The sequence below is a fragment of the Vibrio sp. 1167 genome, from assembly GCF_033340375.1.
Lineage (GTDB): Bacteria > Pseudomonadota > Gammaproteobacteria > Enterobacterales > Vibrionaceae > Vibrio > Vibrio alginolyticus.
The window spans coordinates 692059-749729 of the sequence record NZ_JAWOWK010000002.1; the positions used below are offsets into that span (position 1 = coordinate 692059).

General features: G+C 42.5%; 50 protein-coding genes (2 of these 50 only partly in view). 17 read left to right on the forward strand and 33 right to left on the reverse strand.

Features of this window, described 5'->3' with window-relative positions; translation table 11 throughout:
- A protein-coding gene (gene cobB, locus R7Z78_RS06430) for a Sir2 family NAD+-dependent deacetylase (RefSeq protein ID WP_005377522.1) crosses the window boundary here: on the forward strand, nt 1-416 show its 3' portion. 316 nt of this gene lie to the left of the window's left edge; only the last 416 of its 732 coding nucleotides appear in the window; its start codon lies off the left edge, out of view; its stop codon occupies nt 414-416.
- A gap of 88 nt (nt 417-504) precedes the next feature.
- On the opposite strand, the gene R7Z78_RS06435 is transcribed toward cobB, so the two are convergent.
- The 5 genes from R7Z78_RS06435 to potA form a co-directional block, all read right to left on the reverse strand.
- Entirely contained in the window at nt 505-1542 is a 1038-nt protein-coding gene (locus R7Z78_RS06435; protein WP_033905298.1) for an extracellular solute-binding protein, read from the reverse strand.
- Between the two features lie 249 nt (nt 1543-1791).
- Complete coding sequence (locus R7Z78_RS06440; RefSeq protein WP_017634902.1) at nt 1792-2823, reverse strand: extracellular solute-binding protein; 1032 nt, start codon at nt 2821-2823, stop codon at nt 1792-1794.
- Between the two features lie 102 nt (nt 2824-2925).
- The gene (potC, locus tag R7Z78_RS06445; protein WP_005389180.1) at nt 2926-3696 is read right to left on the reverse strand and encodes a spermidine/putrescine ABC transporter permease PotC; all 771 of its coding nucleotides are present in this window, start codon (nt 3694-3696) and stop codon (nt 2926-2928) included.
- The gene (gene potB / locus R7Z78_RS06450) at nt 3696-4556 is read right to left on the reverse strand and encodes a spermidine/putrescine ABC transporter permease PotB (protein WP_005377512.1); all 861 of its coding nucleotides are present in this window, start codon (nt 4554-4556) and stop codon (nt 3696-3698) included. Before potB ends, potC begins: the two co-directional genes overlap by 1 nt.
- Nucleotides 4537-5652 (reverse strand): spermidine/putrescine ABC transporter ATP-binding protein PotA, encoded by a 1116-nt coding sequence (gene potA, locus R7Z78_RS06455; protein ID WP_017634901.1) that lies wholly within the window; start codon nt 5650-5652, stop codon nt 4537-4539. The genes potB and potA overlap by 20 nt, the downstream gene beginning before the upstream one ends.
- 400 nt (nt 5653-6052) lie before the next feature.
- On the opposite strand from potA, the gene R7Z78_RS06460 reads away from it, so the two are divergent.
- The 4 genes from R7Z78_RS06460 to ttcA all read left to right on the forward strand — a co-directional run bounded on the left by R7Z78_RS06460 (nt 6053) and on the right by ttcA (nt 9447).
- On the forward strand, nt 6053-6850 hold the full coding sequence (locus R7Z78_RS06460; protein ID WP_005377508.1) for a hypothetical protein: 798 nt from the start codon (nt 6053-6055) through the stop codon (nt 6848-6850).
- Entirely contained in the window at nt 6843-7679 is an 837-nt protein-coding gene (locus tag R7Z78_RS06465; RefSeq protein ID WP_104975319.1) for a glucosaminidase domain-containing protein, read from the forward strand. The genes R7Z78_RS06460 and R7Z78_RS06465 overlap by 8 nt, the downstream gene beginning before the upstream one ends.
- 13 nt (nt 7680-7692) lie before the next feature.
- Nucleotides 7693-8355 carry a DUF2987 domain-containing protein gene (locus R7Z78_RS06470; protein ID WP_104975320.1) on the forward strand — a complete coding sequence of 221 codons (663 nt, stop codon included), beginning with the start codon at nt 7693-7695 and terminating at the stop codon, nt 8353-8355.
- A gap of 198 nt (nt 8356-8553) precedes the next feature.
- Nucleotides 8554-9447 carry a tRNA 2-thiocytidine(32) synthetase TtcA gene (ttcA, locus tag R7Z78_RS06475; protein ID WP_005377502.1) on the forward strand — a complete coding sequence of 298 codons (894 nt, stop codon included), beginning with the start codon at nt 8554-8556 and terminating at the stop codon, nt 9445-9447.
- 140 nt (nt 9448-9587) lie between these two features.
- On the opposite strand, the gene uspE is transcribed toward ttcA, so the two are convergent.
- The 10 genes from uspE to ccoN form a co-directional block, all read right to left on the reverse strand.
- Nucleotides 9588-10535 (reverse strand): universal stress protein UspE, encoded by a 948-nt coding sequence (gene uspE, locus R7Z78_RS06480; protein WP_005377500.1) that lies wholly within the window; start codon nt 10533-10535, stop codon nt 9588-9590.
- 180 nt (nt 10536-10715) lie between these two features.
- Entirely contained in the window at nt 10716-11462 is a 747-nt protein-coding gene (locus R7Z78_RS06485) for an FNR family transcription factor (protein WP_005377497.1), read from the reverse strand.
- A 90-nt stretch (nt 11463-11552) separates the two neighbouring features.
- A complete protein-coding gene (locus tag R7Z78_RS06490; protein WP_033905304.1) occupies nt 11553-12233 on the reverse strand; it encodes a sulfite exporter TauE/SafE family protein in 681 nt (226 codons plus the stop codon).
- 8 nt (nt 12234-12241) lie between these two features.
- Complete coding sequence (gene ccoS, locus R7Z78_RS06495; RefSeq protein WP_005377493.1) at nt 12242-12406, reverse strand: cbb3-type cytochrome oxidase assembly protein CcoS; 165 nt, start codon at nt 12404-12406, stop codon at nt 12242-12244.
- A 15-nt stretch (nt 12407-12421) separates the two neighbouring features.
- The gene (locus R7Z78_RS06500) at nt 12422-14785 is read right to left on the reverse strand and encodes a heavy metal translocating P-type ATPase (RefSeq protein WP_025766637.1); all 2364 of its coding nucleotides are present in this window, start codon (nt 14783-14785) and stop codon (nt 12422-12424) included.
- Nucleotides 14786-14789: 4 nt separating this feature from the next.
- Nucleotides 14790-15266: a FixH family protein gene (locus R7Z78_RS06505; RefSeq protein WP_005377489.1), complete on the reverse strand. Its 477-nt coding sequence runs from the start codon at nt 15264-15266 to the stop codon at nt 14790-14792.
- A 105-nt stretch (nt 15267-15371) separates the two neighbouring features.
- Nucleotides 15372-16346 (reverse strand): cytochrome-c oxidase, cbb3-type subunit III, encoded by a 975-nt coding sequence (ccoP, locus tag R7Z78_RS06510; RefSeq protein WP_005377487.1) that lies wholly within the window; start codon nt 16344-16346, stop codon nt 15372-15374.
- Nucleotides 16346-16519 carry a cbb3-type cytochrome oxidase subunit 3 gene (locus tag R7Z78_RS06515; RefSeq protein ID WP_005377485.1) on the reverse strand — a complete coding sequence of 58 codons (174 nt, stop codon included), beginning with the start codon at nt 16517-16519 and terminating at the stop codon, nt 16346-16348. The genes ccoP and R7Z78_RS06515 overlap by 1 nt, the downstream gene beginning before the upstream one ends.
- Nucleotides 16520-16528: 9 nt before the next feature.
- Entirely contained in the window at nt 16529-17149 is a 621-nt protein-coding gene (gene ccoO, locus R7Z78_RS06520; protein ID WP_005377475.1) for a cytochrome-c oxidase, cbb3-type subunit II, read from the reverse strand.
- Nucleotides 17150-17161: 12 nt separating this feature from the next.
- The gene (gene ccoN, locus R7Z78_RS06525) at nt 17162-18589 is read right to left on the reverse strand and encodes a cytochrome-c oxidase, cbb3-type subunit I (protein ID WP_005396488.1); all 1428 of its coding nucleotides are present in this window, start codon (nt 18587-18589) and stop codon (nt 17162-17164) included.
- A 257-nt stretch (nt 18590-18846) separates the two neighbouring features.
- On the opposite strand from ccoN, the gene R7Z78_RS06530 reads away from it, so the two are divergent.
- The 5 genes from R7Z78_RS06530 (at nt 18847) to R7Z78_RS06550 (ending at nt 23569) form a co-directional block, all read left to right on the forward strand.
- Nucleotides 18847-19203 carry a hypothetical protein gene (locus R7Z78_RS06530; RefSeq protein ID WP_104975322.1) on the forward strand — a complete coding sequence of 119 codons (357 nt, stop codon included), beginning with the start codon at nt 18847-18849 and terminating at the stop codon, nt 19201-19203.
- A 113-nt stretch (nt 19204-19316) separates the two neighbouring features.
- Entirely contained in the window at nt 19317-20498 is a 1182-nt protein-coding gene (locus R7Z78_RS06535) for an FIST signal transduction protein (protein WP_104975323.1), read from the forward strand.
- Nucleotides 20488-22209, forward strand: coding sequence for an ATP-binding protein (locus tag R7Z78_RS06540; RefSeq protein WP_005389164.1), 1722 nt, complete (start codon nt 20488-20490; stop codon nt 22207-22209). Before R7Z78_RS06535 ends, R7Z78_RS06540 begins: the two co-directional genes overlap by 11 nt.
- Nucleotides 22210-22497: 288 nt before the next feature.
- Nucleotides 22498-22920, forward strand: a complete 423-nt coding sequence (locus R7Z78_RS06545) for an AHH domain-containing protein (protein ID WP_104975324.1) — start codon at nt 22498-22500, stop codon at nt 22918-22920.
- Between the two features lie 73 nt (nt 22921-22993).
- Nucleotides 22994-23569 carry a hypothetical protein gene (locus R7Z78_RS06550; RefSeq protein WP_104975325.1) on the forward strand — a complete coding sequence of 192 codons (576 nt, stop codon included), beginning with the start codon at nt 22994-22996 and terminating at the stop codon, nt 23567-23569.
- A 391-nt stretch (nt 23570-23960) separates the two neighbouring features.
- Here the strand turns inward: R7Z78_RS06550 and R7Z78_RS06555 are convergent, their stop codons facing one another.
- From R7Z78_RS06555 to matP, 3 genes are all read right to left on the reverse strand, one after another.
- Nucleotides 23961-24284 (reverse strand): hypothetical protein, encoded by a 324-nt coding sequence (locus R7Z78_RS06555; protein WP_065274540.1) that lies wholly within the window; start codon nt 24282-24284, stop codon nt 23961-23963.
- Between the two features lie 115 nt (nt 24285-24399).
- On the reverse strand, nt 24400-24711 hold the full coding sequence (locus tag R7Z78_RS06560) for a DUF3634 family protein (protein WP_005377468.1): 312 nt from the start codon (nt 24709-24711) through the stop codon (nt 24400-24402).
- Between the two features lie 15 nt (nt 24712-24726).
- Nucleotides 24727-25176: a macrodomain Ter protein MatP gene (gene matP / locus R7Z78_RS06565; protein ID WP_005396497.1), complete on the reverse strand. Its 450-nt coding sequence runs from the start codon at nt 25174-25176 to the stop codon at nt 24727-24729.
- 210 nt (nt 25177-25386) lie between these two features.
- On the opposite strand from matP, the gene R7Z78_RS06570 reads away from it, so the two are divergent.
- Nucleotides 25387-27027, forward strand: coding sequence for an AAA family ATPase (locus R7Z78_RS06570; protein ID WP_053303052.1), 1641 nt, complete (start codon nt 25387-25389; stop codon nt 27025-27027).
- A 70-nt stretch (nt 27028-27097) separates the two neighbouring features.
- On the forward strand, nt 27098-27616 hold the full coding sequence (gene fabA, locus R7Z78_RS06575) for a bifunctional 3-hydroxydecanoyl-ACP dehydratase/trans-2-decenoyl-ACP isomerase (protein WP_005390081.1): 519 nt from the start codon (nt 27098-27100) through the stop codon (nt 27614-27616).
- A gap of 140 nt (nt 27617-27756) precedes the next feature.
- On the opposite strand, the gene rmf is transcribed toward fabA, so the two are convergent.
- The 14 genes from rmf to R7Z78_RS06645 form a co-directional block, all read right to left on the reverse strand.
- Entirely contained in the window at nt 27757-27930 is a 174-nt protein-coding gene (gene rmf / locus R7Z78_RS06580; RefSeq protein WP_005377453.1) for a ribosome modulation factor, read from the reverse strand.
- Nucleotides 27931-28111: 181 nt separating this feature from the next.
- Nucleotides 28112-29845, reverse strand: coding sequence for a DUF3466 family protein (locus R7Z78_RS06585; RefSeq protein WP_104975327.1), 1734 nt, complete (start codon nt 29843-29845; stop codon nt 28112-28114).
- Nucleotides 29846-29852: 7 nt separating this feature from the next.
- Nucleotides 29853-31772, reverse strand: coding sequence for an ABC transporter ATP-binding protein (locus tag R7Z78_RS06590; RefSeq protein WP_104975328.1), 1920 nt, complete (start codon nt 31770-31772; stop codon nt 29853-29855).
- Nucleotides 31750-31992 carry a glutaredoxin family protein gene (locus tag R7Z78_RS06595; RefSeq protein ID WP_017821808.1) on the reverse strand — a complete coding sequence of 81 codons (243 nt, stop codon included), beginning with the start codon at nt 31990-31992 and terminating at the stop codon, nt 31750-31752. Before R7Z78_RS06595 ends, R7Z78_RS06590 begins: the two co-directional genes overlap by 23 nt.
- Before the next feature lie 21 nt (nt 31993-32013).
- Nucleotides 32014-34134, reverse strand: a complete 2121-nt coding sequence (gene rlmKL / locus R7Z78_RS06600) for a bifunctional 23S rRNA (guanine(2069)-N(7))-methyltransferase RlmK/23S rRNA (guanine(2445)-N(2))-methyltransferase RlmL (RefSeq protein ID WP_104975329.1) — start codon at nt 34132-34134, stop codon at nt 32014-32016.
- A gap of 486 nt (nt 34135-34620) precedes the next feature.
- Complete coding sequence (locus R7Z78_RS06605; protein ID WP_005377444.1) at nt 34621-35163, reverse strand: cell division protein ZapC; 543 nt, start codon at nt 35161-35163, stop codon at nt 34621-34623.
- Nucleotides 35164-35331: 168 nt separating this feature from the next.
- Complete coding sequence (gene pyrD / locus R7Z78_RS06610; protein ID WP_005377443.1) at nt 35332-36342, reverse strand: quinone-dependent dihydroorotate dehydrogenase; 1011 nt, start codon at nt 36340-36342, stop codon at nt 35332-35334.
- Between the two features lie 311 nt (nt 36343-36653).
- Nucleotides 36654-41495: an NAD-glutamate dehydrogenase gene (locus R7Z78_RS06615; protein WP_042522994.1), complete on the reverse strand. Its 4842-nt coding sequence runs from the start codon at nt 41493-41495 to the stop codon at nt 36654-36656.
- Between the two features lie 201 nt (nt 41496-41696).
- A complete protein-coding gene (locus tag R7Z78_RS06620; RefSeq protein WP_005377440.1) occupies nt 41697-41915 on the reverse strand; it encodes a DUF2835 domain-containing protein in 219 nt (72 codons plus the stop codon).
- A gap of 65 nt (nt 41916-41980) precedes the next feature.
- The gene (gene pepN / locus R7Z78_RS06625) at nt 41981-44587 is read right to left on the reverse strand and encodes an aminopeptidase N (RefSeq protein ID WP_104975330.1); all 2607 of its coding nucleotides are present in this window, start codon (nt 44585-44587) and stop codon (nt 41981-41983) included.
- Between the two features lie 226 nt (nt 44588-44813).
- Nucleotides 44814-45479, reverse strand: coding sequence for a hypothetical protein (locus R7Z78_RS06630; protein ID WP_169644518.1), 666 nt, complete (start codon nt 45477-45479; stop codon nt 44814-44816).
- 194 nt (nt 45480-45673) lie between these two features.
- Nucleotides 45674-47680 (reverse strand): carboxy terminal-processing peptidase, encoded by a 2007-nt coding sequence (gene prc / locus R7Z78_RS06635; protein WP_017634279.1) that lies wholly within the window; start codon nt 47678-47680, stop codon nt 45674-45676.
- Nucleotides 47681-47697: 17 nt separating this feature from the next.
- Entirely contained in the window at nt 47698-48324 is a 627-nt protein-coding gene (gene proQ, locus R7Z78_RS06640) for an RNA chaperone ProQ (protein ID WP_005377435.1), read from the reverse strand.
- A gap of 97 nt (nt 48325-48421) precedes the next feature.
- Complete coding sequence (locus R7Z78_RS06645; protein ID WP_005377433.1) at nt 48422-48895, reverse strand: GAF domain-containing protein; 474 nt, start codon at nt 48893-48895, stop codon at nt 48422-48424.
- Nucleotides 48896-48987: 92 nt separating this feature from the next.
- Here R7Z78_RS06645 and R7Z78_RS06650 point away from each other — a divergent pair, with 92 nt between their 5' ends.
- The 4 genes from R7Z78_RS06650 to rsmF all read left to right on the forward strand — a co-directional run bounded on the left by R7Z78_RS06650 (nt 48988) and on the right by rsmF (nt 56287).
- Nucleotides 48988-50784, forward strand: a complete 1797-nt coding sequence (locus R7Z78_RS06650; RefSeq protein WP_021033889.1) for an ABC transporter ATP-binding protein — start codon at nt 48988-48990, stop codon at nt 50782-50784.
- A 24-nt stretch (nt 50785-50808) separates the two neighbouring features.
- Entirely contained in the window at nt 50809-52059 is a 1251-nt protein-coding gene (locus R7Z78_RS06655) for a paraquat-inducible protein A (RefSeq protein ID WP_104975332.1), read from the forward strand.
- The gene (locus tag R7Z78_RS06660; protein WP_017821870.1) at nt 52052-54700 is read left to right on the forward strand and encodes an MlaD family protein; all 2649 of its coding nucleotides are present in this window, start codon (nt 52052-52054) and stop codon (nt 54698-54700) included. The genes R7Z78_RS06655 and R7Z78_RS06660 overlap by 8 nt, the downstream gene beginning before the upstream one ends.
- Before the next feature lie 150 nt (nt 54701-54850).
- Complete coding sequence (rsmF, locus tag R7Z78_RS06665) at nt 54851-56287, forward strand: 16S rRNA (cytosine(1407)-C(5))-methyltransferase RsmF (RefSeq protein ID WP_017821869.1); 1437 nt, start codon at nt 54851-54853, stop codon at nt 56285-56287.
- Nucleotides 56288-56570: 283 nt separating this feature from the next.
- On the opposite strand, the gene R7Z78_RS06670 is transcribed toward rsmF, so the two are convergent.
- Nucleotides 56571-57404 carry a S1 RNA-binding domain-containing protein gene (locus tag R7Z78_RS06670; RefSeq protein WP_017633794.1) on the reverse strand — a complete coding sequence of 278 codons (834 nt, stop codon included), beginning with the start codon at nt 57402-57404 and terminating at the stop codon, nt 56571-56573.
- Nucleotides 57405-57596: 192 nt separating this feature from the next.
- Here R7Z78_RS06670 and R7Z78_RS06675 point away from each other — a divergent pair, with 192 nt between their 5' ends.
- On the forward strand, nt 57597-57671 hold the start of the coding sequence (locus R7Z78_RS06675; protein WP_005377421.1) for a hypothetical protein. The gene runs 1278 nt beyond the window's last position; the window shows 75 of its 1353 coding nt (coding positions 1-75); it begins with the start codon at nt 57597-57599; its stop codon lies off the right edge, out of view.

Genomic DNA, 57671 nt, shown 5'->3' on the forward strand with positions numbered 1-57671 from the left:
AGAATGTGATTCACATGCATGGTGAGTTGCTCAAGGCCCGCTGTAGTGAATCTAACCAAGTAGTAGAGCACAATGAGGACATTAAGACCGGCGAGCTTTGTCATTGTTGTCAGATCCCTTCACAAATGCGACCACATATTGTTTGGTTTGGTGAAATGCCACTGCGAATGGGTGATATCTACGCGTCATTAGAAGAAGCAGATTTGTTTATTTCGATTGGGACTTCTGGCGTTGTGTATCCCGCAGCAGGTTTTGTTCATGATGCAAAAATGCACGGCGCACATACCATTGAAATTAACCTAGAACCTAGTGCGGTAGAAAGTGAATTTGAGGAAAAACGCTACGGAAAAGCAAGCGTTGAGGTTCCAAAATTAGTTGACGAGATACTGGCTCTAGAAGGAAAAGAAAGAGCGTAATAACTTCAACAGGAAGAGTTTTTGTCTTGTCATTAAGAGCAAAAAAGCGGCTCATGAGCCGCTTTTTCATATCTTTAAAACTAACGAATTAGTTGTTCACTTTTAGCTTTTGGAAGTACTCATCGTACATTACGCTCGCTTCGCCAACTTCATCTTGCCAAGTACCGCTGTCCATCACTTCTTGTGGTGGGAAGATGCTTGGATCATTAGCAAATTCTTTCGGTAGCAGATCGTGTGCCGTTTTAACTGGAGTAGGGTAACCAATCTCTAGTGCGATTTTAGCTGCATTCTCAGGACGTAGTAGGAAATCGATCATCTTATGAGCGGCGTCAACGTTCTTTGCGCCAGTTGGAATTGCTAGGCTGTCCATCCAGAAGATAGTGCCTTTTTCTGGCCAGATGATGTCGATGTTCGCGCCTTCTTGACGAGCCATGTATGCAGAACCGTTCCAAAGCATGCCTAGTGAAACTTCACCCGCAAGGTAAGGGTTTGCAGGAAAGTCTGAGTTAAATACTAATACGTTTGGCATTAGCTTTTTCAGTTCTTCGTAAGCGGCTTTGATTTCTTCTGGGTTAGTCGTGTTTGGTGAGTAACCAAGCTTAGTCAATGCAATGTGGAATACTTCGCGAGAATCATCCATCAGCATTAGTTGACCTTCCCACTTGCTATCCCAGAAATCATCCCATTTAGAAACCGATGACTTGTCTAGCATGTCAGCATTGATACCAATACCGGTCGCCCCCCAAATGTATGGGATAGAGTAGTTGTTGTTCGGATCGAACGGTTTGTTTAGGAAGTTAGTATCAAGATCGGCAAAATGAGATAATTTCTCTTTGTCTATCTGTTGTAGCATGCCTTCTTTACGCATTTTAGAGACGAAATAGGTAGACGGTACTACCAAGTCGTAACCAGAACCTTGAGTTTTTAGTTTTGCGTACATACTCTCGTTAGATTCGTATGTAGAGTAAATAACTTTGATTCCGGTTTCTTTTGTAAAGTCTTCAAGAACTTCGTTTGGAATGTATTCCGACCAGTTGTAGAAATACAGTTCTTGATCAGCAGCCATTGCAGGGGTAGCGATGAGCGTCGCTGCACATAGAGCGCTTGCGTAGAATTTACTTTTCATTTGTTTTCCGTTTTGTTTCGCGATTGGACAAGTCAATACTAGCTGGAGTTATCAAGTTGAGCCAAATCGCAGTAAGCACAAATATGTTCATTTAGCTTGAATATCGTTGTCTCCTTGTTATGAGACGATAAATCTATGATACCAAGACAAATAAACCTAGCAACGCGCGATTATATCAGCCTAAGACAAAAATAGGCAGCGTATTGCTGCCTATTTTCCTATGGTTGATGACTTGTTACACAAGCTAGATTATTGTCCCGCTTTCAGCTTGAGGAAATAATCTTCGTACTTAACGGTTAGATCACCAACCGCATCTTGCCATTCAACGCGGTCAAGGTCTTCTTGAGAAGGGAACAGTGGGGCAACGTCTTTAAACTTAGCATTCGATTCTTCCACCGCCGTTAGGTAGCCAGTATCACGAGAGATTTGCTCTGCGATTTCTGGGCGCAGTAGGAAGTCAATCATCTTGTGAGCGGCTTCTACGTTCTTCGCACCGGAAGAGATAGCGAAGTTATCAACCCAGCCGATACCGCCTTCTTTAGGAAAAACGAGTTTAAGGTTCAGGCCTTCACTTTGTGCCGCTGCGGCGCTACCGTTCCAAAGCATACCAACGCCCACTTCACCAGACATGTAAGGTGCGCCAGGGTTGTCAGAGTTGAAAACTAAAACGTTAGGCATCAACTTTTGTAGCTCAGCGTACGCTTCATCGATTTGCTTAGGGTCTTTTGAGTTACCTGAGTAGCCAAGTTTACGCAGAGCGATATGGAACACTTCACGAGTGTCGTCCATCAACATTACTTGACCTTCAAGCTCAGGCTTCCATAGGTCAGCCCAGCTTTGGAAGTCGTTTGGATCGTACATATCTGCGTTAACCGCTAGGCCTGTAATCGCAACAACGTGTGGGATAGAGTAGTCGTTACTTGGATCGTAAGGCTTGTCTAGGTAGTTTTTATCTAGGTTGCCGAAGTTTTTCAGCTTAGTCTTATCGATCTTTTGTAGCATGCCTTCGTCACGCATCTTCGCCACGAAGTACGTTGAAGGTACTACTAGGTCATAACCTTGGTTATGGGTTTTTAGCTTTGCATACAAAGTTTCGTTCGACTCGTAAGTCGAGTAGATCACTTTGATGCCAGTTTCTTTAGTAAATTGCTCTAGGATATTACTGTTGATGTAAGGACCCCAGTTCATAAATACTAGTTCTTTATCATCCGCTGTCGCTGTACCAGAGAACAGAGAAAGCGCACATGCACTACCAGCTAATAGAGTAGCCCATTTTTTCATTGACGTTAGCTCCAAACCAAACGTTGTCCAATTTTGGACGATAGATAGAAAAACAGAATGGCATGTAACCATTCTGTTTCGTGATGTTAACAGGTGCGGATTCTACTTCACTTTTTCTCTTGCTAGCAACTGAGAAATTACTACCAAGACCAAAGAAACAATCAACATCACCGTTGCTAGGGCGTTCACTTCCGGTGAAATGCCCACCTTAACCATGGAGTAAATCTTCAATGGCAAGATTTCGTATGTTGGACCCGTTACAAACGAGCTGATGATCACATCGTCCAAAGACAGGGTAAAGCTCAATAGCCAACCTGCGGCAACCGCTGGTTTAGCGAGAGGAAGGATGATCTGTTTCAAGATAACCCACTCGCTTGCACCAAGGTCTTTTGCTGCTTCCAACATTTTCACATCAAAGCCATTTAAGCGGCTGTATACAGTTACCACAACGAATGGTAGACAAAAGGTGATGTGAGCAATCAATAGTGTAAAGAAGCCAAGCTGTGCGCCTAATACCAGGAACAGAGCAAGTAATGAAATCGCCATAACAATATCTGGAGACATCATCACGACAAACAGCATGCCGTTTACCGCACCTTTACCTTTGAACGAGTAACGGAATAGGGCAACGGCCGTTAAGCTACCAATGATGGTTGCTGCTGTCGCTGAGAATACCGCTACGTTCAATGAATGCCATGCAGCTTGCATTAGGCTATCGTTGTTTACTAAGGTTTCGTACCATTTCGTGGTGAAACCACCCCATTTCATACCAAATTTGTTGGCATTAAATGAGTTAACAATTAAGACGATGATTGGCAGATACAAAAATGCATACACCAGCGCCATAAAGCTAAATCTAACTGTGCGTCCCATTAGTCTAGCTCCACTTTCTTATTCAATAGTTTGCCTGCTCTGTAGTAAGCGTAAAGCATCACAGCCATTGCGAAGGTGAGGGCGATACTGGTCGCAGCACCAAATGGCCAGTCACGAGCGTTCAATACTTGGCTCTTAATAACGTTACCAATCAGTAGGTTCTTCGCACCACCAAGAAGGTCAGAGATGTAGAACATACCTAGTGCTGGTAGCAGAACCAACAAACAACCACCGATAATGCCAGGCATTGTCAGAGGTAGAATCACTTTCGTAATGGTTTGGAACTTGTTCGCACCAAGATCTTTCGCCGCCTCGATATAAGTGTTGTCCAACTTCTCGATTGCCGAGTAAAGCGGCAGAATCATAAATGGAAGCAGGATGTACACAAGACCAATCATTACTGCTGTTTCGGTGTACATAATACGTAATGGCTTATCGATGATTTCCATCGCCATTAATGATTTGTTCAAAATACCTTGTGTACCCAGAACAATCTTCAGGCCGTAAGTACGGATAAGAGAGTTTGTCCAAAAAGGTACGATAACTAAGAACAACATGAATGGGCGCCATTTCTCTGGCATTTTCGCTATGATGTAAGCAAATGGGTAACCAATTACTAAACACAACAACGTCGCCACGATCGCCATGTAGAACGAGTGCATCAGCACTTTCGCATACAAGGGATCGAGTAGACGTAAGTAGTTGTCGAAAGTAAATGTCATTTCGATTAAGTTTGCTTCATCACGCGTTAAGAAACTCGTACCGATAATCATCACATTTGGTACCAACACGAAAAGTGTTAACCAACCGACGATTAAGGTAATGATCGCGTTTTGAAGATTAATCTTCTTGCTTATCATTGAGGACTACCTCCCAGCTCTCAACCCAAGTGATAGCGACTTTCTGGCCAAGTGAGTGGTCCACATCAGGATCATCTTCGTTAAAGAATTCGCTAACCATTACACGCATGCCTGAATCCAATTGGATAACTGAATCAAGCGTCATACCTTTATAGGTCCGCTCTGTTACGTGACCTACGATGCCTTTTTCTTCAGACTCTTTGATCTCTTCGATACGTAAGTCTTCTGGGCGAAGTAGTACTTGCAGTTTTTCACCTGCTTGCGCTTCCTGATCGTAGTAAACAACAGACTCGACACCTTCGATTTCTGCACGGATACGTTTCTCGTCGATACGCTCTAGCATTGTTGCGTTGAATACGTTGATCTCACCGATAAAGCGAGCAACAAATAGGTTCTTCGGCTCTTCGTAAATCTCACGTGGAGAACCATCCTGCTCGATAACACCGTCGCGCATAACAATAATGCGGTCAGACATCGATAGGGCTTCTTCCTGATCGTGCGTAACGAAGATAAAGGTAATACCAAGTTGACGCTGAAGCTGTTTAAGCTCGATTTGCATTTGCTTACGCAGTTTGTAATCAAGTGCAGATAGAGATTCATCTAGCAGCAGTACTTTTGGTTTGTTAACAACCGCACGCGCAATGGCGATACGTTGTTGCTGACCACCAGAAAGCTGATGAGGCTTACGCTGTGCCATTTTTTCTAGGCGCACCATGCGTAGCGCTTCCATTACTCGTGGTTCAATGTCCGCAGTAGGCGTTTTCTGCATACGAAGACCAAAAGCGACATTCTCATATACGGTCATGTGTGGAAACAATGCGTAACTTTGAAATACCGTGTTGACGTGCCTTTGCTCTGCAGGAACCTGTGTTACATCCTGGTCATCCAAAATAATTTGACCGTTATCTGCCGTTTCAAAACCTGCAATCATGCGTAAAACTGTTGTCTTACCACAACCAGAAGGCCCGAGAATCGTCAGAAATTCACCATGATTAACATCCAGATTTAAATTACCGATGATTTCCTTACCATCGAAACTTTTACTAATACCAGATAAACGAATAACTGGCTTTCCTGCTTGCGGTTTTGCGTTCAACGTCTGTATTTCCCCCACGTTCAAGCCGGGATTATCCCAGCTGATGTGACACTAACCATTCACTTTTGAGGCGCGCATCATAATCACCAAAAGTGTGAAATTAAAGCATTTTCTTATCTTGAAACAGAAATAATTTTGCAGGAAAAAGCCATCATTCCTTACCATACTGTTTTTATGAGATTAATTGGCATCTAGACACAGTTTGATAGCACTAAACTTTGTTCAACAATTGTTTCAATTTCATGACCTTGAAAGTGGTCAATTATCAACCATACAGTTGAGATTGCAAGGATTGTAGGTGAGTTGTGATGTTAGATGTGGAAAGATTTCTTTATAATGACGATTACATTAATTGACTGGAATTCCAGTCAAAATTTTACAAGTTAGTCTTGGATAAACTATGAACGACGATTTTGAGAAAGATTTCAATCTTGGGGGGAGTGTAGAGCGAGCTTTGTCTGGCAACTACGAGCTTAAAGCTGGCGCGGTTTTTAACGAAGCTTGGCGAGCAACCATCCAGCACTTTTTATCATTTTCTCCTGCCATTATTGTATTGCTTTTTGTCCAGTTAGGTATTTTCTATATTGCATTAAAACTGCAGTTGGGCGATTTGACCGTTATTCTTGATGCGTTTGAGAACCCAGAGTCGTTCACAAACGATATTGTGTCTTCTATTTATGTCGCGAATTTCAGTTATGAGGTGATTAGCGCCCCAATTTATGCGGGGATAAGTTTGATGGCTATGAGTCATGTCGCTGGCTTAAAGACTAAGTTGCGCCATGTTGGAAAGGGGTTGCAGTTCACCATTCCTGTTATCCTAGCAACGCTCATGAGCTTAATGCTACAAGGTGTGGTTGGTATGATTTTTCCTTTACTGTCGCTGTATCTTTCCTTGGCATTTAGTCACTCTATCTTGTTGATTTGTGAGAAAAGGGTGCCACCAATGCAAGCGTTGCTGTTATCACTTCGCGCAATCAACAAGAAGATTTTTGTGGTCGCGGGGCTTTACTTAGGCGTGATGTTAATGTTTATTATTGCAGCAATGTTCTACGGTATTGGCTTGATTTTTGTGCTGCCATTCTTCTTCCATTTGAAAGGCATACTCTACCGCGAAATGTTTGGAATTAAGCTTAAGATCGTTACAACACAGAAAAACGATAATGATCACGATGGTAACTCACAGGTGTTTGATGCCTAATTCTTTGAAATCAATAAGTTTACGAGTGGCGGCAACCTGTATAGCCGCCACTTTCATTTCTATAGGCCCATATTTACACTACGAGAAACAGTTTAAATATGTGGAAAATCCTGACGTACTCTCTGGCAAGATTAAGCATGTCGATTTATCACACTTGCCATACATCGGTAATATCCCAGACTTCAATTCAATAAAAGATACGAAAGAGAAAAAAGCTGCTTTTTTTGATTTTTTAAGGCCTAAAATTGCTCTTGAGAATCAACGAATTCGTCATGAGCGGGCCTTTCTTACCTCTTTAAAGGTGGGACAAGTGACGCAAGAACAACAAGAGTATGCTCAGCGGTTATCATCTCTGTATTCGTTGCCCTTGAGTAACGATAAGATTGATCAAGCATGGCTAGACGAGATGCTTGTGAGAGTGAACGTCTTACCAGAAGCGTTGGTTCTAACTCAAGCGGCAAATGAATCTGCGTGGGGCACTTCTCGTTTTGCTACTCAAGCAAACAACTTGTTCGGCCAATGGTGTTATAAAAAGGGCTGTGGAATTGTTCCAGCGCAACGTGGCGCTAACAAAGTTCATGAAGTTGAAAAATTCGATTCTGTACAACAGTCTGTTCATGGCTACTTTATGAATGTTAATCGAAACCCAGCGTATGCAGACCTGCGTGAAATCAGAACATCTCTGGCTGAAAAGAACAAGGGCTTGTTAACGGTCGCAACCGCGTCAGAGTTAACGCATGGGTTGCTAGCCTATTCTGAACGTGGCATCGCCTATGTACACGATCTTCGCGCTATGATTCGTCATAACAACGCCTACTGGACGCAATAAAATAACGGATAAAATGAAAAAGTTAAGCCTAAGTCTGTTGGGAAGTGCGGCGCTAATTCTTGCATCGCCGATAACCCAAGCTAAAGAGTACATGTTCACGTACTCAAAGTTATATACTCAACTAAAAAACAACAATAAAGAAGGGCATGACGATGTGAAAGTTGGTGTCTTTTTTGTGGACGCAAAAACTAAACAAATTTGTATGATAGAAAAAGCTTGGATGGAAAAAGAAGAGCACTATGAAGAGTTTGTTATCCCTGCTTCACAAGAGTTGCCTTTACCTGTTGATAAAAACTTAAAGTCAGCGAATCCGTTGGTTTTTGTCGATACCCCAAAAGATACACGTTGCGATTACTCACTTGTTGTGATGACCAAAGAACCATTACAGGGTAACGTTTCTTACGACCAACTTAAGCCTCTTTTACCTCAAATGCAGACGATGCTGGAAGATTTAGGCGGTATGTTTGCGGGTTGGTTTACACCGGAGGTTCAAGGTGTGACGATGGAGTTTGCAAATCAACTGAATGATAAAGTGATTTTCTCAAACGGAACCGAAAAGCCAATTGTCAATGGCAAGATACAAGTCGCACTAAGTGAAATAGGGCAAGGTGGCACAATGACACTACCAGAACCGACGATGCGAGTGTTACCTTATCTACCTAACGCAAAGAAATGAACACTGAACGTTTAGAAAGGGCTGCAATCGCAGCTCTTTTTTAATTTTGACCGTAACTAAAGTATCTTTCACACTCTTTTCTTAAAGACTCAATAAGACAAACATTTAATCCTGCGTAAAAAGCTCGTATAATCCACGCCCCAAAGAAACCCATGTTAGGAAGTCCTAGTCGATTTATCGGCGATGTGAGAGCCCGCAATGAACCAAATAGATACAAGAAAAGAAACCCTAGAATTCAACAAGCTTCAGAAACGCCTAAGAAGACATGTTGGAAATGCCATTACTGATTACAACATGATCGAAGAAGGCGATGTTGTAATGGCATGTATTAGCGGTGGTAAAGATTCATTCGCGATGCTTGATATCCTGCTGAATCTTCAAAAAGCCGCACCGATCAAATTTGAAGTGGTTGCGGTAAACCTAGACCAAAAACAACCGGGCTTCCCTGAGCACATTCTGCCAGAGTATTTCGAAACACTGAATATCCCTTACTATATCGTCGATAAGGACACGTATTCCGTCGTAAAAGAGAAGGTACCAGAAGGCAAAACCACTTGTGGTCTGTGTTCACGCCTGCGACGTGGTACGCTGTATTCATTTGCAGAGAAGATTGGTGCAACTAAGCTTGCGCTAGGTCATCACATGGATGACATCGTCGAAACAATGTTCTTGAATATGTTCCACGGCTCTCGCCTTAAAGCGATGCCACCAAAGCTACGCTCTGATGATGGTCGTAACGTGGTCATTCGTCCATTGACTTACTGTCGTGAAAAAGATCTGATCAAATACGCTGAGCACAAGGATTTCCCAATAATTCCGTGTAACCTTTGTGGCTCTCAAGAGAACCTTCAGCGTCAATCTATAAAAGCAATGTTGATTGAATGGGATAAGAAGACGCCAGGGCGTGTGGAAGCAATTTTTAAATCAATTCAAAACGTAAGCCCAAGCCAACTAGCAGACCGCGAATTGTTCGACTTTGTTAACTTACCGCTAGATCGTGAAGGTAACCGCGAAGAGTATGAATTTAATGAGGCTGTCGTTTCTTCGACGAATATTGATGAATCGATGTTCATCGATGTTACGAACATCTAACTCGTAAAAAAGGAGGTCAATTAGACCTCCTTTTTTGTACCCAACGCTTTAACTGTTCCCAAACAAAAATCCCCCTGTATTCGGGGGATTTATTAGCGCTTATTTGAAAGCGCTCAATACATAGCAATACTAAAGAGAGATTAGGTTGCTGTATTTGGGTCGAGAGGGCTAATGTAGCCTTTTGGTTTTAGAGCCAACACGTCGCAATTTATTTTATCAATTACGTGCTCCGCTGTATTACCAATAAAGACAGCAGAAAGCCCTGTTCGCCCTGTGGTACCTAAAATAACCATTGCTGCGTTCAAGCGCTCTGCAGCTGCCGGAATGACATCTTCAGGTAAACCTTGCTCAACTATCGTTTGTTCTTCATCAAGACCATGTTTTTGGCGTAGTGCTTTCATAGCCGTTAAATGATGACCTCGCACTGCATCGGTATAAGTCGTTGGGTCAAATTCAGGAAGTTCAATCGTAATGTTCGCCGGTGTAACGGGGTAGGCGTTAACAAGATATGGCTTGGCCTCAAGCCGAGTGGTGATTTCTTTTAATCGCTCGACCATCGTATCGTTGAGATCAATATGAGTCGGGTTTTCTGAGCCCACATGTACTGAGGCAAGGATACTTGCTTGTTCCGGCCAAGCAGCATTCTTAATAAGAAGCACTGGAATAGGGCATTTTCGCAACAAGTGCCAATCTGTCGGTGTGAAAATGACAGACTCTAAAACATCATGCTTACGTGTGCCTTTGATGACTAGGTCATGATTGCCTGCATAGACTTCAGCAATAATCGCCTCATAAGGGCGGTTGTGCCAGACAACACAAACATCAAAGTCGAAGCCATCGTTTAGGTATGGTTGAGCAATTTTACGCATCCACTGCTCACGCTGATGAATGACACCTCGACGCATAGCATCTCTTTCATCCACTGATAGCATTGACGTCATGTCATACGAGAAATCGTAAATGGATAAAAAGAAAGTGATTCGGCTTCTAGATACACTTTTCTGAGCTAATTGAACAGCTCTTGCAAGTGCGGGCTGCTCATCATTATTGATGTCAGCTACAACAAGGATCTTACTGTATATACTCATAACTAAGCCCACTTCTATTGCAAAACCAGATACTGAATGTAAATTAAATCAGTATTTTGGAGTTCTCACCGTACATTTTTACTGTAGCTTAGTTTGGAGAACTTTTTGAGGACTTTCGAAAGGAATTTATGAGAAATATGATGTAGCTCATTTTCGAGCTACATCAATAATTAGGGTGTATTATTCTTTAGTTACACCAGCAAGTTCCATCAATGCATCGTGGTCTAAGATAGTGATATATTTACCTTTTACACTTAGGATCTCTGATTTCTGGAAACGACCTAACAAACGACTGATCGTTTCGACTGTAAGACCAAGGTAGTTGCCAATATCACCACGAGTCATAGTTAAACGAAACTCTCTAGGGCTGAAGCCACGCTGAGAAAAACGCGTTGATAGGTTGTAAAGGAAAGCAGCTAGTCGCTCTTCTGCGTTCTTTTTAGAAAGAAGCAAAATCATTTCCTGATCACCTTTAATTTCGTTACTCATCAAACGCATGATTTGCTGGCGAAGCTTAGGCATTTTACCCGATAGATCGTCTAAAATTTCGTATGGGATTTCACATACCATCGACGTTTCGAGTGCTTGAGCAAAGCTAGGGTGGGAGTCACCAGTGATAGCATCGAAACCGACTAAGTCTCCAGCTAAGTGAAACGCTGTGATTTGCTCATCACCTTGCTCTGTGATCGTATAGCTCTTGATGGTACCAGAGCGGATAGCGTATAGCGATTTTAGCTCATCACCGGCCTTAAAAAGCTCTTGTCCTTTTTGAATAGGCTTCTTACGTTCGATGATTTGGTCAAGCTGATCAAGTTCTGCCTCATTTAGAGTGAACGGGATACACAGTTGACTAATGCTACAATCTTGGCAATGAATGGCGCAACCGCCTGATTGGATACGCTTTGTTGCAGGTTTTTCAGAAATCATAACAACCTTTCACTATTTGATATACATCAATATTTTAGCATCGCTTAATCCTAAAGGGTAGCAAAAATGTCACCTCAATAGAGTTTAACGTTATATGAAACCGAGTAATGCTAAGGCTCCTACAGCGGTATACGTACCATAGCCAATAAGGATTAATGCTGAAATATTTCTAAATATTAATGATTTTTGTAATTTCTGAAAATGATTGGCACCGTATCCAATAATAAGCATTGCAGGTAGCGTTCCGAGCCCAAACGCAAGCATAATTAGGCCGCCGTTCATCGCACTACCAGAAACCGCCGACCAAGTAAGCGCTGAATAAACTAAACCACATGGTAACCAACCCCAAATAAAGCCAAATGGCAACGCGTGAAGAGGATGCTTTAATGGCAACAAACTCTTCCCTGCCGGCGAGATAAAGCGCCAGAGATACTGCCCTAGCTTTTCTATTAAAAGTAAGCCTTGCCACCATTTAGCAATATACAGCGCGACCAGAATCATGAATAACGCAGCAATCAGCCTTAACCAAGCAAGAGAATGCGTTAACCCACTAAGCTCAGATAAACCTGATATAGCACCACCCACTAGTGCTCCTATTAAGGTATAACTGATCAATCGTCCGAGGTTGTAGAAGAGGGGGATAAGAGGGGTAGTTTTATTTTTAGCAGAAGAGCCCATGGTAAGTAGAGACGCGATACCACCACACATACCCATACAATGACCGGCTCCTACTAAGCCGATCATCAACGCACCGATAAAATCAGGAGTCATAAAGGTCGCTACTTTTTATCACTATTAGATTGGTCTTCTTCGTCGAGAAGAATGTTGTGCCCTTGCCGTTCAAGATCTTCAAACTGATCGCTTCTTACCGCCCAAAGAAAAACGGCGACAGCAACACAAACGAGAACGATAGCGATGGGAATCAATATATAAAGACTTTCCATGTTTGCTTTCTCTACTTATTTCTCTTTGAGCAGGCGCAAAGAGTTAGATACAACGATAATTGAGCTTGCAGACATGCCAACTACTGCAATGTAGGGAGCCACTAAACCTGCGACCGCCAAAGGCAAAATTAACAGGTTGTAACCCAAAGACCAAGCCAAGTTTTCTCGAATAATCTTTCTTGTACGCAGTGCAAGCAAACGTGCCTCTAGTAGTTTTTCGAGATTATCCCCAAGTAACGTCATATCAGCAGAAGCTTTAGCGACATCTGTACCACCACCCATTGCGACAGAAAGGTGAGCTCCGGCGAGAGTCGGCGCGTCATTGATTCCATCACCAACCATCATAGTGATACTGTTTTCGTCCAAGCTCTTAAGGTATGCAAGCTTATCTTCTGGCTTTGCTGACGCGACGATGTGATCGATACCAATTTCATTTGCCACTGGTTGGGCGTTTGAGAGAGAATCACCAGTTAGCAGGGTTGTCTTAATTCCAGCGTCAGCAAAACGTTGAATAAAGGCTTTGCTTTCTTTTCGGATAGGGTCGCGGTAGTAAAAGCTAGCGACATGCTTGCCATCAACCGACAGATAGACCGCCTGGCTTTCATGACTTTCTTTGCCTTGAACAAAAGCAGCACTACCTATCTTAACGATTTTGCCATTCCACATACCCTCAATCCCTGAACCAATCACGTTTTGCACGTCAGACACGATAAAGTCATCATTGGTGAAAGTTGCAAAAGAACGAGCGATAGGGTGGTTTGCATGAGCCTCTAAAGCTGCAGCTAGTGATAGACAATCTTTCTGTGGGAGATCACTAAGTACCTTTGTTTCACAGATCTCAATATCACCTTTCGTTAGAGTGCCTGTTTTATCTACAACTAAGTGATTGATCTTACATAATGTCTCAAACACATGGCCTTTACGAAGCAAAATGCCAAAATTACCCATTCTAGAGGTAGCACAAGTGAGAGCGGTCGGAGTGGCCAGAGATAGCGCACATGGACACGTAGCGACTAACACAGACAGCATGATCCAAAACGCATCATCTGGTTTTGTTTGATGCCAGTAAAACCAAGTACCAGCAGAGATAATAAGAATCACACCAACAAAGTAACGGGCGACAATGTCTGCAATTTCCGCAATTTTAGGTTTGGAGTGTTGAGCTTCATCTTGTAAACGCACGATGTTAGAAATCATTGAATCGGCCTTTGAGCTTACTACCTCAAGTTCAAATGATTCGTCTCCGTTTAGTGTTCCCGCATAGACGACATCGCCTTCTCGTTTCACAACGTGCACTGACTCACCCGTTAACATGGATTCATCAATATGAATACGGCCTGAAATAACTTTACCGTCAGCGGGGATATGTTCACCAGGTAGAACGCGAATACGATCGCCAACTTTTAGCGTCTTCACGGGGATCTGATCACCGTCCAGCGTTGTAGCAATTGCAGGAATCAACTTAAGAAGGTTACCACTCGCTGCAGCAGCTTTGCGACGAGCGCGCATCTCTAAGAATCGACCTACTAACAAAAAGAAGGTAAACATCGAGATAGATTCAAAGAAGACTTCGCCTTGTTCAGTTACTGTTGCAACTAAACTTGCAACATAGGCAAAGATCAACGCAATAGAAACCGGGACATCCATACCAAGGGTTCGGCCTTTGATACTGCGCCATGCGTTTAAGTAAAATGGAAGAGCGGAATAAAGCAAAACAGGAGTAGCAAAAATCAAACTTACCCAACGAAAGTAACTTTTAAACTCTGGCTCTAAATCACCAAAGACTTCGAGATACAGTGCAACGGCGAGCATCATGACCTGCATGGTTGCTAAACCTGCAATACCTAGCCGATATAGATATTGCTTCATCATTCGATGGTAAGAGGCTTCTTGCTTATCTGCTTCAAAAGGTGCAGCTTTGTAACCAAGTTTATGAATAACGGAAAGGAGCTCGCTTAACCGTACCTGAGTTTTATCCCAGGCTAGTAACGCTCGATTGGTGGTTGTATTAACACGGATAGATACCAACCCGGCCGTATTAGAAACTTGCTTTTCGATTAACCACGCACAAGCGGCACATGAAACGCCTTCCAAAGAAAGGGTTACTTCAGAAACATTTTCGCGATTTCGTACGAATTCAGATTGTACATCCGCATTGTCATAATGAATTAAAGCTTGGAGTTGCTCTGGTACTAGATCTGCCTTTTCTGCAGGCGCAGTGCGGTATTGGTAATATGATACAAGACCACTATCGACAATAGTCTGCGCCACAGTTTCGCAGCCCGGACAACACATGTCGCGAATTTCACCCAATATTTCTACTTTGAAATCCGTGTTGGCTGGTACATCTTCACCGCAGTGATAACAGGATTTACACATATGCTTACTTCATTAACGGTGTTGAAGAGGCAGGAAACTCAACTTTACCTTGGATCATCCATTGCTTGTCGTGTGGTTGTAGTTCAACAAACCATGGTCCTTGAATAGATTCCTCAGCTTTTAGTCGGTAATTACCAGATGCATCCGCTGTTACAAGCTTTGTGAAGTCACGATCAGGAAGAGTACGATGAGTGAAAGTGGCCGTTAGAGCAGGGTAATGAGGTAGCTTCCCTTTAGCGAAAACAATCACAACATTGTTATTTTCAGAGGAAATCTCAGCGTTAAGACCTAGGTCACGAGCGACATTCATTTTACTAATGTCGATATTAATGCCTTTGCCTTTTTTATAGTAATCCTCGGCGACTAAAGAAACAGAGTTGTTCGAGAAAACGACCACAGTAATCACAGTCCAAACTACGACAGTAAGAGGAAGGATGATTAGGAACCACGGCCAAAATTGTTTATACCAAGGCTTTACCATAAAAAAGTTCTCAACAGCTAAATGAAAAAATGTAAGGCGTTAAATTTAAAGGAAAGACAGCCCCTATGAAAGGGGCTGTTATTGCTATGTTACGTAATATCTCAGTTACTTACTCTCTGAGTTACTTAAACTCCAGACATATGAGGCAACGAGCTGAACTTTATCTTCACCCAAAATGTCTTTCCACGCAGGCATTACGCCTGAGCGTCCGTTCATTACGGTTTCTGTTACAGCTGCACGAGAGTCACCAAATAACCAGTCTTGGTCTGTAAGGTCAGGCGCACCGACTGCAGGGTTACCCTTACCATCGGTACCATGACAAGCTGCACACACTACGAAGCGTGCTTTACCTGCCGCGGCTTCACGAGCATTTACTTTACGACCAGATAGACTAAGTGTGTAACTTACAACTTCTTGAACACCTTGCTCACCAAGGGCATCTTTCCATGCTGGCATTTGACCAATACGGCCGTGCATGATGGTTGTAACGATCGCTGCTGGCTCGCCACCATATAGCCATGCATCATCAGTCAGGTTAGGGAAGCCTTTCTGACCACGTGCATCAGAGCCATGGCATTGAGAACAGTTTTGCAAAAACAAACGCTGACCAACTTTTAATGCTTCAGGATCTTGCGCAATTTCAGGAATTGGGCGTAGGCCACTGTCATTGTGCGCAAGTTTACGGAATGCTTCGCCGAAGTAAGCGTCGGCATCATCCAGTTCTTTTGCATATTGGTTTAGTTGCTTGTTCTCTTGTGCTGCAGCGATGGCTTCTTTTGACTCTTCTAGTGAGCGAACGGTTTGAGCCGAACTCTGCCAGTTTAAAAAGCCCTTGAAGCTACCTAGACCTGGGAATAGGGCAAGGTAAACTGCTGCGAACACAAATGTACTTACAAACAGGTAAGTCCACCACTTTGGTAGAGGGTTGTTTAGCTCGCGAATACCATCGTACTCGTGGCCCATGTCTTCCCCTTCCTCGACGCCCATTTTATCTTTAGCGCACCAAGTCAGGAGAATCGCACAGCCTACTAGCGTACCGACAGTAATCACGATAATCCAGAGACTCCAGAATGTAGTCATTACTTCTTCACTCCTTGGTTATTAGGGGTCTTTTGTTCTTCGTCAGCAAACACCAAGTTGGCATCTTCTTCAAAGCGTGCTTTACGCTTTTTACTAAATGCCCACCATACGATGCCAATAAAACTAGCGAAGAGTACAACGGTATAAATACTATGAATTGTACCGAAATCCATATGATCCCCTTACTTCATTGCATGACCAAGAGACTGAAGGTAAGCGATGATTGCATCCATCTCTGTTTTACCTTCTACTTCTTTAGCCGAATTCGCGATCTCTTCATCAGTGTATGGAACGCCGAACTGATCACGAAATAGCTCAAGTTTCTTCTGAGTTAGCTTACCGTCTAAAACGTTTTCAGCTAGCCACGGGAAACCTGGCATGTTTGACTCAGGTACAAGCTCACGAGGATCTAACAGGTGAACACGGTGCCATTCGTCAGAATAACGACCACCAACACGAGCTAAATCCGGGCCTGTACGCTTAGAGCCCCAAAGGAATGGGTGTTCCCAAACACTCTCACCAGCAACAGAGTAGTGACCGTAACGTTCAGTCTCTGAGCGGAAAGGACGAACCATCTGGCTGTGACAAACGTTACAACCTTCACGGATGTAGATATCACGGCCTTCCATCTCCAAAGGAGTGTAAGCACGCAGATTTTCTACAGGTTCAGTCGTTTGCTTTTGGAAAATCAGAGGAGTGATCTCTACAAGAGCGCCCCAACTGATAGCAAACACGATAAAAATAGCCAACAAACCGACATTACGTTCTAAGATTTCATGGCGATTATTAGAATTATTACTCATTCTTAAATCTCCTTATGCCGGATGTGGGATAGCTTTTAGGCTTTCTTTTGGTGCACTTACCGTTTTGTACGTGTTATATGCCATTAGGAACATACCAGATAGGAAGATAAATCCGCCTAGGAAACGTACAAAGTAGAACGGATAAGACGCTTCTACAGACTCAACAAAGCTGTAAGTTAGCGTACCGTCAGAGTTAACCGCGCGCCACATAAGACCTTGCATTACACCAGAGATCCACATCGCAACGATGTAAAGAACGGTACCGATTGTTGCTAGCCAGAAATGCACATTAACTAGACCAACAGAGTACATACGCTCCTGGCCAAATAGGCGAGGTACCAAGTGATATACAGAGCCGATAGAAACCATCGCAACCCAACCTAACGCACCAGAGTGAACGTGACCAATGGTCCAGTCTGTGTAGTGAGAAAGTGCGTTAACCGTCTTAATCGACATCATCGGGCCTTCAAAGGTAGACATACCGTAGAACGACAGTGAAACGATTAGGAAACGTAGGATAGGGTCATAACGAAGCTTATGCCATGCACCAGATAACGTCATAATACCGTTGATCATACCACCCCAAGAAGGAGCAAATAGAACCAGCGACATAACCATACCTAGAGACTGAGTCCAGTCTGGTAGCGCTGTATAATGAAGGTGGTGAGGGCCTGCCCAAATATATAGAGAAATAAGTGCCCAGAAGTGAACGATAGATAGACGGTAAGAATAAACAGGACGTTCAGCTTGTTTAGGAACGAAGTAGTACATCATACCTAGGAAACCAGCGGTCAGTAGGAAACCTACCGCATTGTGTCCATACCACCACTGAACCATCGCATCCACTGCGCCCGAGTAAATCGAGTAAGATTTACCGAGTGACACAGGAATAGCCATGCTGTTCACGATGTGAAGTACTGCTACTGTGATAATAAAGGCACCGAAGAACCAGTTTGCCACATATATGTGTGACGTGTTTCGTTTCACCAGTGTGCCGAAGAACACCACCGCATATGATACCCATACTAGCGCAATTGCGATATCAATAGGCCATTCTAGCTCAGCATACTCTTTACCCGATGTTAAACCGAGAGGCAAAGTAATGGCTGCTGCCAGGATGATTGCTTGCCAACCCCAAAAGGTGAAGGCAACGAGTGGGCCACCAAAAAGACGTGTTTGACATGTGCGCTGTACAACATAATAAGACGTTGCGAACAGAGCACTGGTACCAAACGCAAAAATTACCGCATTAGTATGCAGTGGACGTAAGCGACTGTACGTCAACCACGGCGTATCAAAGTTTAGCTGTGGCCAAACTAATTGAGCGGCAATCAAAACACCAACAGCCATACCAACTATGCCCCATAAAATGGTCACAAGGGTAAATTGGCGAACGACTGTATAGTTGTAGTTTTGTTCAAGCTGCTTTACTTGGCTCATTTGCATGCTTCCAATTTCTAATTAACTACACTTTTACTTCCAACACGACTTGCGTCGTAACACCACCCAAGTAAACTCTAGAATTCAAGTGTTATCATCACCTTATTTCCATTGCTGACTTTAATAAAAAGTGGCATTTTCAGCGTGACACTATACTTGAATTAACAATTCAATGACAGGGTAGTAACCTTACTGGACCTCTGGAAATCATTTTTTATTTAAAAAGTTTGAAGTTTGTAACAAGGATATTAGTAATTATGCCTGCACAAAAGTTAACAAAGGCGCGACTTGCACAAATCTTAATCATGCTCAGTGTTTTAATAGGCGCATTTTTCTGGCGTACCTTTACACACGAGAGTGTTAATAGCGTTGACTGTTCACAAAAAGAACGATGCGATGTAACAATTGAAGGAGAAATAATCACGATTAATCGTGACTCAATGGGAATTTCGCTCGAAACGATAGAAAGTAGCACTCTAAAAATTGATCTAAATCAATCTGGTAATTTTATCAATCTCAACGAGAAGCATAAGTCAGTAGAATGGGACATCATTCCTGAATCGAAAAAAATCACCTTTAAAAAAGGTGAAAACATTGTTGTAGTTCAATTATAAATACGATCTATCACGAGATAATCGTAACTTATTAATGAAATTAACACCTTCTTACCTAGAGAAAATTGGTTGGAATGGTATAACAGCAGAGTGATATCCAATTATAAAATCGTATGCATTGCCAATCAGTTTTTACTCATATTAAAGATGAAGACTCAGCGATAAAAACGCTCAGATCCGAATTGACACAACAGAACTTGTCTTACGTGATGTGTTACTACACGGAAGAATACAATTTCGAGTTGATTCGAGAAGCGTTTCTTGCGCATTTTCCTGGTGTGCCTTTTCATGGCGCCAGTTCATGTCAAGCCGTAATGACAGATCAGGGCTTTCATACAGGCCCAGTAATTGCGGCACTTGCTGTTTATGATACAGGTCCTCATGCTTATGGTACTGGTATTTCTAATCACAACTCAGGTGACAGCGTCACCAAGGCTTTGGATATGGCCCTTGAGAGCGCTAACCGTGTAGGAGAGGTACCAAACTTAATTCTACTTCATGCCACACCAGGGCAAGAGGAATCAATCATTGCGTCTATAGATGAAAGATTTGGAACTCTAATTCCAATTATTGGTGGTTCGGCCGCTGATAATAACATCGCTGGGAAATGGTCTGTGATAACCGCCCAAGGCTCTCAAACTTCAGGTTTAAGCTTAACTCTCTTTTACTCCTCTCAACCTGTTGATATCGCTTTTAGCGCTGGACATACACCAACTAATATCAAAGGTGTTGCAACCAAGACCAACGATAGATGCTTACTTGAAATTGATAACGAACCTGCGCTCAATGTTTATAGAAGGTGGACAAATCACCAGGATAACCAAGTAGGTAAAGATAATATGCTGTTTACAAACTCGAGTGCTTATCCATTAGGGCGGATCGCAGGTCATCTCTATGATCGCCCATATTACAAGTTATCCCATCCGATCCGTGAGACACAAGATGGTGGAATCGAGTTGTTTACACGAATAGAAAAGGGTGACGAGCTCACATTAATGAAAGGAAGTCGTGAGCATCTAGTTGCGCGCGCTGCAAAAGTCGTCAATGCCGCTTTTAACCAAAAATTAGAAGAGTCTCGAAAAATTGGAGTGATAAATATCTTTTGCGCAGGTCCCATGTTGCACTTAATGCAAGACATGAATAGCGTTTGTGAACAAATTAACCAAGAGCTAGAACATTTGCCTTTTATTTGCCCTTTTACTTTCGGCGAGCAAGGTAGATTTATTGGTGGTGAGAATGGACATGGAAACCTGATGATTTCATCGGCTATATTCCATAAACCTTATGAAAGATAAATACTTAGACATATATCAACAGGAAGCGCTTCAAGAAGCGTTAGTTGAGCTAAAGCAGGCTAGACAAAGAGAACGACTACTCGCCGATGAAAACAAGGCCATTCTTTCCGCGATATCTGCGATGAGTGAGGCAAAGAATCGGCATGAGATATTTACGGGATTAAACAATGTCCTCAAAAAGTACATCAACTTCGATGATTTTATTGTACTGACTCGTGATGGCGAACGATATCCCTTCAGGACATTGATATCAACTAATAGCGTATTTGATAATGTATCCTGGTTACACGGTAACACCTATCAAAGAGCTCTCAATGGTGAATGCATTCTACTGTTCGAGCCAGATAAACTCGCTGAGTTTGTTAACTTAAACAGCTTTATAAAAAGCCATGTAAACTCGGTCGTTTTAACTGGTATACGTTCAGAAGTAACGCAAACCGTAATCCTACTTATTGGAGCTCAGAAAGGGCACTTTAGCATAGAGAATAAGGAAACCTTGAGGCGGTTTCGTCCCTTAATTGAAAGGGCGGTCATTGATATCGAGACCAAAGAGAAGTTACAACGTATCGTTGAGGTAAGAACAACTCAGCTCGCTAAAGCAAGAGAAGAAGCAGAGCTTGCGAACCGGTCTAAGTCGGAGTTCTTAGCGATGATGAGCCATGAAATAAGAACCCCTTTAAATTCCGTTCTTGGAATGCTAGATATACTGAAGCAATCAACCTTGTCAGAAGAACAAATTGATGCTTTGAGCCAAATGGAGTGCTCTGCAGAGTTACTTCTCGCGATAATCAGTGACATTCTTGATCTTTCTAAAATCGAGTCAGGTCGCTTTCAGCTCAATGAACAATGGATTAACTTAAGAGACACTGTCACTTTTGTTATTTCTCAGCAAAAACAAATAGCTAAGAAGAAGAATCTTAAATTCAAGCTCAACTGTACTGTCACTAATGACAAACAATTTTGGATTGACTCCACGCGGTTATCTCAAATTCTGTTTAATCTAATAGGGAATGCAATAAAGTTTACAGACGAAGGTGAAGTAAAAGTTTCTGTATCTGAGCAAGATGCTGAACTTGTGATCTCAATATCTGACACTGGAATTGGTATATCTAAAGCAAAGCAAGAGCATTTGTTTACGGCATTTCATCAAGGAGACCGTTCCATCACGAGACGCTTCGGTGGTACAGGACTGGGGCTCGCAATAACCAAGCATTTAGTTGAAATGATGCGTGGAAAGATTGCCGTTAAAAGTGATGAGCATGTTGGTTCAACCTTTACGATTTCGATTCCAGTTTTGACTCGTTGTAATCAAAATCGTCCAGTTAGAATCGAAACCAATCAACCGACAAAAGCAATGGAACTTCTCGTCGTAGAAGATACCGAGTCGAATCAGTTCGTAATAAAGCTTATCTTAAATAAGCTTGGCCATAATGTTCATATCGCAAGCCATGGAGCAGAGGCATTAACATTTTTAGAAGAGAATGAGGATTTAATCGATTTGATTCTCATGGATGTCTCGATGCCAGTGATGGATGGAATTACCGCAACAAGACTTATTCGAGATAAAGGTCTCAGGACCCCAATTATAGCGTTAACTGCACATGCGTTAGAAAGCGATAGAGATAAATGCCTGGATGCCGGCATGGACGGATTCATTTCCAAGCCAGTTAGAAGACAAGATATCTTTGAAGCTATACAGTCATTTCAATAAGCAAAAAGGCGTTAATATAGATCTTAACAATCGATAGATTATTAAGATCTATATTAAGTATTTTATGGTAAATAACCATTATGTTTAATGCTCACAGTAAGGCCCTTAAATTTAAAATCTGCAGGGGAATAGGAGCATACTCAGACAACATTTAGCGTACGGCGATATTTAATTTAACATAATATACATAATGCGCACTAATAGTGTAAACCCAAAGCGATAATGTCCTAGTATTTCCAAGTGAATCTGTCCTATGTTTGCTTGGAGGTATTTAGGAAGTTAGTTACGATGAACTACCATGAATTGCACCGTTTCTCCATTATCCAAGATGTGTTAAACAATAAGTTAAAGTGCCGAGAAGCCACATCCATTCTTGGAATAAGCTACCGGCACTTGTCTCGCATACTTTATGCCGTAGCAGAACCTCAACCTAGCCCAAATCACGCAGCACATCAGATTATGATGGGAAACGGTAAGGTAACTGCGATGATTGATGCAAAATTACAAATGTTCGAATTTGGTATAGGTATTAATGATGCAATTAATGGTGTTTGGTTACCTAGATCCAGTGCTTATAAAGATCACTACACTACTCCAAAAGCTCCACCTCATTCACTAATACATGGTACAAATTATCAGAACTGGATTGGCACGCTTGGAAGAATTAGGCATAGTGAAAATGTATTTAAGTCCACACTGCTTAACTGCTGAAAAAGCAAATACAAGATAGTTCTCATCCTGAGAAAATTCTTGAGAAGAAAGATGCTAACTGGAAACCTACTGTATGACTGTATACAAATTAAAAAGTAAACCTCGAGAATTTAAGGTCTTAGAGCATGACCCTTATAAGAGAGCTCTCGATTCAGATGACTTTAAGTTGTTAAGACGACTTCGAAGAGCCCCTGTTGATTCAACCAGCTTGAGAGATGTTTGGGTAAATGAATATGCAACATTTACTCAACACTTTAAATCTGCTGAAGCAATCCCAGACATATCTAAATGGAGAACATTTCTTGTCTTGAGAGAAAATGCATATCAGGTAGTACGAGATGTAATTGATTCTGACGGTGAGTTCTTACCGATTACAATCGATGATGAAAGTTTTACCGTGTTCAACGTGATGTCCTTTGGAGAAGAAGACAAGCAGAAAATCAAATTTGAAGACATTGACGGAGAACAAGGATTATTAGAGAAACTGGCATTTATAGAAAGCGATCTTTCAAATAAATATGTCTTTAAATCAAAAGATGAAGGTTGTACGTCAATTTATTGTGATGACAAACTCATATCGTTATGTGAAGAGCACAATTTAAAGGGGCTTTCGTTCGATACAAATCTACTCGATATATTTGAAGATTAATTCATCAGAATTTTTGTATTAGTTCAGACTAGATCTGAGACTCCAATTTGAAAAGAAGAGAGTTACCCACTTTGATTAAAGGTGCTTAATCACTAATCAAAGACAATAATTTGTGGTTATGCTTACGAAGCAAATCAAATCTCTTATTGAAAATTGATGCGCGCTTAGTCCTCGACTTACTGGCGTGTTCTTCTGTAAGCACCTGAATCAATCTATGTATGGTGATGATGGCCAACTCACTGAGTTCGCCATTCAATGTCATCACTACTTTAACGAACTCAAACGCGCTGCTGAGCAAAAATCAGCTAAACGCTCTAATCGCTCCGCAACGAAATCTGCCAAAAATCACGAGCTCAGTTCACTCGCTCTTAATCAAGGCGTTCTGAAACATTTATAAGCCTGTGGTTATATGGAGGCGAATGTACTTTTCGGGGTATTTGTAACGATAGCGTTTTCCTTTCTTCAAGTTGGACTTAACGTACCTACACACTTTTTGGTCACCACTGCCTGTTACTCTTTTTATTACTGCGTTTTTACTTTTGTGCTCCATTTCTATCATGACGTCACAATACCCTTGGTAGCCATCAAACTTATTGTCTACTTTCTTTTGAAGCTTAGTCTTAATCTTTTTAGCCAACAGGTTCGTTTCTGAATCGTCAGCAAAAACTGAAGTACTTGCAAAGATCAGTATCATTAAAGTTACAACGTATCTCATCGTTTTGGTCCGTTTATGTTGTTGGATTGTTCGATGATAAGTAATTTTTCTGTAGATACGAAAATGGGACGCCACATTGCGTCCCATTTAACATGATGAAGTAACTGATATGTAATTAAGCGCGCTTCTTGCCTTTGTTTGCTTTGAAGCCCTGATGAGGAAAAACGTTACGAATCCTCTGTTGAACTTTTTTGGGAATGCCTTTGGAAAAGCTTAAGCGCATTCCTGTTCGTTGGCTATACACCTTCATTTCACCAGTAAACGGGTTATGCTCACTAATATCCTGTAAGTTGTGTTTGAAAGAAGGAGGTAGATGCCCTTTTACGTTACTAATATGGCCATTATCGAACTTTACTTTTAACACCGGCCTATCGACTGCGATCAACCAAAAGATCACGATGGCTGCAATTAAGATTACATATAACATTTGGCACTCCCTATCCTAGCTAGATAGCAATTTACTCAAATCCTCTTTAATTGAGGTAACTTTTTGACTCGCTTTTTCACTTCTCGACGCTTCGGAAAGCAAATATTCAATTGCGTCAGATAACGTACAACCAAGTTCATTCGCTCTACTAGAAAGCTTTTCCCAAACTCGGTAATCTAAATCAATGGATTTCTTCTTTGTATGGACTTGCTCTGCATTGAAGTGACGTTTCCGTTTCGCTCGGATAGCCTGCTTGAGTTTATTATCTAACTCTTCTGACATGTGGTTTTCTATCCAAGCTAAGACAAGTGTAGGCTCGTGTTCAAGGCGTTTTAGTTCTGCGACCGCTGCATCTGCTTCGCTTGTATCAATATGTCGGGTAATCGCTTCACCATCTTTCCATTTTTTGATGAGATACTTCCATTTCCACCCACATTCTAGATTCTCAAGCTGCTGATATTTCATTTGTTCCGACCCATAAACATAACCTAGTGACAGCGTAACCCAGATGGTTTACTTGGGCAAATAAAACTCTTAGAAGTATCGATGTTGATCACTCATTTGTCTAAGTATTGTTCATTGAGAGATGAATGCCGAGAGCAAACCAAATTGGTGCTAGGGTGTTATAGTCCGTTTCGTTATAATGTCGGCAAGATTGAATTACGATGAATTTTAATGAACCAACTTAATTGGCAAGACGTAACACCTTCACTTGAGCAGTACGAAGCACTTTTAAAGTCTGCACCTTCGTTACCAAAGAAGTCTTTTACTGAGCTCCAACCGAGAATGTCGGCAACGATATCTCGTTTTTCAAAAATTTCTGGATTGACGCGAGTACTACTCATTAACTGCGTAGATAATTCTGTCTATAGAGAGTTCATCAGTAAAGCTCTTCAGAGCCAGTCTAACGCTGCGATTGTTTTGTCGGAATCACTTGATGCCAAACGCTTATTTGACCGTTACAGTGTCGATTTAAGTGGTGATATTGCCTTCCAACCTGGCTTAATTTCACAGGCAGATAGCGGTTACTTAATTGTACCGGCTAATCTAATTTTGGCTAACCCAGGACTTTGGCCAAATATAAAGTCTGCAATTCAACAAAACCTTATCGAGCCACTGAACCTAAGCCCTACTCGTTTACCTACTTCAGTACCGCAAGCTAAAGCTTATGATGTAAAACTGATTGTAACAGGAGAAAGAAGTCAGTTAGCAGAGCTAGAATACATCGATGAAGACTTCTGTTCTGGCTTTGCCATGTATACGGAAGTTGAAGAAGATATTCATCTGTCAGAGCAGAATTTGACAGATTACTTTGGTTTAGTGAACTGGATATGTTCTCAATATCAGCTGCCTCACTTAACCGAATGTGGTTTTAGAAGATTGTTGCTGGCCGGTATGAGATTTACTGAAGATCAACATTATCTGCCTTTAGGAGTAATGTGGCACTCTCAACTTCTAACGCTTGCCAGCCAGTTCAGTGATGGCCGAGCATTAGATTACAAGTCGTTAGATAAAGCGATTGACGACAAGTATTACCGAGAATCTTACCTTCCTCAGCGTGCCGTGTACGATATTTTAGATGGCCAAGTCATCATTGAGACAACTGGGGAACAAGTTGGTCAAATCAATGGCCTAACCGTTATTGATATGGCTGGGCACCCTGTCAGCTATGGTGAGCCTGCACGAATATCTTGTGTAATTCATTTTGGTGATGGCGATGTTTCCGATGTTGAGCGCAAAGCTGAGCTTGGAGGCAATCTACATGCAAAAGGCATGATGATTATGCAAGCTTTCTTGAGCTCTGCTCTGAAACTGGATGAACCACTGCCTTACTCTGCCTCCATCGTATTTGAACAGTCTTATAGTGAAGTTGATGGTGACAGTGCATCTCTTGCAGAACTTTGTTGCTTGGTGAGTGCTTTATCTGAATCTCCAATTAATCAACAAGTTGCTGTTACAGGAGCTGTTGATCAGTTTGGTCGAGTGCAAGCCGTCGGTGGCTTGAACGAAAAAATTGAAGGCTTTTATCAGGTTTGTAAACATCAAGGTTTTACAGGAAATCAAGGTGTTGTGATGCCAAAATCAAACCTTAAACATCTTGCATTACATAAAGATGTAATAGAAAGCATTAAAAATGGTGAGTTCCATATTTGGTCCGTTTCTACCGTAGATGAAGCTATTCCGATTGTAATGAATAAACCTTTTAGAGGTGAAGACGATAGCATTATTGGCAAAATAGCGGAACGTATTGAAAACTTTGAAAGACATGAGCATCCAGAAGGAATTGTGCAGCGCATCAAAAACTGGTTTGTCTAGTACTGATCGGAGTTGTTTAGCGTACACGTGTTCACTAAGATGCAGCTATCAAAAATTGGAGTAATTGATAATGCAAAACAAACGTGATTCTTATAACCGTGACGATCTACTTGCTTCTAGCCAAGGCGAACTGTTTGGGCCTGGTTACCCTCAGCTTCCTGCGCCAAACATGCTAATGATGGATCGTGTTACTAAAATGTCTGAGACTGAAGGCGATTTTGGTAAAGGTTTGATCTTGGCGGAATTGGATATTACTCCAGATTTGTGGTTCTTTGACTGCCACTTCCCTGGCGACCCAGTAATGCCGGGTTGTCTTGGCCTTGATGCGATGTGGCAACTTGTTGGTTTCTTCCTTGGCTGGGTTGGTGGCAAAGGAAAAGGTCGTGCTCTGGGTGTTGGCGAAGTGAAGTTTACAGGTCAGATCCTGCCAACAGCGAAAAAAGTGACGTACGAAATCCACATGAAACGCGTTGTAAACCGTAAACTTGTGATGGGTTTGGCCGACGGTCGTGTATGTGTGGACGGCAAAGAAATCTACGTAGCAAAAGATTTGAAAGTTGGCTTGTTCCAAGACACTTCAAGCTTCTAATCACGATTTTAATCGATTTATTAAGGCTCCTATTTAGGAGCCTTTTTGTTGTCGAGTGTTAACCTACTTCCCTATGTCCCTATAATGTAGAAAAGGCTCCGTAGAGCCCTTTCGAATCCTTCTTTTTGTATGTGGAGAGTTTATTTGTAGAGACCAGATTGTCTTTCATCTCTGGCATCACGCCAACCACCTAACCAATACGACCGAGCATCAACTTGTTGATATGGGCAAGCCTCTTGAGACCTTCCATTCAACCCAGCTTTGTAGCCTTGAGATTGAGCTCGTTCTAGGCGATCACGCTTTTGTCTCTTCATAGTTAATTCCTCATACAGGTCCATTTACTAACGTACAGCTGTTATTGTGAAACTTTGATGGAGTTTTTATGACTCCACTTATAAGAATCGATCAAAGTAGGCAATTTCTCAAGGCATAAAAAAAGCAGAGACTCAAATGTGTGAGCCTCTGCTTGATTTAAAAATTACTGACGATTTTTAACTATTTTCTACGGAACCCAAACAATCCAAGCATGGTCAAAGCTAACCAACCAAGGCCTGCACCTTGACGCTCTGTCGTCGTTGAGTCAATGCTTCGAGATACGATGTCGTCCTTAGTTGCGTCAGCAATAGGTACTAGTTTGACTGCTACAATTTGCTCTTCAGAGCTACATGTCGCATTGTTTGCTGTTGTGCTATAACCACCTGCACATTTCATAGCAGTACCAGAGATCACACCTGCATCATTGATATCAGTTGCGTCGATAATACGGAACTGATTGTTTTGTTCAGAGTAATCACCGCCATTAGTCAAACTGTCTAGGAACCAAGCTTTTCCATTGAATAATGTTGCAGCACGTTCACTAGTCTCGCCACCTACGCTATATGGATAGATAAAACCGCGCTTACGACGTGGCTTGCCATCGTCTTCACGAGTCGTTTCCGCATCAAGTTGCCCGACGATTTCATTGTAAGAGTTGATACCGCCCATCTTACCGCCCGCACCGCTAAAGAAAATGCCAGTAGTTGGGTAAAAAGCGCTAATAGAATCCTTACGAACATCATCTACGATAAAGAGACGATTCGGAGCAGAGCCCGTTGGCATTAAGTATCCGCCCGAACGTTTTGCTTCACCAATAGCAACAAAATTAGAGTTAACGTCGGTTAATCGTGAGTTTGTATGAACCGTATCATCACCTTCGCGCTGTCTAGCTCCTACAACAACTTTGTTTTTCCAAGTTGCGTTTTCAACGCTACCTTCGGCTTCTAGAGTTCCGACAAAAACAGTCGCATTCAGGTAGTTATCATCACTGTAAGTGTTGTAACCTACGCCATAGACCGTAGTTCCATCAGTGACAAGGTCACGCATGCTCCCTTGAGCTAACCTTTCTCCATCTTTAGATGTGCCACTTGGCCAAGCCAATTCACTGACGGTTCCGCTTTGATCCCAAATCGCTGCTTTTGATGTATGGTGAGATCCATTGGTATTGCTTGCTGTTCGAGAAACACTGCCAACAGTAAAAATGCCGTCTGTGCTCCAAGCATGGCTTTGCACAACACTTGCGTCACTATCGCCAGTAAGAATATTTGGCTCTACTGGTGCAACTACGGTATTTCGTGTTTCTAATGTAGAAGTATTTTCTGTGCTAACTTTACTCTGATTACCGACAGCTGCACCACCCTCGGTAAGCTGGTTGATAACGTTGTTATATTCATTTTTATAAGCAGCAGAATCTTCTTCTATGAACGCTAACGCATTAGAAGTAAAGTCTTTACTACGTTCTTTATTCCACGGCGTCCAGTTTACTGAAGCCCAAGAGTCACAGGTGGAATAGCGAAGCTGGTTGTAACAGTAACGCTCAAAGTCTTTGAGTTCTTGGATGTAATAAAAGCCAGCGTCTAATCCGAATGGGATTTCTTCACGATAGCTGTTCCCATCCACGGCTTGTGTCGCTGAAATCGGTGTAGTGCGAGTTTCCATTGCAAGTTTAAACTGCTCTGGCGTGCAGTTTGCTGCTGCATCAAAGCAGCCTAAAGCGAAAGGTGAACCTGTTGAAGGATCTGTACCTGCATCGCCCTGTTGAATTGCAACCCCGTAAGCCGTTTGGTAGTCACCGTTTGAACCATGATCCTGAGGTGAAACCTCAACAACTTGATACAATGCCGCCTGTGCGTTCATTGTGGTACCAACCATCATTGCAATGGCGGTCAATTTGAATTTATTACTACAATTCATTGAATTCTTAACTATCCTGTTGCATTGCTTCGAGTTCTTCCCATCTCTCGAATGCGATTTCCAACTCCTGCTCTAGTGCAGCAAGCTGTTCCAATACCGGCTGAGTTTGCTCTACAGGTTTAGCAAAGAACTCTGGATCGTTCACTTGCTCCTGAAGGCTCTCGATATCCGACTCTAATTGTTCAAGTTTAGCTGGTAGAGCCTCTAATTCTCTTTGCAGCTTATACGATAACTTCTTCGAATTGTTCTTAGGTTGCGTAGTTTTGGGAGTTTCCTCAACCACTTTCTCTTTCTTCGTTGGTTTTTCAACCTGACTGCGCGAAGCAAGAACTTGGTCACGCTGCTGTTTAGCATCATGATAACCACCAACGAACTCTTCGATTATACCGTTACCCTCAAAAATCCAGCTGGTTGTTACTGTGTTGTCTACGAACTCACGGTCGTGACTCACTAACAATAATGTACCCTGATAATTGGCAAGCATTTCTTCTAAAAGTTCCAACGTTTCGATATCCAAATCGTTAGTTGGTTCATCAAGAATAAGTAAGTTGTTTGGTTTCAACAAGATACGGGCTAGCAATAATCGGTTTTTCTCACCACCAGAAAGTGCCTTAACCGGGGTTCTGGCGCGCTTAGGTGCAAATAAGAAGTCTTGAAGATAACTCAGCGCATGACGCTGACGTCCCCCAACCATTACTTCTTGTTTCCCATCCGCTAAGTTGTCGATCACTGTCTTTTCTGGATCCAAAATCTCTCGGTACTGATCAAAGTACGCGACTTCTAATTTTGTTCCGCAGTGTAAACGACCAGACTGCGCTTCCAATTGCCCTAGTAGCAATTTAAGTACCGTACTCTTACCGCAGCCATTTGGTCCGATAAGTGCAATACGGTCACCACGCATGATGTTAAAGCTAAAGTCGTCGACAATTGTCTTGCCTTCGTAAGCAAAAGATACATTTTCTGCTTCAAATACAATCTTACCTGAACGAGAAGCATCATCGATGTTTAGGTTAACTTTACCTTGAACTTCACGACGGTCACGACGCTCTTCACGAAGCTTTTTAAGGGCTCGAACACGGCCTTCATTACGAGTACGACGTGCTTTAATGCCTTGACGAATCCACACTTCTTCCTGAGCTAGTTTCTTATCGAACTCAGCATTTTGCATTTCTTCGACGCGAAGCATTTCTTCTTTGTCATTCAAATACTGTTCGTAATTACCAGGGAAAGAAGCTAATTGACCGCGATCTAAGTCAACGATGCGTGTCGCCATCGACTTGATGAATGCACGGTCGTGAGAAATAAAGATGATCGAGCCTTTGAAGTCTTTTAAGAAGTTCTCTAACCATTCGATCGTTGTCACATCGAGATGGTTTGTTGGTTCATCAAGAAGCAATACATCAGGATCACAAACCAGCGCACGAGCTAAAGCAGCTTTACGTTGCCAGCCACCGGATAGATCGGTCAGTTTGGTTTCTGGGCTTAGTTTTAAAGAGCCAAGTACGTTCTTAACACGGTCATCAAAGCGCCAAGCGTTAGAATGATCAAGTTGCTCTTGAACTTTCGCCAAACGGTTAATGTTCTTCTCACTTGGGTCTTGAGCAACAAGATCGAGAAGATCGTGATAGATCTTCAATTGTTCGCCGATTTCAGCCAAACCGCCAGATACGTATTCGTAAACTGTACCCTCTTGATTGCGCGGTGGATCTTGTTCAAGCCGAGAAACTACTACGTCTTGAGTTATTTGAATCTTGCCATCATCCATCAAAATGTCGCCGGCAAGCACTTTCATTAACGTGGACTTACCTGCTCCGTTACGACCAACTAAACAAACGCGTTCGTTTTCTTGAAGAGCGAACTCCGCTTTGTCTAGCAATGGGTGGTCACCAAATGCAAGTTGTGCGTTATGAATGGTAAGTAATGCCATTATTATCCAACCAATGTGTGAGTTGTTCTAAGTCAAACGGCCAGTTCAACTCAGAATCTTGATATTTTAATACGGGTATTGTGACACCGTAACGAGAAAATAGTACATCATCGAACGCAATATCGATGATATCTGTTTGCTCGGCCAAACCGACTTGGTCTACTAGAGCAAATGCCATCTCACAAAGATGGCATCCCTCCGTGCTATACAATATCAGCACGTATTAATCCTTTTGTTTATACTACGCGTGCGTTACTAGCCAACAGTTATGAATCTGTTTATTACGCGCAAAATCTAATGGTAACGTTTGAGAAGAAATACTCTGAGCCTTCAAACCCAATTCAGCGAGTGATTCTTCATCCATCTTGAAGTGACGTTTGTTATTTGAAAATACGATTGTGCCTTCACTTCTCAGTAAACGTTTGAGGTTCTTCATTAGCTTAATGTGGTCACGTTGTACATCGAATGATGTTTCCATACGCTTAGAGTTAGAGAACGTAGGTGGGTCAATAAAGATCAAGTCGTACTCACTTTTTGCGTTTTCTAGCCATTGCAAACAGTCCGCTTGTTCATATTTATGTTGGCGCCCTACACAGCCATTAAGCTGCATATTGTCTTTCGCCCAGTTCAAGTAGGTGTTTGACATATCGACAGTTGTAGTGGAACGCGCACCACCAACTGCAGCGTGCACTGTTGCACTACCAGTGTAAGCAAACAAGTTAAGGAAATCTTTACCCTGTGCCATTTCGCCAAGACGACGACGAGTGATCTTATGATCCAAGAACAGGCCTGTGTCTAGGTAGTCATGAAGGTTCACGATCAGCTTCACACCGTACTCGTTTACTTCGAGCGTCTCTGATACCTGACCTAATTTTTGGTACTGGCTTCGACCTTTCTGCTTCTCACGAACTTTCAGTACAACTTTGTTCGCTTCGACACCGGTCACCTGAATCGTCGCACGGATAATGTCCGTTAGACGACGCTTGGCTTTTTCTTCAGGGATGTTCTTAGGTGCTGCGTACTCTTGAATCACAATTTGATCGCCGTACACGTCGATCGCTACGTTGTATTCTGGAAGGTCTGCATCGTAGATACGATAGCAGTCTAGTTTCTCTTTACGCGCCCACTTGCCAATCTTGCCAATGTTTTTCTTCAAACGGTTTGAGAAGTCTGGTGCGATTTGAATGTTAGTATCTGCACCTTTCACTTCATCAGCGTTGCGCTCGGCAATGCTGTAGTTCTTTTGGTGACACGGTAACGCACCATTGTTCAATTTAAACTGTTTATCAGCGCGCATACGAAGGCAACTCAAGAGCTCGTCTGAGCTAGAGAAGATAGATGCTTTACATCCGCCAAACTCAGATTTTAGCTGTCCACCGAATGCGGTATAGAGCGCAATCAGCCCCGGCTCAGTTCCTAGACGCTCACCGTAAGGTGGGTTTGAAACGATAACACCGTGTTCAAATCCTGCGGGACGAGTAATAGTTGCAGCATCACCTTGCGCAAACTCAATCAACTCTTCAACACCTGCTCTGCGGGCGTTTTCTTGAGCGACTTTTAATACTTTGGGGTCGTTATCGAATCCAAAAAACTTAGCGTCAACTTTCCTGACACCTCGTCTAGCTTGAACATTAGCCTCTGATTTAATCTCAGCCCAGGTCTCCGGTTCAAAGTCTTCCAAAACTTCGAAGCCCCATTGTTTGCGCTTAACGCCAGGTGCCATGTTGGCTGCCATCATTGCCGCTTCAATAAGCAAAGTACCAGAACCACACATTGGATCGAGTAGTGGTTGATGCCCATCCCAGCCACAACGCATGATAATCGCAGAAGCAAGCGTTTCACGTAATGGCGCACGACCCGATTCTGGTCGATAACCACGCTGATGAAGACCACTACCTACCATGTCTATCCCAAGCAACGCTTTATCTTTGTGCAAACGAACGTGAATACGAATATCTGGGCGTTCTTTGCTGATATTAGGACGTGGCAAGCCTTTATTCTCAAAGCAATCTACGATGCCATCTTTGACCTTCATAGCCCCGTATTGGCTATTTCTAATCTCACGGTTTGTGCCGTTAAAGTCCACAACAAAGCGTTTAGAGCTATGAAATTGGTTAACCCAGTTAATAGTGGAAGTGGATAGATACAAGTCCATGTCGTTGTTACACGTGAACTCAGATAAAACACGTACAAATCGAGACGCTAAACGGCTCCACAAACAACAGCGATAAACCTGTTCGTTTGTCGCTTTAAATTTTACGCCTGCCTGTACTGGTTTCGCATTTTCAATGCCTAGTTTAGTCAGTTCTTCAACAAGCAAATTTTCCATGCCATTTGAAGTTACCGCGAGATATTGATTCATAGTGTTCTTTCGCTGATAAAAAATGGCTTCAATTATACCTGACTTTACGATCAATGCCTCGTTTTTAAAGGTATTTTCCCACCCGTTAGTTCAAATCATCACCACTCAAATGATCTAAAACTTTCAACATCTTTAGTTTGAATGTTTTTCATTCATGAACATATTTTGTTTCCTTTAGAAGAAGTGAATACTTATTTACATGCATTTTGGTATATACCAGTCTGGATTGGTTGGTGTAAATTACTTACAAATACCCTTTATAGGGGAATAAATAGGGTTGTTTTAGGCGATAGGTTGCCTAATTAAAGGAGTAATCAAATTGAAATAAGTAAAATAAAAGTGACCAGCTTCATGTTTGCATGCATAGAAAACAAACAGTTTCATGGTCTTTCGGATTGGAGTGTCAGAGGAAAGGACAAAAAAAATCGACCCAATAAGGTCGATTAAGGCAAACAAAGGAACGAAATAAAGAAAAATTAAACAGCTTTAACCCACCATTGCCATAGGGGTCATTGCAAAGAGGTGGTTTGCACAAGCCATGCGATCATGCATTACTTTAATCGGCTGCCCAAATTGAAGCGCCTTATTGCCATCAAGAACAAAGGCTTCTTGGTTAACATAAGCACATAAGCTCGATGTTTCGCCTGGTTCTAGAACGATGAACATACCATCAGAATATTGATTTGTGAGAAAGACCATGTCCCCTTCTTGAGGTTCATAATCAGAGGACTGTGCATCGAAGAACCAGCTCTTAGGCTGTACAGGTTTATGAAAACGCTTTGCAGCAACACAATACAGTGTTAATTCAGCTTGGCGATATTCACTGATATCGAGACAGCGAATGCGCTCATTAAACGTTTGAAATGCGCTGGCGTCATCAACGGTAAATTCACTGTTTGAGAAGGCACAGTTAACCAACAATTTTCGGGATAGATTGGTTTGGAAAATCATTTCCTCCCCCAGATCCAGCATTAAGCAAGCTTTTTGCTCGTCAAAATACCAATTCCATTTGTCGCTGGGTTTAAGCATTATTCCGTTCTCTCTTGACTAGTTAAATCAGTGGTAAAGAGGTAAGACGCTTAATTACCTACTCGTGATTTTTAAATTCTACAAACGAACGGATAAAAAAAAAGAGGAAACAAAGTCCTCTTTTTTATGTAACAGGTACTGATTTTTCAGTAGTTTTTGATGTATATGTTAAAGATTCTTAACAATATCACGTACGAGACCAGGGCCGTGGTAAATAAAGCCAGTGTAGACTTGAACAAGTTTAGCGCCTGCCATGATCTTTTCTTTGGCTGCAACATAGGAATCTACACCACCAACACCGATAATTGGAAGTTTGTCTCCAAGCTCTTCATGAAGCTTACGTACGACCTCCGTAGAGCGTGATTGCACAGGGCGACCACTCAAGCCACCTGCCTCATTGGCGTGTCTCATCCCTTCTACGATCGTGCGATCCAAAGTTGTGTTAGTCGCGATCACACCATCTATATTGTTTTTCAATAAAGAATCGCAGATTTGGCAGATTTCATCGTCACTTAAATCTGGCGCAATCTTTAATGCTAACGGGACATACTTGTTGTATTTCTCTGATAACTCCGCTTGTTTCGCCTTTAATTCGGAAAGCAGTTCATCAAGCGCTTCACCATATTGAAGTGAACGAAGACCTGGAGTGTTTGGCGATGAGATGTTTACTGCAATATAGCCAGCATACTCATACACTTTTTCCATACAAATCAGGTAGTCCTCTGCCCCTTTCTCAATTGGCGTATCTTTATTTTTACCGATGTTAATTCCGAGAACACAATTGAATTTTGCTCGTTTAACATTCTCGATCAAATTATCAACGCCTAGGTTATTAAAGCCCATGCGGTTGATGATCCCTTCTGCTTCCACTAAACGGAATAGGCGTGGTTTATCATTACCTGGTTGTGGTCGTGGCGTTACAGTGCCGACTTCGACAAAGCCAAAGCCCATGGCATCAAATGCTTCAATACATTCGCCGTTTTTATCTAAACCAGCCGCAAGACCAACAGGGTTACGGAATGTTAGACCCATACACTCAACTGGACGAGTTGGTAACTGTTGGCGGTAAAAGAGATCAAGTGGTGTGCCGTTAAAGCGTTGGAAGTTCTTGATTGCAAGATCATGTGCCTTCTCGGCATCGAGTTGGAAAAAGCCAGTTCTGGCTAGACGGTAAAGCATTGTGCCTCCGAAAGAAAAAATCCCCGTATAAACGGGACAATATTATTTACCGTTTTTCATCGTAATTCAATGAAAATGAACGTAATAAGTAAAAACCTATATCTTTATAAGATTTTCAAATATAAAACAAACAATTACAATCAAGTTTCTGCGATAAAAATCGTAACTAACCGCTTAAAAGCAATCGATTTCACTCTGTTTTAATTTCAACTCAATGTGACAATGTAACTATTTTCTTTCCAAATGTGAATAATAGATAATAAAAAGCCCCGTTAAATAACGAGGCTTTTACTTATGACTTGATTATTCCACTACTCTTTCGATGAGCAGTTGAGGTTTAAAAGTACTAGCTCTCGAAGTGCTACAGAGAACTTAGCAAATTCGTGTACTGAGCCAACTTTGAACTCGTTTAAGATACTCTCCCAGCGGTGCAACGATTGCTCGTTAGTTTCAATCCAATCTTCTAACGCAGCCATCACGTCAAGCTCTTCGGTTGAGCAGCCACAAGTCAGTACCTGAGCGGTAAGTTGACGTTGTTGCCAGTCCAGATCTTCACGGAATGCCGCTCTTGCAAGTGCTTGCCAGTTGTTATCAACGGCTTGGCTATTAATTTGCTTCAAGAACCAATGCAACGATAAACGGTCACCCAAGTTAAAGTAGAGTTTCGATGCTTGCTCAACCGTTTTACCTGTTTCACTTGCTACTGATGAAATATCCAGTGCAGATTGTAAGCTTGATAAGCGGGCAACTTGGTGAGCGAGTTTCTCTTCAACCCCTTTCTCTATCCAACCTTGAGCCAACTCATTGTGTTCTTCAACTTCAGACTCAACTAACATAGTGTCTAGGGTTTCAGTGATAACATTGACATCTTGCTTGTAGATAGCAATCAACTCACCGACCGTGCATTTGCCGCTACGGTTACGAAGCAACCAGCGTGCAATTCGACGCAGTGCTCGGCGCACGTAAAACATAATTTCGTATTGAGCTTGCGCTGTGGCAACGTTATCAAGTTTGCGAGTTTGCTTGAGGATTTCTTCTAAATCAAAGATTTCTCTAGCCGCACTGTAAGCGTTGGCAATATCGACAACACTTGCACCAGTTTCTTCTTGCAAACGAGTAACGAAGTTACAGCCCATTTCATTAACCATCTGGTTAGCCAATGCTGTAGCGATAATTTCAGCTCGCAGTGGGTGATTAACCATTTGATCTTTATAGTTACGTCGTAACGCACTTGGGAAATATTCAACAAGTTGTTTTGCATGGAATTCATCATTTGCGATTTCATCCGTAACAAGTTGCTGTTTAAGTACCATTTTACCGTAGGCAACTAACACTGATAGCTCAGGGCGAGTCAGACCTAGTCCCTGTTTTTCACGCTCGATTAGCGTTTCATCATCAGGAATGTATTCGAGAGCACGGTCCAAGTACCCTGCTTTCTCCATAGTGTGGATGAATCGAATTTGCTCCTTAACAATGCCAACACCTTGCTGTTCAGTAACAGAGATCGACTCCGACTGACGGTAAGCATCATCCAAGACAATTTCACCCACTTCGTCTTCCATAGACTCTAGAATTTGGTTACGTTGCTTAACCGTAAGATCGCCATTTGAAACCAGTCCATTGAGGAAGATCTTGATGTTGACTTCATTATCCGAACAGTCAACGCCACCTACGTTATCAACGAAGTCCGTGTTCACTCGACCGCCAGTTAGTGCGTATTCGATACGACCAAGCTGAGTCATACCCAAGTTACCACCTTCGCCAACCACTTTGGCTCTTAAGTCACGGCCGTCAATGCGCAGCATGTCGTTAGCACGGTCACCAACATCTGTATGAGTTTCTGTCGATGATTTAACGTAAGTGCCGATACCACCGTTCCAAAGAAGATCGACTTTCATTTTCAAGATCATCTTTATCAGATCGTTAGGCGCTAAAGATGCTTTCTTCGTACCTAACATTTTCTGAATTTCTGGCGTCAACTGGATCGATTTTGATCGACGAGAGAAGATGCCACCACCTTGAGAGATCAAGTCTTTGTTGTAATCTTCCCAGCTTGATCTTGGCAAATTAAACAAGCGGTTACGCTCTTCCCAGCTGCTGGCTGAATCTGGATTTGGATCAATAAAGATGTGCATGTGGTTAAACGCAGCTTGCAATCGAATATGCTTCGATAACAGCATACCGTTACCGAACACGTCACCTGCCATATCACCTACACCGATTGCAGTAAAATCAGTGGTCTGACAGTTGATGCCCATTTCACGGAAGTGACGTTTAACAGATTCCCAACCACCTTTTGCGGTGATTCCCATTGCTTTGTGATCGTAACCGTTTGAACCACCTGAAGCGAATGCGTCACCTAGCCAGAAGTTGTATTCTGCAGAAACAGAGTTTGCCAAATCTGAGAAGGTTGCTGTGCCTTTATCGGCAGCCACTACTAGATATGGGTCATCTTCATCGTGACGAACAACGTTTTGTGGTGGTACCACCTCTCCTTCAATGATGTTATCTGACACATCAAGCAGTGCACGGATAAAGCGTTTGTAACAACGCTGACCTTCCGCAAAAATTTCATCACGACTGGTGAGAGATGGCTGGCGTTTACAAACGAAGCCGCCTTTTGCACCCACTGGTACAATTACAGTGTTCTTAACCTGTTGCGCTTTCACTAAGCCAAGAATCTCCGTACGGAAGTCTTCTTGACGATCTGACCAACGCAAACCACCACGAGCCACTTTTCCACCACGAAGGTGAACACCTTCAATATCTGGTGCGTAAACAAAGATCTCGAATGCAGGTACAGGCTGCGGAATCTCAGGAATATCGCTTGGCTTCATTTTCAAAGATAACCAAGGCTTAGGCTGCTTATTCTCGTCTACTTGGTAGTAGTTGGTACGAAGCGTCGCCATGATCATTTCGATATAACGACGAATAATACGATCATCATCCAAGCTCTCTACACGATCCAACTGCTCTGTTAGCTTTTTAATTAGATCGTTTTGGCCTTTCTCGCTGCCTTTGTGTTTCGGATCAAATCGCTTGGTGAACAGCTTGACTAGACCTGTCGCTAAGTCTGGGTAGTGGCTTAGCGTGTCTTCGATGTACTGCTGACTGAATGGGAAGCCGACTTGGCGCATGTATCGTGCGTAAGCGCGAAGAATGGAAATCTCACGGCCAGATAAAGACGCACCTAATAACAATCGGTTGAAACCATCACTTTCAAGATTACCCGCCCAAATGGCAGCAAATGCTTGTTGGAAACGATCACGAGCTTCACGAAGGTCAACGGTTTTCTCGCTCTTATGCAGCATAGAGAAGTCAAGGATCCAGAAGGTCTGACCGTTGTTTTTCTCGATCTCATATGGCGATTCGCCAATCACACGCAAACCAAGGTTTTCCAACATCGGCATTACGTCAGAAAGGTGAATTGGTTCATCGCGATGATATAACTTTAAGCGGACAGCTTTGGAATCTGCTCCCTCTTCTTGAGGTCGGTAGAACAACATACCAAGTTTATTATCATCACTTAACGCTTCTAAGCGCTCGATATCTGCAACCGCAGAACCTGGCATCATGTCCTCTTTGTATGAGCGAGGGAACGCACTCATATATTCTTTTGAAAGAGGAAGGCCTTTACTTTCACCAAAGTTAGCAATGATGGATTCTTTTAGTCTGTCATCCCAAGAGGTAGAAACTTCCATTAGATTTTGCTCGATCTTTTTCACGTCTACGTCAATGTTGTTATTGTCTACACGAACAATGTAATGTGTTCTCGCTAGTGGGCTTTCTGAGAAGTACGTTGTAAATTCAACCTCTTGCTCGCAACCAAAGTACTGCTTAAGAATGCGTTGAGTTTGACGACGCAATTCTGTGTTGTAACGATCTTTAGTGACATAAACCATGCAACTGAAGAAACGACCAAATGGGTCTTTACGAACAAACAAACGCAGCAAGTCACGATCTTGCATTTGTACAACACCCATTCCCACCTCAAGCAGCTCTTCTTCATTAGCTTGAAGCAACTCGTCGCGTGGGTAGTTTTCTAAGATATTGTGCAATGCTTTGTATGAGTATGATCCGTGGCGGTATCCACTTGCTTCAAGGATACGGTCAACTTTTTCACGGATCAGAGGAATACTTTGTACCGCTTGGTTGTAAACGGCGGAGGTATATAAACCAGTAAAGCGATGCTCACCTATTACTTTACCGTTTTCATCAAACTTTTTAATACCGATGTAATCAGTATAAGCCGGACGGTGGATACGAGATGCTTTGTTACCTTTGGTGATGATCAGAGCGTATGGTTTTTTCGCTTCTAATCGCGCTGAATCTGATAATTCAGAGAGCTTGACGCTACGCACGCGCTTGTCATCAGCAAACAGACCTAGTCCTTTTTCTTTAGCAGGAACAAGTTCGGTATCACCATTGACCTCTTTTAAGTCATAATCTTTATAACCCATAAAGGTAAAGTTATGATCTTCTAGCCAACGAAGAAATGCGATCGTTTCATCCATACGATCAGTTTGGATAGAAACACGATCTTTATTTTTCTCAAGTTCATCAGTAACAAACTTAAGCTTATCAACCATCTGCTTCCAGTCATCAACGACTAAGCGAGTATCAGATAGAATTCTTAACAGCTCTTCTTTAAGCGCTTGCATCTCGTCTTTACTAGTAAGGCGGTCTACCTCTATGTGGAAAAGTGATTGAAGAACACCACCCTCACCGTTTACGTCTGTAACTTGGCCTTTTTTATCACGCTGAATCTGTGTTGGGTTATTCAACATTAGGTGACAAACAAGATCCAAACGTGCTAAAGCCATTTTGACTGAGTCCACTAAGAATGGACTATCTGGAACAACAATTTCTACGATTGTGTGTGTGGATTGCCAGCCTTGACGACTTACGGTCGGGTTAAATACTCGAACCGAAATCTCTTCTGGTTTTTTTTCATTGATATGGTGCCAAAGGCTAACGACAGCACCATAAAGGTCGGATTCGTTTCGCTGAATTAGATCATCATCAGCAATGTTACTGAATAAGTGTTGAGCAAGTTTAGTTACAAGCGTTTGGTGAGAAAGCTCGAGTTTGTCTTGAATCAGTTGGTAAACCTTTTCAAGCAGAACCGGCACTACATTTTCACGCGCGGTCATATTCACACTCCACATTAGAATTGTTGTTTTGTAGGGGGACTTAGTAGCTAGGTTGTTACCTTAGAAACTAAGCATAGGTAATGCATGTGCCCATTGTAAAAGCATAATTACAAATGTTTAACAACTAATCGTAGTGGTAAGAGGTGAAATGTCCGATTCTGTGACTAAGATTCCTATTTAACTCTCTGCAAATACAATACATCACAGAGTTTCTAACTTAAGAAACTTATTATTTTGGTCAGTTGTTAGTCTAAACTGGCCTCTAACGCCCAATTGACTAAGAAATGGTCTAAATCTCGCGGCGGGTAACTGTAAACGCAAACCGTTGTGTGTGACAACTTGAACAACACTTGCCGCACCAGAATAATGAGATAAAAACGTTTGATATGAAATGTTGAGATTGAAGTAGTAATAGTTCATGAAGTGAAAACTAAGTGACATAAACAAATAAGGTGGCCTTAATGACCACCCTATTGTGTTGTTTACTATTCGTCTAGTGCTTTAGTCACTTTTTCGAATAGATCTTTAGCAAGATTATCCATTGCTTTGAGCTTTTCAAGTTCTGCACGAATCATTGCTTGGCGAGCTTCATCGTATTTACGGAACTTAAGTAAAGGATCAATCATTCGAGAAGCTACTTGTGGGTTCGAATCATTTAGTTGGCGAAGAATTTCACCGGCAAACTGGTAACCTACACCGGATTTATCATGGAAACGTACAGGGTTCGCACTTAAGAACGAGCCAACTAAGCTGCGCGTACGGTTCGGATTTTTCAAACTAAATGCTTCGTGGTTCATGGTTGCTTTTACTTTTTCAAGAGCATCCTCTGCAGGATTGCTACCTTGCAGTGCAAACCACTTATCCATAACCAAACCATCGTGCTTCCATTTATCGCTGTAATCAGCCATAAGTGCTTCACGACACTCGAGCTGAGCGTTATTTGCAGCACTCATCGCAGCAATCGTATCTGTCATGTTATTTGCAGATGCGTATTGTGCGTTGACTAAATCATTACCTTTTGCCGTATGTGCTAGGTATTGTAGGCAACGGTTACGTAAAGCACGCTTGCCAATAGCAGCATGGTCGATCGTATACTCTGTTTGCTTAAGCGTGTGATAAGTCGCACTTAGCTCATCTTCTAATTCCTTAGAAAGTGACACTGTAATGCTGTTTAGCACTTTGTCTACGGCATCGATATCAATTTGTTGGTACCAACCAGTAATCTCATTGATTGAAGGCATAGAGAAAACTTGAGCAATGAAAGCTGGCTCAAGCGTTTCATCCAACAGCACACCGCGGAAAGCATCTATCACACCTTCAGAAAGCGATACTTCTTGTCCCGCTTGAACGTTTTTCACATTCTGACGAATGTATTTAGCCAATAGCATTTGGCTAGCGTCCCATCGAGCAAAATCGTTCGTTGCGTGCTTCATCAAGAAGACTAACTCGTCATCGCTGTAATCGTATTCTAATTTGACTGGTGCCGAGAATTCACGCAACAAAGATGGCACTGGCTGTTCTTCGACATTTTCAAATACGAACGTTTGCTTATCTTGTTTAATATCCAGCACGTTATTAACTGATTCACCGTTAATCACCAGTGGGATAACTCGACCTTTCGAATCATACAACTCGATATCGAACGGAATATGCAGCGCTTGTTTTTCTGCTTGGTCTTGCGTCGGCTCCGTAAATTGCTCTACCGTTAGTGCGTAATTTTTTGCATCAGCGTTGTATTCGCTATTTACGCGCAGCGTTGGTGTACCCGATTGGCTGTACCACAGACGGAACTGTTTTAAATCAACACCGGTGGCATCTTCCATTGCAGAAACAAAGTCTTCACACGTCGCGGCGGTACCATCGTGACGTTCAAAATAAAGTTTCATTCCTTTTTGGAAGCCCTCTTCGCCAAGGAGTGTATGGTACATACGAATAACTTCGCTGCCCTTTTCATACACCGTTAGCGTGTAGAAGTTATTCATCTCAATGACTTTGTCAGGACGAATCGGGTGAGACATTGGGCTTGCATCTTCCGCAAATTGAGGACCACGAATAATACGTACGTTATCAATACGGTTATCAGCACGAGAGCCTAAGTCAGAAGAGAATTCTTGGTCTCGGAATACGGTTAAGCCTTCTTTTAGACTTAGTTGGAACCAGTCACGACAAGTGACACGGTTGCCAGTCCAGTTGTGGAAGTACTCATGACCGATCACAGCTTCGATGCCTAAATAATCACGATCTGTCGCAGTTTGATCGTTCGCCAGCACATATTTTGAGTTAAAAATGTTCAAGCCTTTGTTTTCCATTGCACCCATGTTGAAGAAATCAACAGCAACGATCATGTAAATATCCAGATCGTATTCTAGGCCAAAGCGTTCCTCATCCCACTTCATCGAGTTGATCAGCGATGTCATCGCATGGCCTGCACGATCTAAGTTACCTTTATCAACAAAGATTTCTAAATCAACACTGCGACCTGACATCGTTGTATATTTGTCACGCAATACATCAAAGTCGCCTGCAACAAGGGCGAACAAGTAAGCTGGTTTTGGATGCGGATCCTGCCATTGAACCCAGTGACGACCGTTCTCTGCATCGCCTTCTGCAATTCGGTTACCATTGCTCAGCAAATATGGATAAACCGCTTTATCTGCGATCACTTTTGTTGTGTATTTTGCTAGAACATCCGGACGGTCTAGATAGTACGTGATACGGCGGAAGCCCTCAGCCTCACACTGAGTACAAAATGCGCCGCCTGATTTGTACAAACCTTCGAGTGCTGTATTCGCTTCAGGATCAATTTTGGTGACGATTTCAAGTTCAAACTCGGATGGAAGATCGGTCAGTACCAGCGATGACTCCTTCACCTCGTGATGAGCCCAATCCTCACCATTTACTTTTACAGCGCGTAGCTCAAGCCCTTCGCCATCGAGCTCTAGCGTTGTTGTATCGCCTTTTTGAGCAACTTTTGATACCGCCGTAACGATTGTGTCATTGTCATATAGATCAAAAGTAAGATCGATATCAGTAATCGCATGAGATGGCTCTTTATAATCTTTACGATATTTGGCCAGGGGAGCTTGAGACATGAGCATAAATCCTTGTATGTCGAACAACAAAAATACCAGACTGCATGATCAAAAATGCAGTTCTGGTATCACTATATAAGCTATTTGTAGGGGTTGTGGTATCAGAATACAAGTCTTTCCATCAAAAAACGGAGCTTTTAGTGCTCTAGCTCCGTTTTTTGATTAACATTTAAACAACATTAATGACTTACCGTACGCACGCGTAATTTGGCGCATGTTAAAGGCATCATGGCGTAACTCTATTGAGTACGGCGTACATATCACCATTGGAATCTTCGATCGTTAGCTCATTCTTGTTGAGCTTATACGTGGTTCCATGCTCGCCATTTTCATACAACAGAACCAGAAACTCATCTTCTGTGTAAAACACACCTTGTTTGATGGACTCATCCCCTTCTTCGTTCGAAACCCTAAACATGAACACGAAATCAGGTTGAAGTATCAAATCCATCTGATTAATGTTGTTTGCCACAAGACCGTCGCCAGATACGTGAGAGCTAGACCAAATACCTGCAAGTGAATTGGATAATCCCTTAGTGAATGTTACACTATTAAGATCAAGCGTATTATGGTTGTTGCGATAGGCATAAATTTGAGGCTCGTCGGTGTTTAAACCAAGAACGATGGTGTCTTCATTTGCGTTATACAGCCCTTCCCAATGGTCAACGGAATAGTCTTTCTTTTGAATATCAATAGAAAAGCTGTAGTCAGAACCTAATGAGAGTTTGATCGCACGAAAGTTTTCAGCCGACTCTTCGGGGTTTGGGTTCATCAAATACCAGTCTCCGATGAGAAACGGCGTGTCAAAGTGACTTAATTCATCTTCTCTGGTGTTTTCTCCACCAAACACACTAAAGCAGCAAAAGCTAAGTAAAATAAAGAACCACTTCATATCGGCATCCTTATCGTTTTCTTTTAGCTTAGCCAGTAGTCCTCACTTTCGCGAAATTTTAGATGTAGATCACGTAAATTATTGGGGGAAAATAAGCGAATATCTTGCTCGATATCGAGACAGCGGAAGACAAAAAGGCATAAAAAAAGAGTGAATCTGAAAGACTCACTCTTTTTATTCTAAATTGCCAGTTATTATGACTGATTTTCCTGCTTAAGTAGATCGACCATAATCGCGACAGACTCATCTAAATAAACATCAGGAGCCTCGTAGTCTTTTGGTATGTCATCCAATGTTTTGAATGCTTTTTTACCCAAAGCAACTTGACGTTCATTTATGCGTTGTAATCGAAGGGCTTCCGCTTTATCCGATTCAGCTTTACGAACTTTTTCGTTCAAAGACAAAGTATTATCGTCTTTTTCTTTACGATATTTCTCGATGTCTTCATTGATAAAGCGGAACTCCATTTCATCAGAAATACGCTTGTTATGAAGAGCAGTAAGTTTTTCAACTAAGGCGTCGTTACTTGGAAACGTTTGATATTGTGCTTTATCAATCTGATCCCAAGGTAAAGCATTGTCTTCAACACTTTCACCTGTTTCAGAAGCCTCTATTGGCGTTGGGTACGAAATATCTGGTGCAACACCACGATTTTGCGTACTTCCACCGTCAATACGATAAAACTTCTGAATCGTGTACTGAACATAACCTAGCTCTTTATCGAAAAGATCGTAAATATGATTCAGTGAACGATGTTGCTGAACTGTACCTTTACCGAAAGAGTTTTCACCTAAGATGATTGCACGATTATAATCTTGCATTGCCGCTGCAAAAATTTCAGATGCTGAAGCACTGTAGCGGTTAATCAATACCGTCAATGGGCCATCATAACTCACTTTTCCATCGGTATCGGCATTCACCTTGATGCGGCCATAGCTGTCACGAACTTGAACTACAGGACCTTCTTTAATGAATAAACCTGTCAATGCCGTCGCTTCTGTTAGCGCACCACCACCATTGTTACGTAGATCAACGATTACGCCGTCAACGTTTTTGGTTTTCAACTCAGCTAGTAATTTATCGGTGTCTTTCGATAAGCCGACGTAGAAACTTGGTACTTCTAAAATACCAATCTTCTTACCGTCTTTTTCGATGATTTCTGACTTAACCGCACGATCTTCTAAGCGAACTTTGTCACGAACAATTGTGACAATGTAACTCTTCGCATCGTTACCTTCTGGCAAGATCTGTAGATTAACCTTTGTGCCTTTAGGGCCTTTAATCAACTGAACAACATCATCCAGACGCCAACCGATCACGTCGACAATTTCTTCACCGTCTTGTCCAACACCAGTGATTCGGTCCCCTTCACCAAGTTGCTTACTCTTTGAGGCCGGACCGCCAACAACAAGTGAACGAATTACTGTGTAATCGTCTGTCATTTGCAAAACGGCACCGATGCCTTCTAGAGAAAGGTTCATTTCCGATTGGAATTGCTCGGCATTACGTGGAGAAAGGTAGCTTGTATGAGGGTCAACCTGTCGCGCGAAGGCATTCATATACAACTGAAATGCGTCTTCATTGTTGGTTTGTGTGATGCGTTTCATCGCGTTGTTATAACGCTTCTCTAAAACTTCTTTAATCTCTGGCCACTCTTTGCCAGTCAGTTTCAGATTTAACGCGTCATATTTCACACGCTTGCGCCACAACTCGTTGAGCTCTGCTTCGTCTTTTGGCCATGCGGCCTCAGAGCGGTCTAACTCTATCTCGTCATCGGTATCAAACTTGATCTCTTCATCGAGTAGAGTTAACGCATAAGCAAAACGATCGAAACGCTTCTGCATTGAGAGGTTGTAAACATCAAAAGCAATTTGGTTGTTGCCCGATTTAAGCTGATCATCAAGCTCGACTGACCAATTTTTAAATGAATCGATGTCTGCTTGAGTGAAAATATTTCTATTGTAATCAAGCAACTCTACATAGCGTTCAAAGATCGCTTTAGAGAAATCATCATTGAGGCTGAAGTGCTTATAATGAGAGCGGGTAAATCGCGAGGTGACTCGTTTGCTAGCTGTTTCATGCTGAACTTCAGGAGAAAGAACCGGCAGGTCATCTTTATGTAGTTTGGCTTCAAGAGCCTGAGCTGATGCTGCTAGCCATAAGCTAGCAGCAATCAGGGTCACTTTTGAACGGCAATTCATGCGTAGGAGTATCTCCTTTATGCGCGCAAGTGCTCCGCTTTCACAACCATTTGTAGGCCGTTAGCAAGTTGAACACGTACATCATCCTTATTGATTTCAACAATGGTCGCTGCCATGTTTCCTTTGCCCATGTTCACGTTAACTGCGTTACCTACTGTGATTTCATCAGCATTTAGAGCGCGCGTTTCTACAGGCTTAGTTGGTTTTTGTACTTTTGGTTTATTAGTACGACGAGGCTGTTGAGGCTTTTTAGCCGCAGGTTTCGCTTTCGCCTTACCCTCTTCACGAGCTTTTTGTGCTTGTTCTTTACGACGAGCCTGAACTTTCGCCTTGCTTTCTGCAAGTGTCGCTTTCGCGTGTTCAACGTGCTCTTCTTCTAGCTCACCACAAGGGTTGCCATCTAGGTCTACACGTACTGCACCTGGTTTTACACCGTGTAGGTAACGCCATGATGAAGTGTACTGTCTTAACGCTGCACGAAGCTGTGTTTTGCTTACTTTTTCGTCTTCATTTAGACGTTCCGCAAGATCTTGAAAAATACCAATTTTCAGAGGTTTTGCTTCACCTTCTAAAGTAAAGCACTTAGGGAAACATTCAGCAATATATGCAATAACTTCTTTGCTGTTTTTTAACTTTTCAGTCATGAGGGGTCCTGATTTGAGCGGATTTCCGCGAGCATTAAGAAAAAATATTCTCGTATTATAGTGACATGCCAAGGAAAAACCACACTCGAAGGCTAATTTATGCGTCGTTCGCGTGTGAATTAAGCAGCTTTTCTACTTCAACCATGAAATGAGTGAGACCTTCTTCGTCTGTTTCATTAAATCGGCCAATACTTGGACTATCAATATCAAGTACACCAACCACCTTTCCATTAATAGAAAATGGAATCACAATTTCTGAATTGCTCGCTGCATCGCACGCAATATGCCCCTCAAATTCGTGAACGTCGTATACTCTTTGTATAGTATTAGTTTGTGCAGCAGTACCGCAGACGCCTCGACCCATTGGGATACGAACACAAGCTGGTTTTCCTTGGAACGGACCAAGAACAAGCTCTTCACCTTTTGTTAGGTAAAAGCCTGCCCAGTTAAGATCGTCAAGTTCCATGAAAAGCAATGAGCTCAAGTTTGCTAGGTTCGCAATAAAGTCTGGTTCAGACTCAATTAGAGCAACAGCTTGTTTGGTTAGTCTTTGGTATTGTTCTAAGTTCATATTAACTTCCTACTTACTATAAAAGCTTCCATTCTCAATGTATGGCGCTAAAATGCAGCCCTACTTTATAATAGGACTTATTCTCAATTACAATGCTTCTGAAAAATGACACTATTAGCCGTTCTTGGTTGATAACACAAGTAAAAAAGCACAAGTCCAAGCTGATCATAGCGAACTTGATAGCGGTGCTTGCAACCTTGATTAGTGTTCCAATTCCCCTCCTCATGCCTTTGATGGTTGATGAGGTCTTATTGGACCAACCTGCAAAAGGCTTAGATGCCATGAATGCCATTCTCCCTGAAGCGTGGCACACTCCGACAGGCTATATTTTCTTCACCCTGTTCTTGGTTGTTCTTATGCGAGCTGCGAGCCAAGGATTAAATATCCTTCAAAGCCGACAATTTACGCTTGTTTCAAAAACCATCACGTTTGAGATGCGCAGTAAAATGATCGACAAACTCGGCCGTATCAGCATCCGACAATACGAGACCAAAGGTAGCGGAGGAATCAACGCACACCTTATCACTGACATTGAGACCATTGATAAATTTATTGGTTCTACGTTAGCAAAATTCGTTATCAGTTTTCTGACTGTTATTGGTACTGCTATCGTTCTACTTTGGCTCGATTGGCGACTTGGTCTGTTTATCCTGTTAGTTAACCCTATTGTCATTTACTTCTCACGTAAACTAGGCAGTATGGTTAAACATCTGAAACGGAAGGAAAATCATTCTTTTGAAATTTTCCAAAACCGTTTAGTTGAAACATTAGATGGAATCTACCAACTACGCGCGGCCAATAAAGAGCGAGAATTTCTCCAGCAACTCAAAGACAGTGCGAACCAAGTTCGCGTTGATGCAGACAAGTATGCTTGGCAATCTGAAGCGGCTGGTCGCGTTTCTTTTCTTCTCTTTTTGATCGGCTTTGAATTATTCAGAGCTGTCGCAATGTTAATGGTCATGTTCAGTGACCTTACTATTGGCCAAATATTTGCCGTTTTTGGTTACCTATGGTTCATGCTTTCTCCTGTTCAAGAGTTGCTTGGGATTCAGTTTTCTTGGTACAGCGCTAAAGCCGCATTAAAACGCATCAACGACTTATTAGAGTTAGAAGAAGAGCAGAGACCGGTTCCTAAGGTAAATCCTTTCAAAGAAGGTAGAGAAGTTGATGTTAAAGTAGAAAACATTAATTTCTCTTACAATAATGAAAACAAAGTCCTAGATAATCTTTCTTTACATATGCCGGCAGGAAAGAAAGTGGCGTTAGTTGGTGCAAGCGGCGGTGGTAAGTCAACCTTGATACAATTACTTATTGGGGTTTACCGTCAAAACTCCGGTAGCATTCGCTTTAATGATGAATTAACAGAAGATATTGGTTTTGAAGTAATTCGCGACAAAATTGCCGTGGTATTACAGCAACCTATACTATTTAACGACACCTTGAGGCATAATCTAACGCTTGGTGGGGATTTTGACGAAATGTCACTTTGGCGTGCGCTTGAAGTGGCTCAGCTGCAAGATGTTATTTCTCAACTGAACCACGGCTTGGATACTCAAGTTGGTCGTAATGGCATTCGTTTGTCAGGAGGTCAACGACAACGGCTGGCCATTGCTAGAATGGTGCTGAGTAATCCTCAATTTGTTATTTTAGACGAAGCCACGTCTGCGCTAGATACCGCTACTGAAGCGGCTTTACACAAAGCACTGACCGAGTTCTTACGTGGTAGAACAACATTAATCGTTGCGCACCGACTGTCCGCTGTTAAACAAGCCGATTTGATCTACGTGCTTGAAGATGGGAAAGTGACGCAAACAGGTACTCATGGTGAGTTAGTTGAGCAAGAAGGCTTATATCAAACCTTATATGGGGGCATACAGTCCCACGCTTAAATCGTTCAAGCTAGAGAGGTCGTTATGACCTCTCTGTCTAAGCACGCCATGCAACCCAACAACGTACGTTTGTGCCAAGGTTGTGAATTGCCTGTCGACATCGTCGACTTACCCCATGGCAAAAATGCACACTGCCCTCGTTGTGGTACACAATTATATCGCGGAGGTAGCCCTAGCCTCTCTGGTAATCTAGCCGTCGCGATAACCTGCATCCTACTATTTATTCCATCGCACTTTTTTAACTTTATTAGCATCCGACTCTTTGGTGTGATGATTCCGGCAACCCTACCTTCAGGGATGATCACATTGATGGAAGAAGGATTTGTTCTTCTTTCATTGCTCATTCTATTTTGTAGCTCTCTTGCGCCACTGACGGTTTGTGTTTCAGTGGTAACGGCACATATTTCTTTACATCAACGATGGTTCCGTGGGCTTCGTATCTCACTGTGGCTAATTCAACATTTGAAGCATTGGGTTATGTTGGATGTGTTCTTAGTTAGCATCGCCATTTCCTGTTTTAAACTCCAAGATTATTCCGACATTTTCGTCGGTCCAGGGTTAATTGGTCTGGTTCTTTTGCAGATATTTACCGTTTTGTTAGTTTCAAGAATCAGCGTGCGTCGTTATTGGGAAGCTTGGAAACCAGAAAGTTTATATGCTTTTGAGCATAAAGATGTGCATTGCCATGAATGCCACTTGTCCCAGCCTGAAGGCCACCATTGCCAACGTTGTCATCACGAGTTATATCATCGCAAGCCAAACTCCATTCAGAAAACATGGGCTTACCTCATCGCAGCAACGGTCGCCATCTTCCCCGCTAACCTGATCCCTATTTCCATCTTGCTTACCAATGGTAAGCGTTTGGAGGACACTATTTTTTCAGGCGTGGCTGGTTTGGTAAAAAGCGGCATGTATGGAATCGCTGCGATCATTTTTGTTGCCAGTATCGTTGTCCCGGTGATTAAAATACTTGGGCTCGCCTACATCATGCTTTGCATCCAATTCAAACGTTCGGTGTTTAAGAGACAACGAATGATGGTTTACTTTGTTGTTAAATGGATCGGTAAATGGTCTGTGATGGATTTGTTTGTTATTTCTATCATGATGACGTTAGTCGATCGTGGTCAGATACTGGATTTCACACCAGGATATGGCGCCGTAGCATTTGGTGTTGTCGTAGTGTTGACCATGCTTGCAGCAGAAAGTATTGATCCAAGGCTAATCTGGGACCAAACAAGCCCAAAACAATCAGAAAAAGAGTCAATGAATGAGTGATCAGAACAGTTCTCAAACGTCATACGTACCAGATGTAAAGCGGAGTAAAGGCATATCTCCTCTTTGGCTGTTGCCAATTTTGACCATGGTCTTAGCTGGCTGGCTTGTAGTGAAGTCGATACACGATGCAGGACAACGAGTGCAAATCTATTTTTCTGATGCCGCTGGTCTTGTCGCCGGCCGAACCACTATCCGTTACCAAGGATTAGAAGTCGGCATGGTAAGAGACATTAACCTCACCGAAGATCTCGGCAGTATTTATGTCGATGCTGATATCTATCCTGAAGCTGCAAAGTTACTGAACGATAAAACACGCTTTTGGTTAGTAAAACCAACAGCTAGCCTAACGGGAGTTTCCGGACTGGATGCGCTCGTCTCAGGTAACTACATCTCGATTCAACCCGGAGATGGTCAAGAGTTTGAGACAACATTCCATGCGTTAGACTCTGCTCCAACAGATTTACGCGTTTCTCAAGGTTTGAATATTAAGCTCAAAAGCCGTGATTTAGGTGGTGTATCGGTTGGCTCTCAAATTGTTTATAAGAAAATCCCAATCGGTGAAGTGTACAGTTACCAGCTAGATGAAGATGCAAAATCTATCACTATTCAGGCCAACATTCAGGATCAATACCGACATATCATTAACAACCGCAGTCGATTCTGGAACGTCAGTGGAATTGGTGCCAGCATCGGTTTTGAAGGTGTCGATGTAAGACTAGAAAGCATGAGTGCCTTACTAGGTGGCGCCATCGCCGTCGACTCTCCGGATGATGGTGAGCCTGTAGAAGAGAACACCGAGTTCCGTTTGTATAAAGATTTGAAAACTGCTGGTCGAGGCATCGCGGTTAAAATCGTCCTACCTGATGACAGCAAGATCAGCGGAGAAGGCGCTCCAATTATGTATCGCGGAATCGAAATTGGCCAAGTTACGGACTTGAGCCTTTCCGAAGGCCGAGAAGTGATATTGGCGTCAGCGGCAATTCAACCCGCTTTTAGTGACATGCTGACGACAGGTACTCGATTTGTCTTAGAAGAAGCAAAAGTGTCCCTCTCTGGTGTAGAAAACATTGCTAATTTAGTGCGAGGGAACTTCTTAACGATCGTGCCGGGCGCGGGTGAACGCTCTCGCCGCTTTACTGCCATTCGTAAAAACGTGTTTAACCAACAGCAAGAAAAGTCCATCGCGATTCGGTTGGTGTCCGACAATTCGTTTGGCCTAGATAGCGGTGCCAATGTACTTTATAAAGGCATCGTTGTTGGTTCAATCATCAAAGTGGGCCTAGTTAAGGAAGATAAAAAATCACAACACGAAGTATTTATGGATGTATTGATTGACCATGAATACAAACATCTGATCAAATCAAACAATCGTTTTTATGTAACCGGCAGTGCATCAGCAGAGTTAACTGAATCCGGGCTCAGCGTTACCGTTCCTCCCGCAAAGCAGTTGTTAACCGGGTCAATTAGTTTTGTGAGCGAAGGCAAGCAGGATATTCAAAAAGAGTATCAACTATTCCAAAATGAATCATTGGCTGAATTGGCGCAGTACAATCAAAGTGGCTCTAGGGCTCTAACACTATTTGCTTCTGAATTGCCGCCGATTTCCAAAGGCAGCCCTCTACTCTATCGTAATCTTCCAGTTGGTAACGTCTCCGATTTCCAGCTAGTTGATGGCGGAGTACTAATTAAGGCTACTATCGAAAACCGCTTCGCTTATCTTGTAACGCCACAAACCGTTTTTTGGAATCGTTCAGGGATTGAGATAGATGCATCATTAGCCGGAGTCAGTGTGAAAGCGCACCCTTTAAAATCGTTAATCGAAGGTGGCATCGCTTTTGACTCCGTACCAGGCGTTGAAAACAAAATCGGAGAAAACTGGAAGCTGTATTCTGATCAAAAAACCGCTCGCAAGTTTGGGCGCGTCATTGCTTTAGAAACCGACGGTTCGCAAGAGATTGCTAAAGGAATGCCGATTGAATATCAAGGTGTTAAAGTTGGTGAAATCACTCTGGTTGTACCGAATTTTCGTCGTAACATGGTTGAAGTCACTGCAAGGATCCTACCTGAATACGTAGAAAACATTGCAGTTGAAGGCTCACATTTTTGGCTAACTGAACCAGAAATTGGTTTAGGTGGCGTTAAAAACCTCGGGGCGTTGGTTTCGAAATCCATCAGTGTTGAGCCAGGTAAAGGTAAAGCTAAATTTGATTTTCAATTAGAAAATAGTTCAGAACGCGTGCATGGAATCATGTTTACGTTACAAAGTGAACAGAGAGGCTCAGTACAAGTCGGTACCCCTATTCTTTACCGCCAGATGGAAGTTGGCCAAGTGACCGACGTAAGCCTAGGAGAATTTGCTGATCGCATCCTCACGACTATCAAAATACAGCCTGAATATGCTTACCTCGTTCGTCAAAACAGTGTGTTCTGGAATGTTTCAGGAGTAGATGTTTCCATCGGGCTTACCGGCGCTAACATCAAAGCGGGAACCTTTGATAGTTTAGTTCGCGGAGGAATTGCGTTTTCAACGCCAGAGCAATCGACTATTCCACCAGCGGCAAAGAGTGGGCAATCTTTCTTTTTGTATCCACAAGCTGAAGAAGGTTGGACTCAATGGCGTACAGCAATTCCGAAGCCGTAGAATAAAGCTCAATTCACGTACAATTGAAGTTTGATCACTTTAAAAGAGCAGCAATCGCTGCTCTTTTTTATCGCTCGGCCCTTGTCACTATTCGTTTCTGCTTCGCTTTCGTATATTATTTGCCACAAATTCTGCAAACGAGATCCCACATTGCATCCTAATGTTTACATCCCAGACGCGTTTCTGGAAAAAATCCAAACTATCCTTCCTGCTCACCTCAACATGGAAGACTTTATCGCGTCGTGCCAAAAGCCACTGCGCAAAAGTATTCGAGTTAATACGTTGAAGATCAGTGTTGAAGCGTTTCTAGAACGAGCAGAAGCAAAAGGCTGGAAGCTTTCTCCTGTGCCTTGGTGTGACACGGGGTTTTGGATTGAAGCGGATGAGTCAGTTGTACCATTAGGCAACACAGCAGAACACATGTCTGGCTTATTCTACATTCAAGAAGCCAGTTCGATGATGCCGGTATCTGCTCTGTTTATGAATGATGAATCTTACGATGCCGTGTTAGATACCGCAGCCGCTCCAGGCTCAAAAACCACTCAAATTGCAGCTTTAATGAACAACGAAGGTGTACTTGTGGCCAATGAATACGCCGCAAGTCGTGTAAAAGTACTGCACGCTAATGTGGAACGTTGTGGGGTACGTAACGCCGCACTAAGTAACTTCGATGGACGCGTTTTTGGCGGTTGGCTACCAGAACAATTTGATGCGGTTTTGCTCGACGCGCCTTGCTCTGGAGAAGGCACCGTTCGCAAAGACGAAGATGCGATGAAAAACTGGACGCAAGCTTCCGTACTCGACATCGCTGACACACAGAAAGATCTTATTGAAAGCGCCTTCCATGCATTAAAGCCCGGTGGTGTGATGGTTTACTCAACATGTACGCTCAGTACAGAAGAAAACCAACAAGTTTGTCAACACTTGAAAGAAACCTTTGGGGATGCTGTAGAGTTTGAAAGCCTTGAGAACTTGTTTGAAAACGCAGAGGCAGCTCTAACTGAAGAAGGCTTTTTGCATATTTTCCCACAGGTCTACGACTGTGAAGGGTTCTTTGTTGCAAGAATTCGCAAACTGGCTGCTGTTGAGGCGCCAGAAGTCAAAAAGCGCATGGGGAAATTCCCCTTTGCTAAAACTTCAAAAAAAGAATCGACAGAAATTGCTCAACAACTCCAAAGCGCGTTAGGTATTAAACTTCCAAATGACAGTTCTGTATGGCTTCGCGATAAAGATGTCTGGTTATTCCCTAATGCTTTAGAAGCGATGATCGGCGAATTACGCTTCTCCCGTATGGGTATAAAGATCGCGGAAGCCCATAAAAATGGCTACCGTTGGCAACACCAAGTCGCGACTGCCCTGGCGACAGGTTCTGAAAGCAACGCCATTGAACTCAGTATTGAAGAAGCGCGCGAATGGTACATGGGGCGTGATGTTCGCCCACAAACCATTCCTGAGGGAATGAAAACAGGTAAAGGCGAAGTGCTTGTCACCTATCAAGGCGCAGTTATTGGCCTTGGCAAGTGGGTAAGCAACCGAATAAAGAATGGTCTCCCTCGCGAATTAGTACGAGATAAGAACTTATTTTAAAAGACGTAACGAACCATAAATAAATGAAAAGCCATCGTATTTGCGATGGCTTTTTAATTCGTAAGTATGAAAGCAAGTGGGCTCGCTAGCGATCCGGACACGCTGTACTAAACTAGTTGTATCAAAGTAATGCTTTGATGTGGCATTTCTCTCTATGTTCACCAACAAAATTATTGTTGGACAAGTTTAGCGCAGGCTCTGCGGAGCCGTTTCCCCTAGGCCCAAAAAAAGGAAAAGTTTGGGCCGTTTTTTTGGCTGTAGATCCGCTATACGGGAGTTTGGACTACGCTAGACGAATACCGTCTTTCTCAATGACAATTTTACCCTGCTTGTATAAGCCACCGATGGTCTTTTTATAAGTCCCTTTACTTGTGCGGAAAGCATCAAAAATCGCTTCAGGAGACGACTTGTCATTCAAAGGCAAAAATCCGCCTTTCTTCTCTAGCAGGTCAAGGATCTTACTAGAAAGATCGTCCATTTTCGCCACACCTACTTTTTGTAGAGCAAGGTCGATTTTACCATCTTCACGAATGTGCTTAATAAAGCCTTTCAGCTTTTTACCGATGTAAAGCTTACCAAAAACATCCGATGGGAAAATCATGCCCCAATGCTTACCGTTAACGATAGCTTTATAACCAAGTTGACTACGCTCTGCGATGATCAAATCAACTTGTTCGTTAACTTCATAATTCGCTGGAGTTTTATCTAACCATTTATTGAACTTAGTCGTACCAACAATGCGACCTGACGCTTTGTCGGTATAAACATACACTAAAATGGTTTGTCCGGCAGAGAAGCGAGTGCGTTGCTCACTAAAAGGAATCAGTAAGTCCTTTTCTTTGATGCCCCAATTTACAAAAGCACCTGTCGCATTCACACCCTCAATCTTCATTAAACCCCATTCACCCACTTGGGCAATTGGTCTTTCAATGGTCGCAGCAAGTTGGCTTTCTGAATCGAAGTACAGAAATACGTCTACATGCTCACCAATTTCAGTACCCTCTGGTACATACTTACTAGGTAGTAGAACAGAACCGTAATCATCGCCATCCAGAAATACGCCAAAATCAGCCTTTTTAATGACTTCTAAGCTGTTAATTTGACCAATTTTAATCATTGATTTTGTCTCTTTTTAAATTTACGTGGAATTATACCTAAACTAACAAGAAAATCAGAGAGAAAAGCATAGTGCTCTGTTATGCTGTTGTCGTTCAGCTATATGCCCCAGTCACTCTTTTAGCACTCTTATACTTACCTGCTCAACGGAACGCATAAGTTAAGAATGCTTTAGCAAAGTCAGGAGCTTTCTTTGGTCACCGTCGATAAACAAGACTCAATAACATTAAAAATCAGTCATGCACTCGCAAAGAGCAAAAGTGTCGAC

Coding starts and splice junctions, on each gene's coding strand:
- R7Z78_RS06660 (WP_017821870.1), top strand. CDS start 52,052: ATGAGTGATCAGAACAGTTCTCAAACGTCATACGTACCAGATGTAAAG.
- uspE (WP_005377500.1), bottom strand. CDS start 10,535: ATGAGTATATACAGTAAGATCCTTGTTGTAGCTGACATCAATAATGAT.
- proQ (WP_005377435.1), bottom strand. CDS start 48,324: ATGACTGAAAAGTTAAAAAACAGCAAAGAAGTTATTGCATATATTGCT.
- ccoN (WP_005396488.1), bottom strand. CDS start 18,589: ATGAGCCAAGTAAAGCAGCTTGAACAAAACTACAACTATACAGTCGTT.
- R7Z78_RS06540 (WP_005389164.1), top strand. CDS start 20,488: ATGAAAGATAAATACTTAGACATATATCAACAGGAAGCGCTTCAAGAA.
- R7Z78_RS06530 (WP_104975322.1), top strand. CDS start 18,847: ATGCCTGCACAAAAGTTAACAAAGGCGCGACTTGCACAAATCTTAATC.
- potB (WP_005377512.1), bottom strand. CDS start 4,556: ATGATAAGCAAGAAGATTAATCTTCAAAACGCGATCATTACCTTAATC.
- matP (WP_005396497.1), bottom strand. CDS start 25,176: ATGAAATATCAGCAGCTTGAGAATCTAGAATGTGGGTGGAAATGGAAG.
- rlmKL (WP_104975329.1), bottom strand. CDS start 34,134: ATGAATCAATATCTCGCGGTAACTTCAAATGGCATGGAAAATTTGCTT.
- R7Z78_RS06585 (WP_104975327.1), bottom strand. CDS start 29,845: ATGAATTGTAGTAATAAATTCAAATTGACCGCCATTGCAATGATGGTT.
- R7Z78_RS06570 (WP_053303052.1), top strand. CDS start 25,387: ATGAACCAACTTAATTGGCAAGACGTAACACCTTCACTTGAGCAGTAC.
- R7Z78_RS06620 (WP_005377440.1), bottom strand. CDS start 41,915: ATGAACTATTACTACTTCAATCTCAACATTTCATATCAAACGTTTTTA.
- R7Z78_RS06535 (WP_104975323.1), top strand. CDS start 19,317: ATGCATTGCCAATCAGTTTTTACTCATATTAAAGATGAAGACTCAGCG.
- R7Z78_RS06490 (WP_033905304.1), bottom strand. CDS start 12,233: ATGACTCCTGATTTTATCGGTGCGTTGATGATCGGCTTAGTAGGAGCC.
- prc (WP_017634279.1), bottom strand. CDS start 47,680: ATGAATTGCCGTTCAAAAGTGACCCTGATTGCTGCTAGCTTATGGCTA.
- pepN (WP_104975330.1), bottom strand. CDS start 44,587: ATGTCTCAAGCTCCCCTGGCCAAATATCGTAAAGATTATAAAGAGCCA.
- R7Z78_RS06645 (WP_005377433.1), bottom strand. CDS start 48,895: ATGAACTTAGAACAATACCAAAGACTAACCAAACAAGCTGTTGCTCTA.
- rmf (WP_005377453.1), bottom strand. CDS start 27,930: ATGAAGAGACAAAAGCGTGATCGCCTAGAACGAGCTCAATCTCAAGGC.
- R7Z78_RS06440 (WP_017634902.1), bottom strand. CDS start 2,823: ATGAAAAAATGGGCTACTCTATTAGCTGGTAGTGCATGTGCGCTTTCT.
- R7Z78_RS06655 (WP_104975332.1), top strand. CDS start 50,809: ATGACCTCTCTGTCTAAGCACGCCATGCAACCCAACAACGTACGTTTG.
- R7Z78_RS06460 (WP_005377508.1), top strand. CDS start 6,053: ATGAACGACGATTTTGAGAAAGATTTCAATCTTGGGGGGAGTGTAGAG.
- R7Z78_RS06605 (WP_005377444.1), bottom strand. CDS start 35,163: ATGCTTAAACCCAGCGACAAATGGAATTGGTATTTTGACGAGCAAAAA.
- R7Z78_RS06465 (WP_104975319.1), top strand. CDS start 6,843: ATGCCTAATTCTTTGAAATCAATAAGTTTACGAGTGGCGGCAACCTGT.
- fabA (WP_005390081.1), top strand. CDS start 27,098: ATGCAAAACAAACGTGATTCTTATAACCGTGACGATCTACTTGCTTCT.
- potC (WP_005389180.1), bottom strand. CDS start 3,696: ATGGGACGCACAGTTAGATTTAGCTTTATGGCGCTGGTGTATGCATTT.
- R7Z78_RS06615 (WP_042522994.1), bottom strand. CDS start 41,495: ATGACCGCGCGTGAAAATGTAGTGCCGGTTCTGCTTGAAAAGGTTTAC.
- R7Z78_RS06630 (WP_169644518.1), bottom strand. CDS start 45,479: ATGAAGTGGTTCTTTATTTTACTTAGCTTTTGCTGCTTTAGTGTGTTT.
- ccoS (WP_005377493.1), bottom strand. CDS start 12,406: ATGGAAAGTCTTTATATATTGATTCCCATCGCTATCGTTCTCGTTTGT.
- ttcA (WP_005377502.1), top strand. CDS start 8,554: ATGAACCAAATAGATACAAGAAAAGAAACCCTAGAATTCAACAAGCTT.
- R7Z78_RS06485 (WP_005377497.1), bottom strand. CDS start 11,462: ATGATTTCTGAAAAACCTGCAACAAAGCGTATCCAATCAGGCGGTTGC.
- R7Z78_RS06650 (WP_021033889.1), top strand. CDS start 48,988: ATGCTTCTGAAAAATGACACTATTAGCCGTTCTTGGTTGATAACACAA.
- R7Z78_RS06470 (WP_104975320.1), top strand. CDS start 7,693: ATGAAAAAGTTAAGCCTAAGTCTGTTGGGAAGTGCGGCGCTAATTCTT.
- R7Z78_RS06555 (WP_065274540.1), bottom strand. CDS start 24,284: ATGAGATACGTTGTAACTTTAATGATACTGATCTTTGCAAGTACTTCA.
- R7Z78_RS06590 (WP_104975328.1), bottom strand. CDS start 31,772: ATGGCATTACTTACCATTCATAACGCACAACTTGCATTTGGTGACCAC.
- R7Z78_RS06670 (WP_017633794.1), bottom strand. CDS start 57,404: ATGATTAAAATTGGTCAAATTAACAGCTTAGAAGTCATTAAAAAGGCT.
- ccoP (WP_005377487.1), bottom strand. CDS start 16,346: ATGACTACATTCTGGAGTCTCTGGATTATCGTGATTACTGTCGGTACG.
- pyrD (WP_005377443.1), bottom strand. CDS start 36,342: ATGCTTTACCGTCTAGCCAGAACTGGCTTTTTCCAACTCGATGCCGAG.
- ccoO (WP_005377475.1), bottom strand. CDS start 17,149: ATGAGTAATAATTCTAATAATCGCCATGAAATCTTAGAACGTAATGTC.
- R7Z78_RS06515 (WP_005377485.1), bottom strand. CDS start 16,519: ATGGATTTCGGTACAATTCATAGTATTTATACCGTTGTACTCTTCGCT.
- R7Z78_RS06545 (WP_104975324.1), top strand. CDS start 22,498: ATGAACTACCATGAATTGCACCGTTTCTCCATTATCCAAGATGTGTTA.
- R7Z78_RS06500 (WP_025766637.1), bottom strand. CDS start 14,785: ATGTGTAAATCCTGTTATCACTGCGGTGAAGATGTACCAGCCAACACG.
- R7Z78_RS06505 (WP_005377489.1), bottom strand. CDS start 15,266: ATGGTAAAGCCTTGGTATAAACAATTTTGGCCGTGGTTCCTAATCATC.
- R7Z78_RS06550 (WP_104975325.1), top strand. CDS start 22,994: ATGACTGTATACAAATTAAAAAGTAAACCTCGAGAATTTAAGGTCTTA.
- R7Z78_RS06560 (WP_005377468.1), bottom strand. CDS start 24,711: ATGTTATATGTAATCTTAATTGCAGCCATCGTGATCTTTTGGTTGATC.
- R7Z78_RS06435 (WP_033905298.1), bottom strand. CDS start 1,542: ATGAAAAGTAAATTCTACGCAAGCGCTCTATGTGCAGCGACGCTCATC.